Here is a 57369-nt window from a genome sequence, read left to right as displayed (position 1 = left end):
GCTCCTCATTTGTATTGCTATTTTTAGCATTTCTTCTCTGTTCTCTTACTCGTATTATGGTACGAAATGTCTTTCCTTCTTAATTGGTGCAGAAAATAAACACTATTATAATTATTTTTATGTGCTGAGCATTATGATTGGAGCCACGACTTCGCTAAGTATGATGATTAATTTAATAGACGGTTTCTTTGCTCTTATGGCTATTCCAACTATGACAGCCACTTTGATCATGGCTCCAAGAGTATTAAAAGAGGCAAAGAAATATTTTGCGAAACTCGATATAAAATCACTGTAGCAGAAAGTTCGTACAGAATGCACTTTTTGGATAGCAAGAGAATAGTTCGTTCCCGGTTATATAAATTTTACTATCCGCTTTTCTTTGTGGCTTAGTTGTGCAATTTCAATGACTTTAATGACATCCCGGGCTTGTTCAGGTTTTACATATAGTTCGGTTTTTTCTGTAATGGTATCGTAGATATTTTGATAGAATTTTCTGTAATTCCCCGGCTCGCTTTGTATATGGCCTTCTTCTTCAATAGTATTTATTTTTCCCCATATTTCCGGCGGTTCTTCTCCCCACGTAGGTTCGTTTGAAGGGATCTTTCCATTTTGAAGCGCTTCTTCCTGCACATCCCGATGATACTTTACATAAGTTCCATTCCTTCCAAAGAGACTGTAAGTGGGCCCCAGTTCTTTTACAAGCATTCCTGCTTTAAGGGTAACTTTTAGATCTTCATAAAATAAAATAAGCTCGAAATTATCAACCACTTCAGAATTTTCCCGTTGTTTTCGAAGATTTGCAAATATTTCCACCGGTTTTCCAAACAATACCAGCGCCTGGTCGATGAGGTGACTGCCCAGGTCATATAGAATCCCGCTGCCGGGGATATTTTTTTCTTCTTTCCAACTGTCTTTGACATAATTCCTGAAGCGGTCAAAATGAGCTTCATACTCTACAATCTTTCCAAGCTTATCTTCTTTTATTATTTTTTGTAAGGTAAGGAAATCACTGTCCCATCTCCGGTTGTGATGAACGCTTAAAATCTTATCCTTTTGTTGGGCAAGGGTAATGAGTTCAGCGGCATCTTTAGCAGTTGGAGTAAAAGGTTTTTCCAGGACTACATGTTTATTTGCTTCTAATGCCTTTTTCGCGAATTCTTTATGAAGATGATTTGGGGTGGTCACCACTACGAGATCAACTGCGGGGTCGTTGATGATCTTTGAATAATCTTCGACGATATTGGCGTCAGGATAGTCCTTTTCTGCCTTTTTTCTATTTCGGGAGGTGAGAATTTTAGTAATTTCAAAACCTTCCACACTGGAGATAATAGGGGCGTTGTAGATATACCCTCCTTTGCCATACCCGGCCAGTCCCACTTTAATTTTCTTCATGATGAAATTTTAATTTTCACCTGAATTTACGTTTTCTTTTTTAAATTGGAAAAATGGTCAATTTTTTGATATTTAGTATATAAGGTTCAGGTTAATCATAGATGAATTTGTGTGCGAACCAAAATTCCAAAAAGGAAGCCAAATATAATTGTCAGTCATGAAACTATATATACCTTTTGTGCTTGAAAGTGGGTTAAGCAACTAAATTGATTAATTAGAATTAATAAGTCAAAAGGAATAATAAAAGTAGATTTGGAAGAGCGAGTAAAAGATTTATTAAAAAAACTCTTGGCAGTCTGGAGTTTGCTTCTGAAGAATGAAAATACATGGTTGTGGAGTTTATTCGCCATCTTTGCACTAATCTTGACGGCTTTTATTCTTCTTTACATTGAACTTTCCTGAGGTTGTTTTGTGTTGATGGAAAAGTAGGGGAGTATCTCCTTAAACGTATTACGCCTCCTCATGGTTTATTTCAATCTTTTCCGTTTTACTTACAATTCCTCGTAGAATATCATCCAGTTCATTTGCAGAGTCCTTGATGTGCCCCAGGATCTCACCTTGTTTTTCTTTTTCTAAATCTGCCATTTCCAGCAGATCCACCAAACCTTTGAGACGGGCAAGTGGGGCGCGTACAATGTGCGATTGAGCCCATGCTATTTCCTTTAAGCCTTTGTTTTGTTTTTTAATGTCCCTGATAAGCCTTCTTGAGGCGGTAACATCGAGTACCGCACCCACCATACGAATAGGTTTTCCGTTTCTATCACGAATGATATATCCTCTGTCCATCACATAGGCTGGGTTTCCATCGGCTTTCATAAACCGATATTCCTGTTTCCATTCCTTCTGGTCTTCATTTTCCAGAACGTACTTCAGGGAATTTTGGACACGGGTTCTGTCCTTTTCAGTAATTTTTGGAAGCCAGAATTTGGTCATGGTTGATTCCTCCCTGCCGTTGTATCCATAAATTTTTGCGAAAGATTTGCTTCGGTTCACCTTATCTGTAGCAATATCCCAGTCCCATATCATTTCTCGGGTTGCTTTCATAGCCAGTTTAAATCTGGTGTTCGCAGCCTTGAGAGCTTCTTTCTGCTGGGTCATTTCAGAAATATCGCTGGTTGCGCCAATGAGCCTTATGGCTTTACCTTCAGAATTCCGAATAATGTGGCCGCGGTCAATTAGGTGAGCATAAGTGCCGTCTGTGCGTTTAAATCTATACTGGGTTTGAATGGAATCTTTTTTTGGATTGGAAAGATTAGTTTTCAGGATATTCTCGAGTTCTTTTAATTCGTCTGGGTGGATATGCGTACGCCAAAAATTTCTTTTGTCGACTTCAGAAGTAGGATGACCCAATAATTTCCTGTTACTATTGTGAAAGCGAATGACTTCGTCTTTTTCAAGGTCCCAGTCATAAATGAGATCTCTTGTAGCAGCTGCCGCCAGTCTGTAACGTTCATTAATTTGTTCTATTTCACGCGCCTGTTCTATAAGCGTGGTGATATCGCGGGAGTTAATTACAATTCCCTCTACAGCAGGATCTTCAAGGAGATTGGTAGCCGCTGTTTCAATCCATCTCCAGTCTCCGTTTTTATTCCTAAACCTGAAAGGTTCCGTTTTGATTTGTTTCTGCTCTTTTAAAAGGGTAAAAGCTTTTGTTACCCTCTCTTTATCATCGGGATGTATAAAATCAAAAACATTTTCTCCAATAAATTCTGCAGGTGCTACTCCCAAAGCCGAAGTTGAAGTGCCACTGGTAAAAGTGAAATTTCCTATTTTATCTAAAATAGCAATAAGATCTGCTCCCTCCTGGACCAAAGCCTTGAACTTTTTTTCACTTCTGCGCAATTCTTCTTCCTGTTGCTTTACTTTATTTTGAGCAGATCTCTTCTCCAGGGCATTGGTGAAAAAATGCGCCAGACTTTGTAAAAAAGCAATTTCTTCTTCGTGCCATTTTCTTTCCTGGCGGCAATCATCAAATCCTATAAATCCATACAGGTTATTTTGGAAAAAAATAGGCAGAAGGAGCATAGATTTGATATCCTGTTCGATAAAAAGATCTTTTAGTTCACATTTCGGCAACTCACTAAGTGTCGACATGAAAGGCGTGTTGGTGGTAAGCGGCCCCATGATTTGTTCAACCTGCTTTACCGGCATATCCTGCATCTCGGGATTGTGCTTTTGCGGAGAAGCAAACTCACTGCACCATTCCAGGATTTGACTTATAAAGATCTCTTTGTTCTCCTTATTCTTTGTTGCGCCAAAATAGTACATCCTGTCCACATCTACTGTGGCACCTATAATACTAAAGGTCTCTTCCAGTTTAGGGTCTTCAGGTTCATTCTCAATTAGTGAGCTCATGAAAGCTGCGTTTACTTCCAGAAATTTTTTCTTTGCCACTACGATGCTTTCCGTTGAATGCCTTTCTGTAAAATTCCTGGCGAATCCATACATCCCTGTAACTATATTATGCTCCAGTATAGGAGCAAGAGAGATCTCTATAATTTTTGCTGATCCTTTTACGGAAATAAAGTTGACTTCAAATTTATTTCTCGTTCCTTTTTTGACCTTTTCGAAGATTTGCAGCACTTTTTCACGTTGGTGTTCTGCGCAAAAGCTTAGGAGGTTCATTTGGAGTAGCTGATCAATGGATACTTCGGCAAATTCTGCCAATCTCTTATTAGCGTTTAGTAAGTTTCCTTCAAGATCTAGCGAGAATAAGCCGTCTGGGTTTTCATCTATGAAATGTTGGTATTGCTTCTCTTTATGTAAAAATTTCTGCTGTAAATCTTTTCGTGAGTGGTCTTGTTTTTTCTCATGTGAGACGTCCAGAAGCACGTGCAAAATGTGCGTAGTTTCCCCTTGTTCGTTGAAAAGCGGACTATTTTTGGCTTTCCAGTACTTTTCTGTAGAAATTCCTGATTTAGCAGTTTTAAAGTCTTGCCTAAAAACCGGAATATTATCTGCCTCTCCTGATTGTAATACTTTTTTTAAAGAATTAATTAGACAAGCATTCTCATAAAATGTTATAGACTGGCTTTCAAAAAATGTGCTTTTCAGAAGCTTTTCTTTGGATAAGCCAGTTGTGTTTATGTAAGCGTTATTTACTTCTATAACTTTAAAAGATTCCGGAGTTATGGGCTGCAATAACAGGCAGGGGAATGGGATTGCTTCAAATATCAATTTAGGGTTGATTTGTTCCATAAAATTTATCCAGTTCTTTTGGAGTTAGGGTCTCTCGCCAGGAGGATCAAAGTCTAAAGATAAAATTATTTTATAATTTGATGTATTTCATCGATTCAAAATGATGTTTATCAAACATGTTGCACGTTATCAAGCCAATAGTCCTATGAGGTGTAAGGTAATTCTTACGTTGAACTGGATTTTTGAAATTATCTCGATGGTTTAAAAGAAAAAAGCTTCGGAAAAGGGCATTTCCGAAGCTTTAATGTGCTTGATTTGGACCTTTCTAATCAAGTAAGGTTTCATTAAAAAGTTTTAAAATTCTTTTATACTCATCTGTCCAGCTGGAAGGTTCTACAAATCCATGACCTTCCACCGGATAAACAGCCATTTCCCAATTATCTTTTTCAAGTTCGACCAGGCGCTGTGCAAGACGCACCACATCTTGAAAATGTACATTTACATCTACCATTCCGTGGGCAATAAGCAAGTTTCCTTCAAGGCCTTCTGCAAAGTAGATAGGGGAGGAACGACGATAAGCAATGGGGTCTTGGGATGGCTCGTTAAGAATGTTGGAGGTGTAGCCATGATTGTAATGTGCCCAGTCTGTAACTGATCTTAAAGCGGCACCAGATTCAAAAGTATCGGGTTCGTTGAACATGGCCATGAGGGTAATGAAGCCGCCGTAACTACCACCGTAGATGCCTATTTTATCAGGATCAATGTTGTGCTGTGAAATGAGGTAATTGGCACCATCTACCTGGTCAGACAAATCTTTTCCACCCATATGCCTATAAATGGCAGTACGCCAATCACGGCCATAACCTGCGCTACCCCTGTAATCTATATCCAAAACAGTATAACCAAGATCTGCCAGTAGGTTATGGAACATATATTCTCTAAAATAACTTGACCACCATTTATGCGCATTCTGCAGGTAACCTGCGCCATGAACAAAAATCACAGCGGCACCATTTTTTGTGCTTTCTTCAGGTTTGTAAAGTCTTGCCGGGACTAAAGCGCCATCTTCAGCTTTAAAAGAAATCACTTCAGGTTCTCTCCATTCATAGCTCTCAAATTCCTGAGACTGCCCTGAAGTCAATTGCATTGCATTTGAATTTTCACTGGTTTTTTTAAGATAAAGTTCCCAGGGTTTGTTGCTATAGGAATGAAGGATGGCCATATATTTTTCATCTGGAGACAAGTGTACTTCATTGTTTCCTGTCATAGAAGTAAGCTGTTGCATTTTCCCGCCTTTTAATGGCATTTTATAGAAATGTCTTTCTCCTGGATGTATTTGTGAAGTAGTTAAAAAGAAATACCTGCCGTTGTTGGACAGGAATGGATCAAAGACTTCAAAATTCCCTTTAGTAAGTTGCTTTTTGTCACCAGTTTTGGTGTTTAAAAGATACAGGTGCGAATAACCTGTATCTTCACTTTGAAAATAAATATGTTGTCCATCTGGTAACCAGCCCAATGTTCCGCCTCCAAACTTATAACCAATTCCCGGGCCCGCGATCCAGGCTTCATCACGCTGCCGGTCGAGGCTTTTTAATTCGCCATTGCTTAGATCTAGCAGTGCGATCCAGCGATCTTTGTTGTCATGAGAACGTACATTAATAACTGCTTTGCTTCCATCTTCTGAAAAGTAAGCTTCGGAAGGAATGACTTCCCGTACTTTTTCTTCCCAATCTTTTTCAGGATAATCTTTAGTGTAATCTGGTAAATCAGAAATACCGGGCAGATTTTCCATATTGGTGAAATATACGCTGTCTTTCTCAAGGTTGTAAATGGCCAGTTCCACTTTTGTTGGCTCGTTGCCCACTTTGCTCCGTGCGGGCAGATCTACTGTGTATCCTGAAGCATCTACATAATCTGGCACATTTGTACTTTCATCGTCGGTTCTCGAAATCAACCTGAATGTGACATATTTTAAATCTGGCGAAACGGTAATATCTGTTACTCTTTTATCGCCAGAGTAGAAGGAATAGGTTTTCTTTCCAGTCTTTTCACGAAAAGCCTTAGTTGCCTCTTCTTTTTCTTTCCTTTGTTGTACTACTTTTAAAAGGCCAATATTTTCTTTCTCCAGCCATTGATCTTTTTCAGAAGTTTTTTCTTTTTTTCCAGAGCGATCTTCGCCAGATCTTATGTTTGTAAGCTTCCGAAGGTTTCCATTTTTTAAATTATAGATGAAAGCATTGTTGCCGGAACTGAAGGAGATAATATCCTCATTGGCTAAAAATTTAGGATCATTTATGCTTTCTCCCATGTTAAGAAGTTCCCTTTTTTTGCCATTTTTAAGATCATAGATAATGAGGGTGTTATCTTCTGTGTAAACTTTTAAAGTACGTGCATCATTGGTAGCTGCGCGCGACGGAATGAGCTTATCTTCTTCTTCCCAATGCACCTTTACTATTTCATTTCGATTCTGAATATTTATCTTGTAAAGAGAATCTGCAGGATCTTTTTCCAGGTTGTAATTGAAGTAAATATTATCGCCGGTTGAACCCCATCTAATATTTGACGGATAGGTTCCCATCCAGGAAGGATCCTGCATGATCTTTTCCACCGAAAGCTCCGATTGTTGGGCAAATGAAAATTGAAGAAAAAATAAGAATAAAACTAGGGAAATCAGGTTTTTGTTCATTGTATTTATTTTGCTGAAAGATTCTTGAAAAAGTCAGAATTTTTATAATTCTGCCAAGATAGAAAAATACAAAGAATGCTGCTGAAATCGAATACAGAAAAAGGAGACCAGATGATAAGTGAACTAAAAAAGTCATTCTGAATTTACTTCAGAATTTTAATGTAAGAATGACGCAATACCTGTTGAAAGTTCAGGATAAGATCGATCTACCTGTTCAAATGGTCTCCTCTCTAAAAAGAATTTTTTTTACTATTTTACAGAAGTTTCGGGGTATGGCGGATGCTGCCGTGTAAATATGCTGGCACCAATTTCTGCAATTCCCAAAATGAGGTGAGGAAGATAAACTTCTTCTGAAAATCCAAAGATCCAGGGAGATGCCGCAAGGAAAATTCCCGAGATAAGATCAATCGTAAGATGTACTTTCATGGAAAGAACCTTAAGAAGACCCAATTCATAATCGGTGATCAAACTATACACCAGTGCACTAACACCCAATAAAATGGGTACCCATTGTGCGGCATCATCATTGGCAAATCCAAAAATCCAGGGTGAAATAATAAGCAGAAAGCCCATTAAATAATCTATGGTTCCGTGCAGTTTCGTACTAATGAATCTCATATGTTGTTGGTTATAAAGTTTGTAAATCGGGTTCAGATTTTTGCTGTAACTGAATTTTTTTCTTTAATGCTCTTAATTCAAAAAGGTCTTTTTCGATAATTGCGGCATGGCGAATAATTATTTCTCTTGTTGGTGCCTCATTAATCTCTGCCATGGCATTTCTGTATTCTTTCAGAATTTTCTTGTCATTCCTGATAATGGTTTTTAAATGTCTTGTAAAATCTTGTTCTGGGACAACCCATAATTTTTTCTTGGATGCCGAAAATGGCCCGTAAGAGCAGTAGGCTTCTTTCAGGTATCCAATTTCTTCACTTAATTCTATCGCAAATTGATATCTTTTTGAAGCTTTCTTTTGAAAAAATCTCTGAAGATCTTCTTTCTTGGTAGATTTTTTGATTTTCCTGAAACATTTTGCGATAAGAAAATTGCTTTCCAGGAGTTCGTTCAATCGTCCGGCACATTTTAAGCGATTACTCATGGCTTTTATATATTAAATTAATACGGTTTTAGAATATTTCTGCGGGAAATATCAATTTACGACTTATTCCAAGAATTTGAATGTTCCAAAATCCTAATTAACTACTAATTAAGAGTGTTTTTCTTACATTTATAACTGAAAATTATAACCGTTTCGGGGGAAGATCAATCTGAAGAATTATAGCTCTTTAATGGTTCTATTGCCGGACCTTCAAGAACATCTCCCTTCTGGTCGAAACGGCTGCCATGACAGGGGCAATCCCAGGTTTTTTCAGCACTATTCCAATGTACCACACAACCCAAATGTGTGCAAAACGCAGAATGCATATTTAGCTTTCCATTTTTACTTTTGCTAATTGCCATTTTATGTCCATCTTTTTCAATAATCCTTCCTTCTTCAGGTTTTAAAAGTGTCAATTCTTCTTCGTTTCCTGAAAAGGGGAGATCTTTGAGAAGTTGAACTGCAACATTGACGTTTTCTTTGATAAATTCTTTAGCCGATTTTCCCGGGCTAAAGCGGGATGCCTTATACACTTCATAATAAGGATTTGGCTTTTCTGAAATATGATCTTTTATAATCATTGCTGCCAGGGGTCCATAAGTAAGTCCATCTGTAGCAAAACCCGTGGCTATATAAATCCTGGAATTATCAGATTCCGGACCAATGTAAGGAAGCTTATCTGCAGGCTTATAATGTTGACCACCCCAACGGTGAGTAATCTCTCCCACGTCAAAATATTTTCTAAGGAACACGACAAGATTCTCTATATGCTCTACATTATCTTTTGCCTGGCCTACCTTGTGCGGCTGACCTACAGCAATGAGAAACTGATCCTCTCCACGCTTATAAGATCTCACCGAATACTTTGAACCGGCATCATAATATCCCCAAAAAGTTCCTTTTGGGTAGGAGCCAGATTTTAATTTGACTGCTACTCCGTATTCCCGGTATGGTCCCAGCACCGTATGAAATTCTATCTTTTTTCCCTTTGGGCTGTGAGTGGCATGTACTGCATATTTGGCCTTTACGGTTCCTGCAGTGGTTAGAAGAGTAACAAGTTCATCACGTTCGTGGATTTCCGTTACACGTGTATTTTCAAATATTTGACAGGAAGGCGATACAATGGCATTCGCAAGGCCCTGTACATATCTCATGGAATTGAATTGTGCCTGCTCATCTACTTTTACTCCTCGGGTCATAGGAAAAGGAATCTCTTTGTCTCCAGCCAAATCCATTCTCACACCAGCTTCTTTAGCCGTTTCAAATTCTTTGTTGATTTTTTCGGTGTTTTCTTCATTCGCGGCATACAAATACCAGGGCACCCTTTGAAAATCACAGTCAATGTTGTACCGCTTAATATTGTCTTCTATAAGTTCTATGGCACTGTGCCTGGAAGCTGCAACTTTCCTGATGATCTCATTGTTGTATTTTGACTGAAGGGAAGAAAGCGTCTGGTCTATAGTGAAATATAAATTCCCTGTACTGTGTGAAGTGGTTCCACCTCCAACTTTTCTCTCTTCGATAACAGCTACAGAATATCCTGCTTCACTTAAAAGATGTGCGGTAGAAATTCCAGTAATGCCGCCACCAATGATGGCCACATCTACCTCAAGATCTTCTTTTAGGACTGGAAAATTTGTACTGCCGGAAAAAGAATTCCAAAGAGATTGTGTAAACATGAGATTTTAGATTTTAAAAAAAATTTGTTGTATTAAATAAAAAGAGGCTGTATCAACAGCCTTACAGCTATCCAGAACTTACCTTTAGCAGACAATGATAAATTTTTTGATCTTCAAGGTGAACTAAAAGCACGATTTGGATATGTCTAAGATTGTATACAGCCTCTTAAGTATTAGGTAGCTTATTTCTTTGCCTCCTTGTTAAGACGCTGCTCTGCCATTTTAGTAAGCAAATTATCGGTTTTATATTCTTCGTCAAGCGTCTTTTTAAGCTTTGCAGCAATGTCTTCGTGGCCAAGCTCCTTTGCATAGCGTGCAGCGGTACCGTAGCCTGAAATCTCATAATGTTCAATCCGTTGGGCTTCGGCAATTAGGCCGGCATCTCGCACATCTTTTTCTGTATCTTCTTTAAGGAAAGATTCAGCTTCTTTCACCAAACCTTCCATGGCTTTACATTTTTCTCCTGTTGGCTTAATTCCAAGACTGTCACAAATTTCTTCAATTCTCTTCTTGTGCTCTTTTGTTTCCTCGAGATGCTTTTCAAAAGCTTTTTTCAGCTTCTCATCATCGGCATTTTGCACCATTTTCGGTAAAGCTTCAATAAGCTGGGATTCAGCACTGTAAAGATCTTTTAACTGGTGCTCAAACAGGTCTTTTAGATTTTTCATTTTCTTCTTTTTTTGTTTTACCTAATTTAGAGACTAAGCCTTTTAAACGTAGTTAAATGTCTAATAAATCTTTGTTGTTATTTTATTAATCCACATACAAAAATGGCAATTGGGAAGAGGTTTTATATCCCTTTTTTCACGCCCTTTTTCTTACTGCGGAAAAGTTTAACTTCGCAACTTCAAACCTTCTGAAAATGAAATTAGAAACATATATTAGAGACATTCAGGACTTTCCAAAGCCCGGAATTGTTTATAAAGATATTACCCCATTACTGCAAAATCCTGAAGCAATGCGGGAAGGGGTGAAACGTTTCCTGGAAAATCTGGGTGACGTGAAGATTGATAAAGTAGTGGGAATCGAGTCTCGCGGATTCTTTTTCGCTACGCTACTCGCAGAAAAGCTAAATGCAGGTTTTATTCCTATTCGGAAACCGGGAAAATTGCCGTTCACGACGATTAAAGAAAGCTATTCCCTCGAATATGGGACAGATACGCTAGAAATTCACAGCGATGCAATCCAAAAAGGGGAAAAAGTTCTCATTCATGATGATGTGCTTGCCACGGGAGGTACTGCGGCCGCAGCCTGTAAACTTGTGGAGGATTTGGGAGGTGAGATTGTACAGCTTAATTTCCTCATGGATCTGGACTTTCTAAAAGGAAGGGAAAAGCTTGTGCCGCACAATGTAACTTCTTTGTTTACTTTTTAAAGATGGCAAAAAAAGTTATTTTTCTAAAGAATTTTTGGTTACCCATAACCTCCAGCCAATCACGGCTTTTTGGAGTTTACTGGCTTTGGCTAGATCCAGTTGCTTTTTTGAATAACTGGGAAGAACTTTCCTGTTTATGCCCGATAAAACCTTGAAAAATGTCTTTTTCATACCTAATTTCTTTTATAGTAAATATAAAAAGAACATTTGATTCTCTGTTATTGAGATTATCTAATAGAAAAACAGCCTTTCTGCAAAATTGAAAAGGCTGTTTTAAAACAATTTTATCGTTAAAAGTTACTTTTTCAAGGTGATTTCGAGCACACCCTTTTTGGCTTTTTCTCCGTATTTTTTAATCGCTTTATCTCCTTTAAGGACGGTAATTGATTCTACATTGGTGTGATCTATACTGTCCGTATTAAAATCGTTTTCTTTCACCTCGCCATCTACGACGATTAGAAGATCAAGCGGTCCAGAAGAATCTGGGGTAATTAGCTTCACAATGTTTTTATCTGTGTGTTTATCATCCTCAAAAGTTATTTTCTCAATTCGGTAAGAAACCTTGCCATTTTTCGCGCTGCCTGCTGTTGCTGCGGCCTGGCTTTTGCTCATTTCTTCATTGGATTTAAGAGTTACCTCCAAAACGCCATTTTCTGCCTTTTTTCCATATTTTTTGGTGGCATTTTCTCCTTTCAGCACATTGAGATGCTTCATTTTTTCAGGGTCAAGTTGATCCAATTCAAAATCTTCTTCCTGGATCTCCCCTTCAATGACCACCAAAGGCCTGGCATTTTGTAAATGAAAGTTTTGATTTTTATTTTCTTGAATTGCTATGATATCTTCAGCTTCTGGAATGATGTTTTCTCTAGCTTTCCTAACTTTGGGTTTTGAGCTGTTTTTGTTCTCCTCAGGATCGTTTTGAAGCTGAATAAGCGCAGGCGCATTTCCTTCTTCAATCTGAAGGAACAATCGTGATACGGCTTTGTTCTTAGCATCAATTTGCTTAAGTTTCTGTCCAAAATCAGGAATGATTTTGCCATTTTTGACAACTACGACGCCATCCCTTGCTGCTTTTCCATAAAGTTTAATGGCTTCCTCGCCCGGTAGAATATTCATTTCTCCTTCTACCTGCAAATGTTTTCCCGAAAGTGCTTTGGTTGTATATTTTTTGTCTCCAATTATATAAAGTGGATTCGCCCCAATCTTTGAGAAATCTGAATCATGAAAATCTTCTTTTTTATCAAAGGAATTAGAGCTGGTTCTAAACCCAGTTCCTTGCTTGTTGGAATAAATTTCAAAGGGAGAAATTCCCTCGGAATTGTTGAGGCTCATGTTTCCCGAAGCTCCACTCAGTTCTTTAAAACTGGCAGAAACGCGAATAAGGAAACCTTCTTTTGAAGACTCCAGATCGTCAAAGGAAAGTTCAATATGCTGCTTCTTGAAAATTTTTTCTACCTCCTTCAGGTGAGCCCTTGTAGAGTTTTTATTAATGGTCGCAGAAATTTCAGTTTCAAAGACAACAGGCGAAGAAATGGAATCATTTGTAGTAATCTGCGCTTCCGTTTTTACATTAAAGGCGAACAGAAAAAGGAAAATAAAAGGAAGAACTAAGCTAAGCTTCCAAAAATGTGGTTTTTGAGTGGAATTTTTATTAAGCATGAGAATTCTTTTTTTTAGAGAGGATTGATAGAATTGATTTGCCAGCACCGGTTGCAAGTCGCCCATTGATGCCTTTAAAATGGCTTTTTGGTAAGCTTTTTTAGAAGGAGCTACAGCAGCAGTTTCCTGGTCTGCCAAATATTCCAGGTTCTGGATGAGGCTGTTCCTGTACCATTTGTTCAACGGATTGAACCACAATAAAATGCATAGCAAATTAACAAATAGAACATCTATGGAATGCCATTGCCTTGCATGCGTTCTTTCGTGCTTCAATATCATTGCCAGTTCTTCAGGAGAATGGAAATGAGGATTATATACGATATATTTAAAGAAGGAAAATGGCTGAATTTCCGCGGAAGAAATACAATAAATAAACCCATTTTTCTTTATTTTCTGCAGCCCGGAAGTGAGCTTGTAAAGATTGTAGAAACGATATGCCAGGCGTGCCAGTAATAGGGCAACAATGCTGAAATATATTATTTCCGCAATCTGCCACCAGTCTGTTATGACGGGAGGACTGGAAATTAATTCCGCTGTGCTGTTTAAACTTTCAAAATTTAGAATAGGTGCGGTTCTTTCTACGTAAACCTTCCGGGTAAATTTGATGCCCGGCAGGAGGAAGGAAGAGAAGATACCTCCCAGGAGAAAATAGCGGTTAAAGCTAAAGCTGGTATCATTTTTCAGGAGCAGAAGGTAGCCAATTAAAAATATGGAGGAAAGTGCAGCCGACTTTAGAATATAGATTAAAAAAGATTCCATTACTCCTTTTTTTCGATGATTTCCAATATTTCTCGCAATTCTTCGGCGCTAATTTTTTCTTCTTTAGCAAAAAAGGAAACCACACTTTTATAGGAACTGTCAAAAAAGCGTTTTGTAGCCATATTCATAAACTGCTTTCGATATTCTTCTTTGGTAACCACGGGGTAATACTGGTGGGTTTTGCCAAAAGCGTGGTGATTTACATATTTTTTTTCCTCAAGGTTTCGAACAATCGTAGAAACCGTATTATAATGGAGAGTAGAATTTGGCATTTCTGCAATAATTTCTTTTACAAATGCCTTTTCCAGCTTCCAGAGAACCCGCATGATCTCTTCTTCTTTGTTGGTCAATTTTTCCATTGGTGAGTATTTATCTGGATTTAAATATAACTGAAAAAATAGTTATAGAACTATAAGAATCGTTTATTTTTCTAAATTATAATTTAGAGGCAGCAAATGGGAAATTCGCTTTGTAGACATTTCTCCGCTAAACAAAACAGAAACAGGAGGGGTGTGATTTCCGAAGTGGTCAATCAAAAATGGAGAGGTGGCCTGAATACCCGACTGCTCTAGTTCCCCGTATAAAATGCTAAGTTTATCTGCAAGCAAAGAAATCTCCATGCCCTCTTCTGTAAGATTGAAGTTAAAATGTTTATAAGGGGGCACCTGAAACCGGTCGTGGAAGATTCGAAAGTTGTTTTCTGCGAGCGACTTTTGGGAGAGGGATCTCATAAAATGCAGGGAAGATCCGGTATAAGTTCTTTCACGATTTTTAAGATGTTTTTTCCTTGTGCGGTTCTTTAGTTCGGAAAAATAACTGAAGCCCTGATACAAAACCATATGGGTGAACCGAAGTCCGGAGCTACCTGTACTGAATTTTACTGTAAAATTTTCGAGTTCATAGCGCACATTATACCCCAGGAATCGGTTTGATATAATGAGAGGCTCGGTGGCGACAGCAGTAAGTTTTTCAGTAGAGGGGCTGTAGTAGAGACGTAGCACTTCCTCATTTTTGATCTTTACCTTTTTGGCTTCGGGAGTATTGCCCAAATATTCTCTTCGGAAGATTGCTAGTTTCTTTCTTCTGCTCCAGGGGTCGGGCTCAAGGATAACTTCTGCCAGCTCCTCCTGTTGTTGCTCAAGATACATTGGCGGGAGTAGCCCTGAAATATTTGGGGAAATGCTTATCATCTTTGTTTTGTATCCAAGAAAACTAATCACCAAAGTAGCTTCTCCCGGATATCTTTGAATACTAAAGGCACCATTCTTATTCGTACTGGTGCCAATATTTGTACCATCATAATATACCGAAACTGCTTCTAAAGCAGTGGAATCATTGCTTTGAAATATATTTCCAGTTATCATTTTTTGAGCGGTAGCAGTTAAGGCGAAGCTGAACAAGGCGAGAACGAAGAGAAGATTTTTCATAAGAAATGCGTTGGCAACTTCAAATATAACGGTTTTTATAGTTTTACAACTATTTGTGTAGTTATATTCCTAAAGAATATAATCCTTTATCTTCGCAGGAAAATTTTATCTATGAGCATTTTTTACGTTCTTCTTGGTCTTGTTTTACTGGTAGTGGGAGGAGAATTTTTGGTAAGAGCATCTGTAGCGATTTCTTTTAAGCTGAATATTTCCAAAATGGTCATTGGATTGACAGTGGTCTCTTTTGCGACCTCGGCACCAGAACTTTTAGTAAGCCTGCAAGCAGCGCTTACCGGTTTTTCAGACATCTCTTTAGGAAATGTGATAGGATCAAATATCGCTAATCTTGGACTGGTACTTGGAATTACTGCGATCATTTCGCCCATTGTAGTTGATCGTGATTTCTACAAATTCAATTGGCCGGTAATGATGCTTTTTTCAATTGTGTTATACTTTTTTCTTCTTTCAGGAAATACGCTTTCCAGAGAGGAAGGTATTGGGCTGGTAGCGACGATTCTAATCTATTTATTTTTTCTTATTCGTCGCGCTCGCAAATCCAGAGAGCCGGAATTGGAGGGGCTGGACCCAGATCTTGAAGTGGTATCAAACTTTAAAATGGTCATTTGGTTAATTATTGGAGGTGTGGCTCTATGGGGTGGATCTGAATTCCTGGTTACCGGCGCTGTTGATCTAGCTACTATGATGGGAGTTAGTGAACGGGTGATCTCTGTAACTATGATAGCAGTGGGAACAAGTGTGCCAGAACTGGCAGCATCTGTCATTGCTGCATTAAAAAAGGAAAAGGCGCTCTCGCTAGGTAATTTGATAGGTTCTAATATTTTTAATATCGCCTCAGTACTGGGGATCACGGCATTAATCCAGCCAATTACGGTTAAATCTGAAGCTATTCTAACGAATGACATTTTCTGGATGATTGGATTTGCTTTCATTTTAATTCCCCTGGCTTTTCTTCCGAAGAAGTTTGAACTTGGAAGATTCAAGGGAGCGATTTTATTTGCAGGATATGTAATTTTTATAGGGTTAGCTTTTGCGGAGTAGAAATTTAAGGGGGTTAAATTGAGAAAATATTAAAAATGCCTTAAATAACCCGGCAAATGCATAGGGGTGTGAAAAAATATGTAGTTTTGTTGCTTTACAAATTAAAGCAATACCACAACTATGTCTACACTACGATTTCAAGCTCTCAAAGAAACATTAAACCGGAAACCGGTTGAAATAAATGAGACCGAAAGACGGTCAGAATTATTTGGACGCAACGTTTTTAACGAAAGCGTTATGCGACAGTTTCTTACGAAGGAGGCGTATAAAAGCGTCATGGATGCTAATATTACTGGCAAAAAGATTGATCGTACAATAGCAGATCACATTTCGACCGGAATGAAGGAATGGGCGATTTCTAAAGGTGCGACTCACTACACTCATTGGTTTCAGCCTCTTACAGGTTCTACTGCAGAAAAGCATGATGCCTTTTTTGAGACTATTGGCGATGGTCTTGCGATAGAGAAGTTTGGTGGCGGAGCGCTTGTGCAACAGGAGCCAGATGCTTCCAGTTTTCCAAATGGAGGAATAAGAAACACTTTTGAAGCTCGTGGTTATACAGCATGGGATCCAACTTCTCCTGCATTTATTTACGGTACAACTTTATGTATTCCGAGTGTATTCGTTTCTTACACCGGAGACGCACTGGATTATAAAACCCCTCTTTTGCGGGCATTGCAGTCTGTAGATCAGGCGGCAACAGCAGTAGCAAAATATTTTGATAAGAATGTTACAAAGGTTCAGGCAACACTGGGGTGGGAACAGGAATATTTCCTTATCGATTCGGCCCTGGCTGCTTCCCGGCCTGACCTACAGTTAGCTGGAAGAACTCTTTTAGGGCACTCTCCTGCAAAAGGGCAACAGCTGGATGATCACTACTTTGGTTCCATTCCTTCGAGAGTAATGTCTTTTATGAGGGATCTGGAAAAGGAATGTATGTTATTAGGAGTACCTGTAAAAACCAGACATAACGAAGTAGCACCCAACCAGTTTGAACTTGCTCCTATTTTTGAAGAAGCTAATCTCGCTGTAGATCATAATTCTTTATTAATGGATGTTATGAAGAGGGTCGCTGAACGTCATGACTTTATGGTTGTATTTCATGAAAAACCTTTTGCAGGAATTAACGGAAGTGGGAAACACAACAACTGGTCCCTGAGTACTGATACCGGAACAAACTTATTGGGTCCAGGATCTACTCCAATGAAGAACCTACAATTTTTGACCTTTTTCATCAATACCATTAAAGCAGTAAACGATAATGAGGAGTTGTTAAGGGCGACAATTGCAAGTGCTTCAAACGACCATCGTCTTGGAGCAAATGAAGCTCCGCCCGCTATTATTTCCACTTTCATAGGATCTCAATTGACAAAAGTCCTGGACGAACTGGAAAAAGTAACAGATGGAAAACTTTCTCCCCAGGAGAAAACGGACATCAAATTAAATGTCGTAGGGAAAATTCCGGAAATTCTTCTGGACAATACAGATCGTAACCGGACTTCTTCCTTTGCATTTACGGGAAATAAATTTGAATTCAGGGCTGTAGGTTCCACTGCAAACTGTGGTCAACCAATGACAGTTTTAAATGCTATAGTTGCAAAACAATTAATAGAATTCAAAACACAGGTAGATTCTCTTATTAAGGACAAGAAAATGAAGAAAGATGATGCTATCTTCAACGTCTTGAGAGAATACATTAAAAAATCCAAAAACATACGCTTCGAGGGTGACGGTTATGGAGAAGCATGGGAAAAGGAAGCTGGAAAAAGAGGCTTAAGTAATAATAAGACAACTCCGGAAGCTTTAAAATCTTTAATTTCTGAGAAATCAATTTCGCTATTTGAAGAACTTGGAGTAATGAGCAGAGTAGAGGTTGAAGCGCGACACGAAATAGAACTTGAAGAATATGCGATGAGAATTCAGATAGAAAGTAGGATTCTTGGGGATATTGCCAGAAATCATGTAATTCCAACTGCTATACGGTATCAAAATATTCTTTTGAAGAACGTTCGTGGATTAAAAGAAATCTTTGCTGATGACTTTGAAACGCATTCTAAAGAACAAATGGCGATTATAAAGGATATTTCTTTGCATATCGAAAAAATAAACACTGGTATTACAGATATGATTCAAGCTCGTAGAGAAGCCAATAAATTAGAGGATGCAGAAGAAAAAGCATTTGCGTATTGTAATGAAGTGAAAGCATATTTTGATAATATTCGATATCATTGTGATAAATTAGAGTTATTGGTAGATGATGAACTTTGGCCACTAACCAAGTACAGAGAATTACTCTTCACGAGGTAAGAAATTTCCTTGTAATTATTTTTGTAGTCACTAACGCACATAGCTCAAGAAGAGCTTGGTGTTAGTGGCTTTTTTTATTTGAATAAAGCTCTAAAATGGAACGATTCCCATTATAAAACCCTGATGATACGTAAGAAATAGACTACATGCATGTAGGAATTATGGTACTTTTAAAAATTTAACATATGGTGGTTTTGTAAGCAATTTCCTATTTCATGGCATTATTAGTAATTTTCCTTTTTTGCCTCTTATCGAAAAATTAAAACTCGGTGATCCTCGGGTTTTCTTTTTATATACATTAGTAAAAGTTTTGTAGGTCACTGATTGATCGACTTATAAGACTGATGTCATTTATACCTCCCCCTGTTGTGATGATGGGTTCTGAATTTAGAACATGAACCTGGAAGAAGGTTTCCTGTATTAGATTACCTCGCAAATATAATCCGGAAATCTAATTTTAAACATTGTGATCATTGAATTATAAACAAACTAAAAACCAAAAATTATGAAAAGTAGTAAATTTTTAATGTTTTTAATGGGGGTGGGGATTATGTCACTTTCTTCCTGTCAAACAGAAGAAGTGGAAGAATCTTCAGAAGTGGAGTTGCAGGGATTAGAGATAACCCAAGAAGTGGTTTCCAAAGTAAAGGCTCTAAATTTTAATCCTAAGGAGATAGAAGTCGGGGAAATCATGTTGCCTAATGGAAGTAAGCAGCAGGTGTTCTTGCTGGAAGGTGATATTGCTATGAGTCCAGAAGAGTTAACTAAAATGGCTCCTTTAGATATAACTTCAAAACAGTATCGCACCTACAACCTCGTTCAGGCACCAAGAACTATAGATGTTATTGGATTCATGGGAGGATCACAGGCATTGACAGCTAAGCAGCAAGAGGCACTTGAAAATGCTATTTCCGAATATAATTCTCTTGACCTGTCTTTAAATTTTACATTAAGGTTCGGACTTGATTATCAAACCGCGGATATTGTAGTATTTCAGAATCCCAATGGTGAAGTTGGAGGAGTGGCAGGCTTTCCTGGTAATGGTGATCCATACCAATTTGTACAGATCTTCTCAGGAATGGAAGACTATAGTTTAGGTGTAAATCAACACGTAATAATTCATGAAATTGGGCATACCCTTGGATTACGACACACTGATTGGTTTACTAGACAAAGCTGTGGAAGACCGAGTTTTGGTGAATTAGCGCACCCATCAGGAGCAGTACATATTCCCGGGACTCCTCGCCGTTATGATCCTACATCAGTCATGCTTTCCTGTTTTTCTATTGCAGAAGACGGTGAATTTGGACCTTATGACATAGTAGCTTTAGAATATCTTTATTAAGCTTAATAAGCAGAAACTAACACTCTGAAATATTTATTCTGCACGTTAGTTTCTGTTTCCAATTAAACCCTAAAAATCAAGAATTCTTTTTCCTCAATATGTGGGGCAGGAATTCTTGTGGCAAAAACCTACTCTTTTTTGGCAACTCAAATCAATTAATTAATCAAGTAAATTTTTAAAAAATGAAAAAAGTAATTTTAGGAACTGCTGCCATCCTTTGTGGTACTGTAACATTTGCACAAAGCAACCAGAGTGACGTAGATCAACAGGGAAATTCCAACAGTGCACTTGTGACCCAAATGGGAATGGGGAATATTTCGGAAGTTCTACAAACGGGTGGTGATGCAGGTGAAACCGCGAACCATGAAGCGACAGTAAATCAAGATGGAGTTTACAATGAATCTTATCTTGAACAACACGGTGATGATCAGATCGTTTATGTTGATCAAACCGGGACTTTAAATTTGTCTACTGCCTACCAGGAAGGATCTTCTAACCTTGGGGATATAGATCAGAATGGTTTTCTTAATACCTCAACTTTGTTGCAGTCTGGAGATGCTGGCAGTACAGAGCCTAACAATGAGGCTGTTATTGCTCAGAAGGGTGATTTTAACACAGCGGATGTTTATCAGGTAGGAACATTAAATTCTTCAGAGGTTCTTCAGGAAGGATATAACAACTTTAGCTATGTTACCCAGGTTGGTAATGAGAACTCAGCTTCCAACACGCAGTGGGGAGATTCCAATACCTCTGAGCAGTTACAGATAGGAGATGACAATACAGCAGTTGCCCAGCAGGGAGAAGCACTAACAGGCTGGAGAAGCTCTATTTTAGGAAGTGTTCTACAACAGCAAGAAGGAAATGAGAATGATGCAAAAGCCACGCAAAGAGGTGAAGGTCATACTGCTTTACAAGCCCAGTTAGGGAACGATAATGAAGCGGTAAGTTATCAGGGTAATTATTACAATTTCTCAAGGCAGTACCAGGAGGGAAATAATAATTACGCCAGCTCACAACAGTATTTTGAAGGAAACCTATCTCTCCAGGAACAAACAGGAGATGATAACCGTGCAGTATCGAGACAAACTGGCGTAGGATACAACACTTCAATAATTACTCAGGGAGGAAATAATAATGAGACGCTGCATGTTCAAAGAGGAGAATTGAATTTCGCTCAGACCAGCCAAGTTGGTGATTTTCATCTAAGCACGGTAAGGCAAACGGGAAATAATAATTATTCAAACGTAATACAGTCAAATGTGGCAATTGTGTATCAATAGCTAAGTAATAATCCTTTAGGCAATATAAAGCCGTTCAATTTTTATGTCAAATAAAAATTGAACGGCTTTATATTTGACGGTAAGATATTTATGGCTTATTATTCCTTAATGTTCTATTTAAATTTCTTTAGGGGGGAAACCTGATTGGGAAAACAGAATTGAATCTTCTAGGGCATAAAGGGTCAGAGATTAATATTTTTAGAAAAAGTTGTAACATGGGTTAACATGAAATTCTTAAAGAATCTTCTATCGAAATTGGAGATTTAGTAAAGCATGTGATTCTTATTTCTGAGTAAAGAGAGTGCTGTTAAATCTTGTTGAGTATATAAAATAGATGAGGTAAGAGTCTTCCTCCAAATGAAATATTATAATCATGCTCATTTGGCTGTAATTAAATATACTTGGGTATGACTCAAATCTTAAAAAATTGTAAAATATTACTTATAAGTATAAAAATACTGCCAAAACTCCTTATTATGTAAGAATTGACTGACATGAATTTTAATAATTGTGTTTTAAGGAATTTTTAACAAATGTAATTTTCTGTATGTATTTTCTTGGTTGACATAAGAAAACCGGGTTTTTCCCCTTTTGCACTTTATCGAAAAGTTTGGTAATCATGTTTTTAGCAAATGTGATTTACATAGATTAGCACTGTGAATGAGAGATAATTCTTCCTCTACAAAATATAAATCTCCTTCGCGCTGAAGATTGAAGATGCCGTTACAATTGACCCCCGCACAAAATTGTAATTTATTAACCATTCTAAATATTTTATTATGAAAAAAGTAGTTTTAAGCGCAGCAGCGCTAATGTGTGGAGCAGTAACATTTGCTCAAACAAGTCCAACCGAAAATTCCAGTGATGTTGAACAAGTCGGTTACATGAATGAATCAACAGTTTCACAAACTGGTCAGAACACAAGTTATGTTGATCAAGAATTCAGGGAGAACTCTGTTTCTGTAACACAACATGGTAACAACTGGTCAAGCATTGATCAATCCGGAGATGTTAATGCTCAAAGAAGTAGTGGTTTTGGTAATGAAGCTACTGTCGATCAATACGGGGGAGAGATCGCTTATCAAATATCAGACATTGATCAAGAGGGAGATGGAAATTTTGCTGATGTTGATCAAGACGGTCAGGATAACTATTCAGATATTACACAAGGGAACAATCAGCAAGCTGAAGACAACTGGGCTACAGTTATCCAAAATGGTGGTACTATGGCCGGAGATGGAAACACTGCAGTGGTTCTTCAGAGATGGGATAACAATAGAGCTCATGTAGAGCAAATAGGAACTAACAACAGTGTCAATCTAGAACAGGCTGCAGCACCAAATCAATCATCAGGTAACTGGGCTGATCATTATCAGAATGGGGACAATAACTCTATAGTTTCTTTACAAGAAACAACTCAAGTAACTTCAATTCAATATGCGGGATATTCTAATGGCGAATACGTGAGGCAAACGGGAGATGATAACAGCTCATGGTTACACCAGAATGGAGAAGGAAATGCTTCTATTGTATTGCAATCTGATGGAGCCTTGAATCAACCTATTTCCTCGGATGGAATTTCTAACAAGGCTCACGTGACACAACTTGGGCAATTTAATGGATCTTATATTTCTCAAGGAATGGAAGGAGTTACATCAGATAACACTGCTACGGTTCATCAGTCTGGGAATGGCTTAAATTTAAGTTCTATTTCTCAATTAGGTGGTAATACTGCAACTGTTACTCAAGTAAATCCATAATCTTGCAATCAATTGAAATTTAGTTCATAAATTGTTAGGAATAATGATTATATAATGCTCAAGAGGCTGTCGCGAGAGTTTGTTTCTGACAGCTTCTTGTCATTATTGAAAATTGTAGTAAATCAAGTCAGACAAATAAGAGCAAATTTTTCGATATTATTGATTTATTAAAAAATTATTTTTCCAAAAAATTGAGTTCTATGAAAATTCAAAAATTTAAAATATTAACTTTTCTTCTTCTACTAGTATCTTTTGCAGGATATTGTCAAAAACCGGGTTATTCTTCAAATGTAGAATTGGGCTCTTTTATAAGCAAACATGATTTGTTTTCAGCAAAATATGTTCAGGAAAGAGAGGGACAGGATTTAAATAATATTTCTAATCCTCAGGTGAACAATCAAATATTCATTTCGCAAGTAGGTGAGGAGAATTATATGAGTACTAGAATATCCTCTTCTAATGCTATAGTAGATCTAAAACAGAAAGGAAATAACAATAATTTAAACATAGACCTCACGGCGAGCACAATTCGTTATAAATTAACGCAGAACGGAAGTAATAACATCTATGAAGACTTTGTATTCGATCCAACTGCTGAAGTGCAAGTCGATATTATAATGCAAGGTAATAATAATAGTTTTAAAACTTTTGGTTCTAATTCCATAGGGAATAAATTACAATTTAATATGACTGGTAATTCGAAAACAATTTTGGTTAGGAATTCTCAATGATTATTAAAAATAAATTTGAATACTAGAATATTGTATTCTCACCCAGTTAAATTCCATTTTTTAATTGACAATGGATGAAAATTATATATTCCTGTCATGTACAACTTTTTCCATTCTAAAAAATACATTAATTTGTTAGAGCAAAACTCATGGCATTTGAAATACACCAAAATCTTTGGAGTCATTTTATTATTACTTCCATTAGGTGTGATGCAAACTGCCTTGGCTCAAAATTTTAATTCTGAAGTTGAAGCTGGAATAATTGCAACAAATTCCAAAGACGGTGTACTGGATGTAATTGGTACAGCAAAAAATCGTACAGAAACCACTTATAGCCTCAGGTACGAATTATCGGTAATTACCAATAACATCAAGGGCAGTAACTCTTCTAAAAATTCCCAAACTGGTCATTTTACTCTTGAACCTTTTGAAACTAAAGAATTATCTTATACTTCTTTTTCCATTAGCTCTAATAGCCGAACGATTCTTTTGCTCCTCCTATACAATCAGGATGATGAAATAGTGGGTACAGATCGTATAGTTTATAATGCTGAAGAAGAGAGTAATGTGGGGGATCATTTGTCTTATCACAAAAAAAATGAAGGTATTCAGCTTGCCGGAATTGTAACAGATCGGACAAAGACAAAACCGGGTAAAGATTTCTACGGTTTCTTCTACCAGCAGTACAGTCTGGGCCAAAACCAGGGAAACAAGTTGATCGAAATCGACGAAGTGATAAGCTTTGGAAGAACCACCAAAATTATTGTGAGAGTGGAAGATAAGGTTGTTTATCAATTCTTTGCCCGTCCCAAACTAGATTACCTGAAGGAGCAGGCCGATGTAGCATTAAGACAGGTAAATAGATATTTTGAGTACCTTGACAACCGCAATGAATATATAACCCAATATTAACCAAACCTACTAATATGAAACTATCACTCTTTTTATTCTTGCTCTTTGGGTTGTCAACGATGCATGCTCAACAATTGACATATGCCCCAAAAAACCCAGCTTTTGGGGGAAACCCATATAATTCACAGTGGTTAATGCAATCTGCAGAAGCACAAAATGCATTTAAGGACCCAGAAGAAACATCGAGGTTTCAACAATCGGAATTGGAGAAATTTAGTGCCAGTTTAAATTCGCAGCTCTTAGGGCAAGTTTCCAGGAGTATGTTTACTAATAAATTTGGTTCTGATGGTCTCTCTCCTGGAACCTATACCTTTGGTAGCTTAGCTGTAGATATCTATGACTCAACGGAAGGGCTTGTAATTAATATCCTGGATACCAATACAGGAGAGCAGACTCAAGTTATTATACCCAATTAACCTACAATTCTTATGAAAATTTTAAAAAGTACACTTTTTGTTGTACTTGCCTCCCTTCTTACATCCTGCGGTGCTTATTTTAATCAGCCCATTGACGTACAGGAAGCTCGAATAGGCGAAAGTACAGATATTACCCAATCCCTTCGTAACCTGCCACTCCCGGCTGAACCAGTGGTGGTAGGGGTTTATAACTTTCGGGATCTTACCGGTCAATATAAGCCTTCAGAAGTTGGAAGTACCTTTAGTACGGCTGTAACACAGGGTGCAACTGCCATTCTTATCAACGCACTGGAGGATTCCCGTTGGTTTACTCCAATTGAAAGAGAGAATATTGGAAACCTGCTTAATGAACGTAATATTATTCGTTCTACCCGACAGGAATATCAGGGAAATTCCAATCAACCACAGGTTCCACCTTTACTTTATGCAGGTATACTTTTGGAAGGAGGAATTGTTTCTTATGACACCAATATTATTACGGGTGGTATGGGAGCCCGTTATTTTGGGGTTGGAGGAAGTACACAATATCGACAGGATAGGATTACCATTTACTTAAGGGCAATATCAACTTCTAGTGGGAAAATTCTGAAAAATGTCTATGTTTCAAAAACAATTCTTTCCCAGGCAGTAGATGTTAGCTTATATAAGTACGTAAGCTTTCAGCGATTGCTGGAGGTAGAAACAGGTTTTACGCGTAATGAACCGGTGCAGCTCGCTGTCAAGGAAGCCATCGAAAAAGCAGTTGAAGGTCTCATTGTAGAAGGCTTGAAAGATAAATTATGGAACACAGAAGATGAAGCTCAGGCTCAGGTACTCATTTCGGAATATGAAGAAGAAAAGGAGGAAGCCGGCCTTACCGAATTATATGATCGAAAATTAACAGAGCGCAACTCGAATGGATATTTTGGGGTGAATTTTGGAGCTACACTCCTTAGCGGTGACTACTCCAGTAGTTCTCCCGGATTTTTAGGAGAAGTGGAGTACAGCCATCAGCTAACACCTGCTTTCTCGCTTAATGTTGGCGGCAGTTTTTTTGAGTTAAGCAACGGCGGATCCTTTCAGGAGAAATTTGCCGGAGCCGATCTTAATGCGCAGTTTAAGATTCTTCCAAAAGATAAACTTTCTCCTTATATATATGGAGGGCCCGGCTATGTGTTTTCTTTAGCCTCTGATGTTCCTGAAGATTTTTCCTCTTCATTTTTTAAACTTCAATATGGGCTGGGAGTAGAATATTTTCTTTCCGAAAATATCGCATTGAAAGCTTTTGGCGAACATAACCTTAGCTTTTCTGATGAAGTAGACTACATGGTTAATGGTAAACGTGATGACTTCTACTTCAACTTTGGTGCAGGAATTAACTTCTACTTTGGCAATTAAAGACCTCAAACCTCAAAACCTCACACAATGAAAACTTTAAAATATATTCTTACGATGCTGGTACTGCCGGCTATGTTTAGTGGCTGCAGCGAAGATACTATTGATGACACCGGCCTTGGTACCATCACGGGAATGGTCGTGGAAGAAGGGACCAATGAACCTGTGGATAATGCACGCATTTCCACTAACCCCGCCACAAGTACCATTTTTACTGACGAAAATGGAGAATTTATTTTGCAGGATATACCTGCTGATGATTACTCTGTGGAGGCTCGAAAAGAGGGATTATTGACGCAGTTTGAAGGAGCATCGGTCATGGCAAATACAACCGTAAATGTCATTTTTGAGATGCAAACCGAAACATCAGGAAATAAACCACCTCAGGCACCTCAGGTTGTTTCTCCGGAAGATAAGGCACAGGATGTAAGCACTACTGTAGAATTCAGTTGGTCTGCTGTAGATCCTGAAGATGATGATCTTACTTATCAACTTGAAATCAGAAACGACGAAGACGAGGAAATTTTTATGTTTGATAAAATTACAGATACTACTTATACGGTAGAAGGGCTAGATTTTAATAACAAATATTTCTGGCAGGTGCGTGCTTCAGATGGAGTTAACAGTGAAGTACTAAGTCCGTTGTACTCTTTCAGGACAATGGATGTGCCTGAAACCAACCGAATCCTTTTCACTCGCATCGTCAACGGAAATTCAGTGATTTACGCTCGTGATATGGAAGAGAATGAATATAGACTTACTTCACCAAACCGCAGTAGCTTCAGGCCGCGAAAAAACAACGCAAGTAATAAAATAGCTTTTTTAAGAGTTGTAAATGGCGAAAATCACCTTTTTACAATGAATTTAGATGGAACAGGTCAGCGGCAGGTTACTTCTACCATTCCGGTGAAAGGATTCAGCCTTAACCAGGTCGATTATTCCTGGGCAAACGATGGTGCATCACTAGTTTATCCAAACTACAACAAGCTCTATCGAGTAAGTGCTTCAGGCGGCGGTACGACAATGATTTATCAAACACAGAACGGAAAATTCATTACTGAAGTTGATGTAAGTGATAATAATGAAATGATTGCTTTGATAACAAACAACAGCGACGGTTACAATGCAGATATCTTTACAATTAATTTTGATGGTAATGTGCTTTCAGAAGTGCTTTCAAATGTTTCAGGTGCTGTGGGAGGCCTTGATCTTTCTGTAAGAGGCGACATGTTGCTCTTTACACAAGACGTTTCAGGATTTGAAAATGATTCCTATAGAAGATTAGATTCCCGCCTGTTCCTGTACAACTTCAATACAGGGGAGACAATAGATCTTTCTCTTGAAAAACCGGACGGAACAAATGATCTTGATCCACGATTTTCTCCAAATGAGGCACAGGTCATTTATGTAAATACCTCTAATGATGGTATTTCTCAAAGGGATATTTATACCATTAACCTTGAAGATACCGATGTTGACAGCGAAAGGAGAGAGTTGTTAATTGAAAATGGTTTCATGCCAGACTGGGAATAAAATTTAACCAACTATAACCATAAAGCGTTGCCGGAATTCCTTTAGGCAACGCTTTTTTATTTCCTGTACCCTGCAGTGAATGCACTTTAGAAAAGACTTTAATGGTTTTGCAAATCTCTGTATCTTTGCGCTTCTAAAATTTTATTATGGGTCAGGAAGTAAGTAAAAGATATGCGCAGCGCGGCGTTTCAGCAGGAAAGGAAGATGTTCACAATGCCATCAAAAAAGTGGATAAAGGTCTTTTTCCAAAGGCTTTTTGTAAGATCGTACCCGACTATCTTACCGGAGATCAAGATTCTTGCATCATTATGCATGCAGACGGTGCCGGCACAAAATCTTCACTGGCTTACATGTACTGGAAAGAAACGGGAGATCTTTCTGTCTGGAAAGGGATCGCGCAGGATGCGCTTATCATGAATATTGATGATCTTCTTTGCGTAGGCGCGGTAGATAATATCATGCTTTCTTCTACTATTGGCAGGAACAAAAATCTCATTCCGGGGGAAGTGATTTCGGCCATTATAAATGGTACAGAGGAATTACTTTCAGATCTCAAAGACTTCGGAATAACTATTCATTCCACCGGTGGGGAAACGGCCGATGTCGGGGATCTTGTGCGGACCATTATTGTAGATTCCACAGTTACGGCCAGGATGAACCGTAAGAACGTGATCGATAACGCCCACATTAAACCCGGAAACGTGATCGTGGGCCTTTCTTCCTTCGGAAAAGCTACTTACGAGAAAGAATATAACGGCGGAATGGGCAGCAACGGATTAACTTCTGCAAGGCACGACGTGTTCAGCAACTATCTGGCAGTAAAATATCCTGAAAGTTTTGATTCAGAAATTCCCAATGAATTGATCTACGGCGGATCAAAAAACCTTACAGATCCTGTAGAAGGAAGTCCGTTGGATGCAGGGAAACTGGTGCTCTCTCCTACCAGAACCTACGCGCCAATTATCAAAAAAATCTTTTCAAAATATTCGAATAAGGAAATCCACGGAATGGTGCATTGCAGTGGTGGCGCTCAAACCAAAATACTGCATTTTATAGAGAATTTACACGTGATAAAGGACAATCTCTTCGAAGTTCCCCCTTTGTTTAAGCTTATTCAGCAGGAAAGTAAAACTGACTGGAAAGAAATGTACCAGGTTTTTAACATGGGGCACCGTATGGAACTTTATGTGGATGAAAGCATAGCTGAAGACATCATCGCGATTTCAAAATCATTTGATGTTGATGCTAAAATCATTGGTAAAGTAGAAGCTTCTGAAGAGAAAAAGCTCACCATTAAAAGTGAATTCGGCGAATATAGGTACTCTTAAAATGACATTTCCGGAGCAGATTATTTTCACAAGCTAAGTAGGATTGAGAAGAAAAAGAAAATCTGAATTTATTAGGATACATTTAAGCTGATGTTCCAAAAATGACATTATTTCTGCTCTTTTTGGAATCTTTCCTGCAATAGTTTGAGCTTTGGTTCAATATATCTTTGGCAAAAAGGCGCATCGGGATTTTTCCTGTAATAATCCTGAATAGCTTCCCGTGAAGGTTTAAACTCCTCAAATGGCAACACCTGTGTAATAATTCTTTCCGAAAATCCTTTCTGAAGTTCCAAAAGTGCCATTTTAGCTTCTTTTTCTTCTTCTGAAGTAAAAAAGTAAACTGCACTTCTATATTTTTCCCGAAAGGAATGGTTGGAAGTCGCATTGTGGGTGTTGATGTGAACTTCCAGTAGATGCTTTAAAAATCCCTTTTTTGGAAGGTAATGTACAATCACCGCTTCTGAAAAAGAGGAAGCGGCGCCTTTAGAAGCAATATAGCCCTGCTCCACTTTTTCTACGCCTTTAACCGCTTGAAAAACGGCTTCGGTACACCAGTGGCAGCCCCCTCCAAATCCTATTTTTGCTGTTTTTGTGGTCAAAGTGTATTCGGGCTAAGGTATTTATGATTTTCCAGTTCTTTGGGGTCTAAAATGAGATTTGAACATCCGTTTTTCAGCAGGTAAAGATCATCGGCCATTTCAATGATGTGTCGGTATAAATGATCTGTCATGACAATGGCTTTTTTCTTCTTTTCAGAAATGATGATTGCTTTTAGCTTTTCAATGTAAATGGGCGCAACGTGCGAAAATGGCTCGTCTAGCAACACCAGCCGCGACGGACTTTTAAGGCTCAGGTAAATTTCTGCCACTCGAATCTCCCCACCCGATAATTCATGGATCTTGTGATTTGCATACTTTCTGAAGCTTTCAAAATTTTCTGCAAAAAGATTCCAGTCAACCCTATATAATTTGAAAATTTTCTTCAGCTTTAAATGCTGCGGAATTAGAGAATGTTGAGGGAGGTATTTTACCAGGCCTGTACTAAAAAGTGGCTTTAAATGCGGAGAATTATCAACTCTTACCAGTTTGTTGTGTGGTTGCAGGCATCCAAAAAAGATCTTTAAAAGACTGCTTTTTCCGGTGCCGTTAGCACCTAATATTCCGGTGATCTTTCCGGCTTCAGATTTTAGATAAACGCCCCGCAGAATGTTCTTGCTGCCAAAATTCAGCTCTATGTTATCAATTTCAAAAGTCATAATAAATCGTTGAAAAGATAGATAGTGAGCACGATGGCGATATCATATATGAAGCTCAGGAAAAAGAGCTTTACAGTGGTAATTTTTAGATTGTTGTAGAAAATGAGCTTTTCACCTCTTTCAGAAATTTTGTATATCCAGTAAATGAGGAAAGTAAATATCAACTTATAGGTAAAGGCGAGACCTAAAGGTATCTGAAACCCAAGGAAAAGAAAATTCAGCAGAAGTGAAAACCAGATGAATTTTCTGTAAAATGAAAATACTAAATGCAGGAGTGACAGCATACTATAAACATACTAAAAAAAGAAGAAAATCTTACGGGAGTTTTCAAAGGGGATAATTTAAATCCAATCAAATTATCGTAAATTTGTGAACTTATAAGCAGATGTTATGATTGAGAAACTAAATATTGTAAAGCAACGCTTTGATGAGGTGAATGATTTGATCATCCAGCCCGATGTGATTGCCGATCAAAAACGATACGTAGAATTAAATAAGGAATACAAGGAACTGAAGGCGCTCATGGACGAGCGGGAAAAATATATGACCCTGGTCCAGAACATTTCTGAAGCTGAAGAGGTGATTTCCGACGGCAGTGATCCCGAAATGACCGAAATGGCTAAAATGCAGATGGAGGAAGCCAAGGAAGAGTTGCCTGAACTGGAAGAAAAGATAAGGATGATGCTTGTGCCTAAAGATCCTGAAGATGCAAAAGATGTGGTGATGGAGATTCGAGCCGGGACAGGTGGGGACGAAGCCAGTATTTTTGCGGGAGACCTTTATCGTATGTACACCAAATATATTGAAAGTAAAGGCTGGAAACATAACATCGTGGATTTTAGTGAAGGTACCAGCGGCGGATTCAAAGAAATTATTTTTGATGTAACCGGCGAGGACGTATACGGAACCATGAAATTTGAAGCAGGCGTTCATCGTGTGCAACGGGTTCCCCAAACTGAAACTCAGGGAAGGGTGCATACCTCTGCCGCCACGGTGATGGTATTGCCCGAAGCCGAGGAATTTGATGTGGAAATTGACCCTAAAGATGTACGTATAGATTATTTCTGTTCATCGGGACCGGGTGGGCAATCTGTGAATACCACATATTCCGCAGTGCGTTTAACACATATTCCAACAGGACTTGTTGCCCAGTGTCAGGATCAAAAATCCCAGCATAAGAATAAGGACAAGGCCTTTAGAGTACTACGTTCAAGGTTGTATGAGCAGGAGCTGGCGAAGAAGATGGAAGCCGATGCAGCAAAAAGAAACTCCATGGTTTCCAGTGGAGACAGGAGTGCCAAGATCAGGACGTACAATTATGCGCAGGGCCGGGTGACAGATCACAGGATTGGTCTTACACTTTACGATCTTTCCAACATCATCAACGGGGATATTCAGCGAATTCTGGATGAGCTTCGACTTGTGGAAAATACAGAGAAACTCAAGGAAAACTCAGATGTTTTCTAAAACATAATTCAAAGCTGCCGCAATTCTTCGGCAGCTTTTCTTTTTTGAATCAAAACCTTATGACCACCCAGCAGCTTGTAGAACAAATCAGAAAGAAAAAATCATTTCTCTGCATAGGTTTAGATGTTGATCTAAATAAAATTCCGAAGCATCTATTGGACAGCGAAGATCCCATTTTTGAATTCAATAAAGCCATCATTGGTGCCACGCATCATCTCGCCGTTGCCTATAAACCAAATACGGCCTTCTACGAAGCGCATGGGGTAAAAGGCTGGCAGGCACTGGGGGAAACGATCAAATATCTTAATGAGAATCATTCTGAAATTTTCACCATTGCCGATGCAAAAAGGGGAGATATTGGTAATACTTCGGGCATGTATGCGAAAGCCTTTTTTGAAGATCTGGACTTTGATTCTGTAACCGTGGCGCCTTATATGGGCCGGGATTCCGTAGAACCATTTTTGGCGCACAAGAATAAGCACACGATTTTGTTAGCTTTAACTTCTAACGAAGGCGCATTTGACTTTCAAACACAGAAAATTTCTGAAACAGAACTCTACAAAAAGGTGCTGCAGGTTTCCAAAAGCTGGAAAAATTCAGAAAATCTCATGTATGTGGTTGGCGCCACAAAAGCCGAATATATTGCTGAGATAAGAAAGATCATACCACATAATTTCTTTCTTGTGCCCGGCGTAGGTGCACAGGGAGGAAATCTGGAAGAAGTCTGCAAATTCGGTATGAATGATAATGTTGGGCTGTTGATCAATTCTTCCCGTGGAATCATTTATGCTTCAGAAGGAAAAGATTTTGCTGAAGCGGCAGCGCTTAAAGCTGAAGAGGTACAGCAGCAAATGTCAGCGCTCCTTTAATTGCTGCTGAATATTCCCTGAAATCTGAAACACCTAGATTCTAAAAATGGCAAAAACGAGGAAGATTCTTGATCAGTTAAACAGGGAAATGGAAATTTCTGGAACACCCTGCCGAATTGTTTCTTTAGTACCTAGCCAGACCGAACTTTTAGTAGATCTTGGGCTAAAAGATGACATTTTGGGCATCACGAAGTTTTGTGTGCATCCAAAAGAGCTGCGGAAGGAGAAAAAAATTGTCGGGGGAACTAAAAATGTACATTTCGACCGGATCAAAGCCCTGGAACCGGATATTATTCTCTGTAATAAAGAAGAGAACACTAAAGAAATGGTATTGGAACTTGAAAAAATTGCTCCTGTGCATGTTTCTAATATTGAAAACCTGGACGATTCCCTGGAGTTGATAAGGCAATATGGGGAAATCTTTAAAGTAGGAGCAAAAGCTTCAGAAATAGAAGAAAAGATCAGGATTCGTTTTAATGATTTTCAAAACTTTATTCAGAAGAAATCTTTTCGAAGAGTGGCGTATATGATTTGGAAGAAACCTTGGATGGCGGCCGGGAAAGGAACTTTTATCAATTATTTACTGGAGATAAACCGGTTTCAAAATGTCTTTTTAGAAGAGGAATCACGATATCCAGAGATAAAATTGTCAGAAATGGAAGAGAAAGATGTGCAGCTATTGATGCTTTCTTCAGAGCCTTTTCCTTTCAAAGAAAGCCATAAAGAAGAACTTAAAAAAGAACTTCCCGGTGTTGATGTGATCCTGGTGGATGGTGAATATTTTAGCTGGTATGGCTCCAGGCTAATAAATGCCTTTAAATACTTTAAAAGCCTTCATTTGTCTTTACAAAGCTCCTGATGCTCCATATGCCTTATTTCCTGAAGGATTTTACAGGCTTTATCATTTAAAAGGTCACTTCTTGATTTATCTACCAGAGCAATTTCGTAGGCCCGGCGCATGAGAATGGAATACTTCTCTCGTAATCTATCGAGGCTGGTACGTGGTTCAAATAATCTAAACATGTGCATTTCAATCTATTAATACAAAGATATCTTTCATAAGGTGGAAGTGGTATTAACCATCAGTTAAGATTATGGTAAAATGTGCTCGATTTATACCTTTTGTTGTTAAAATATTTACATTTAAAGTATTGATAATCAGTTTGTAATGGGTTGAGGTCAATCTTGTAATGCAAATACTCTTTTTAGAAGATCTGTAGTTCGAGCCGAAAATTGGGTTCTGATTTCTTTTTCTTCAACGGCGATCATCGTAAAAACCCCTTGCAGCGCTTCCTGAGTTACATAGTCGGCGAGATCGGGGTTTACATTAGAGGAAAGAGGGAGGCTGTTATACCTGTTAATAATATTGGTCCAAACCTGCGTGGCTCCAACTTTGTCCAGGGAATTCTGTACCACGGGATTAAAGCGAGTGTACAATTCATCACTGGTTTTTCCTGAAAGATAATTGGTTGCCGCACGATCATCACCAAGTAAAATGTTCCGGGCATCTGTAAACGTTATTTCCTGCACAGCATTTACAAAGATAGGAGTGGCTTCTTTCACAGCTTCTTCGGCTGCGCGATTTAGAACTTTCAAACCTTCATCTGCAAGAGCGTCCAGGCCCACATCGCTTAGGGTGCGATCTACCTTTTGAAGTTCGGGCGGCAGGGTGATCCTTACCAGTTCATTTCTGAAGAAGCCTCCTTCTGCGGTAAGCTCGGTGACGCGGGTGTCAATTCCTTTTTGTAGTGCCTGCTTAAGTCCGCCGGCAATTTCCTGATTTGAAATTCCGTAGCCGCCTTCCTGTGGAAGTTGACTTGCAATTTGCTGTAACTCGGCACAGGATGAAAATGAAATTATCAGTAATAGTAGTAGAAATTTTCTCATTTTTTCGCTTTTTTCAAAGATATCGAATTATAGGAGGAGGAAATCATAAACAAAAGTTAGAATGGTGTTTCAAGAAGTTTGGCTGTTTATGTCATTTTTGAAAAGAATTAGAATAATGGATACTTCATTCCGAAATTCGTAAATTGCAGGCACTAAATATTAAAATTCAGCATGGAACAACAAGCTCCTTATAAACCCAGCAATAAAGTACGAATAGTAACGGCAGCCTCCCTTTTTGACGGCCACGATGCTGCCATCAATATAATGAGGCGTATCATCCAATCTACAGGAGTCGAGGTGATACATCTTGGCCATGACCGCAGTGTGGAGGAGGTGGTAAATTGTGCGATCCAGGAAGATGCGAATTCCATCGCAATGACTTCTTACCAGGGCGGCCATACCGAGTATTTCAAATATATGTATGACCTGCTTAGGGAAAAGGGAGCGGGTCATATCAAGATCTTTGGCGGCGGCGGTGGAGTGATCCTTCCCGAAGAGATTAAGGAACTGCAGGATTACGGGATCACCAGGATATATTCTCCAGATGATGGAAGGGAACTAGGACTGCAGGGTATGATCAATGATCTTGTAAAATTATCAGATTATCCATTGGGTGACAGCCTGAACGGGGAAGTTAAAGACCTTTCTGCTAAAAAATCTGGCGCAATTGCGAGAGTGATTTCTGCTGCTGAAAATTTTCCGGAGGTTGCAAAAAGCGCTCTGGAAAGCATTCATGAAGCCAATAAATCGACTGAAATTCCTGTTCTTGGAATTACCGGTACCGGTGGTGCAGGTAAATCTTCATTGGTTGATGAACTGGTGAGACGTTTTTTAATCGATTTTCCGGAGAAGACTATTGGAATTATTTCGGTGGATCCATCGAAGCGGAAAACCGGCGGTGCCTTGCTGGGGGACAGGATTAGAATGAATTCTATTAATAATTCGAGGGTCTACATGAGATCTCTCGCAACAAGACAATCTAATCTCGCTCTTTCTAAATATGTAGCCGAAGCTATCGAGGTTTTAAAAGCTGCTCGTTTTGATTTGATCATTCTTGAAACTTCAGGAATTGGGCAGTCTGATACAGAAATCCTTGAACATTCTGATGTTTCACTTTATGTAATGACGCCGGAATTTGGTGCGGCAACGCAGCTGGAGAAAATAGACATGCTAGATTTTGCCGACCTGGTGGCGATCAATAAATTTGATAAAAGAGGTGCCCTGGATGCGCTTCGGGATGTGAAGAAACAGTATCAACGAAATCACGGGCTATGGCATTCCAATCCTGATACACTTCCTGTGTTCGGTACAATTGCTTCGCAATTCAATGATCCCGGGATGAATACGCTTTACCGGGAGATCATGGATAAAATAGACGAAAAAACCGGCTCTAAATTGAATTCCACTTTTGAGATCTCAAAGGGGATGAGTGAAAAGATCTTTGTGATCCCACCAAACCGAACACGCTACCTTTCTGAAATTTCAGAGAATAACAGGTCTTATGATGAGAAAGCAGCGTCACAGGCTGAAGTTGCTCAAAAACTTTACGGGATATATAAGACGATCGAATCTGTAACCGGAGTAAATATCGGGTTAAATAAATTCGGACTTGAAGAAGAAAGTCTGCGCGACAGCTCTACCGAAGAAAATAATGATCTCGTAGGACTGTTGAAGAAAGAATTTGATAGAGTAAAGATGGATCTGGATCCTTACAACTGGGAAATCATAACCGGATGGGATGATAAGGTCAACAAATATAAAAATCCCGTCTATAGTTTTAAGGTGCGTGATAAAGAAATAAAGATCGAAACCCATTCCGAATCTTTGTCGCATACTCAAATAGCGAAGGTGGCGTTGCCAAAATATAAAGCATGGGGTGACATTCTACAGTGGTGTCTGCAGGAAAATGTTCCCGGGGAATTTCCCTATACCGCAGGACTTTATCCATTTAAGCGACAGGGAGAAGACCCAACACGTATGTTTGCCGGCGAAGGTTCTCCTGAACGTACCAACAGGCGCTTTCACTACGTGAGCATGGGCTTACCAGCAAAACGCCTTTCCACAGCATTCGATTCGGTTACATTATATGGGAATGATCCCGATCACCGGCCAGATATTTACGGAAAGATTGGAAACGCAGGAGTTTCCATTTGTTGTCTTGATGATGCAAAAAAACTCTATTCCGGCTTTGACCTTGCAGATCCATTAACTTCGGTGAGTATGACGATCAATGGACCGGCACCAATGCTGCTTGGATTTTTCATGAACGCAGCCATCGATCAGCAGTGTGAAAAATTCATCGTTGAGAACGGACTCGAAAAAGAGGTAAAAGAAAAAATTGCTAAGATTTATTCCGGAAAGGAAGAAGATCAGCCAAAATACAGGGGAGAATTTCCTGAAGGGAACAATGGTCTTGGGCTCATGTTACTCGGAGTCACCGGTGATCAGGTATTGCCGCAGGATGTATATCAGGATATCAAGAAACGGACGTTAAACCAGGTTCGGGGAACCGTACAGGCAGATATTTTGAAGGAAGACCAGGCACAGAATACCTGTATTTTTTCCACAGAATTTGCCCTGCGGCTTATGGGAGATGTTCAGGAATATTTTATTGCTGAACAGGTGCGCAATTTTTATTCGGTTTCAATTTCAGGATATCACATTGCTGAAGCTGGTGCAAATCCAATTACTCAGCTGGCACTAACATTGGCCAATGGATTTACCTATGTAGAGTATTATTTAAGTCGCGGGATGGACATCAACAAATTTGGTCCAAACCTGTCTTTCTTTTTCTCCAACGGGATTGATCCCGAATATGCGGTTATAGGACGTGTAGCAAGGAAAATTTGGTCCAAAGCATTGAAGTACAAATACAATGCAAATCCGCGGGCTCAAATGCTGAAGTATCATATCCAGACTTCCGGGCGATCTTTACATGCCCAGGAAATCGATTTTAATGATATCAGAACTACACTGCAGGCATTATATGCAATTTATGACAATTGTAACTCGCTGCATACAAACGCATATGATGAGGCGATCACTACGCCTACAGAAGCTTCTGTAAGAAGGGCCATGGCTATTCAATTGATCATTAACAAGGAACTGGGACTGGCGAAAAACGAAAACCCAATCCAGGGATCATTTATTATTGAAGAGCTTACAGATCTTGTGGAGGAAGCAGTACTTCAGGAGTTTGACAGGATCACAGAGCGCGGCGGAGTGCTGGGAGCTATGGAAACCATGTACCAGCGTAGCAAAATTCAGGAGGAAAGTTTGTATTATGAAACCCTGAAACATAATGGTGACTTCCCAATTATTGGAGTGAATACCTTCTTAAGTTCTACCGGTTCACCAACTGTGACACCGGGTGAGGTAATTAGAGCTACGGAAGAAGAAAAGCAAAACCAGATCAAAACGCTGCAGGATTTACACAAGGCCAAGGAAGAAAAAGCCGAAGCAGCCCTGGAAGAAGTGAAAAAAGCTGCTGTTCAAAATGAAAACATTTTTGAAGTTCTTATGGAAGCCACAAAGTCCTGCTCGTTGGGTCAAATTACGAGTGCTCTCTTTGAGGTGGGAGGACAGTACAGGCGAAATATGTAGTTTCTGGATTATTTAAAGCATTAAAAAGGAGGAAAATCAGCTTAATTTTCCTCCTTTTTTTCTGAATAATTCTTTTATGCCGGTGATCCAACTTCTTCTGAAGAGGAATTTAATTTCCAGTCCGTATATTTCTCAAGGTCGTCATTAACCAGTTTGAGACAAACAGCAAGGACTGAAGCATCGTCCAACATTCCTATTACAGGAATGAAATCGGGGATAAGGTCCAACGGATTTAGCACGTAAAGGAGTGCCCCGGCCACTGCGGCAATTGTCTTCCAGGGAACTTCGGTATAATTCCCCTTTCTATAGTCGTTGATGAGAGAAAACATCATTTTTCCTTTCTCCACGTACTTCTCCACCGTTTCATTGTTTAGGATCTTATTCTCGATCTTCTCTTTTTTACTCAGGACTCTATCCAGGTCTTTTTCCTCCACATTTTCGGCTTCTTTATGTAATTCTTTACTGGCCTGTTCTTGGCTTATATTCTTCATTTTGTGTGATTTTTATATTTTTTTTTGTTCAATTTTTTACCTAAAGCTGTTGAATCTCTTCTCTATAAAAGGCTTCAAAAATGGCATTTTTAGATCATGAGTTGCAGGAGTCCTTAGTTTTCTGTGGTCTTCTTTATTTGTCCCAATCTTCTGAAAATATTTTCATAGTTATATTGATAAGCACTTTCCATTTTAGATAGTTCTTCCCATTCTAAAGGGGTGGCAATGCCGGCTTCTTCATTGGGCCGAAGGGAAAAAGGACAAACCGCTGTTTGGGCATAGGCATTACGCAGGTAATCTACAAAGATTTTTCCTTCCCGCTGTTCTTTCCTTATTTTGGTGGTGAGAAGATCTGGTCGTAGCCTAGTGACTTCCTCTGCCATAGCGCGAAGCTCCTTTTTTATTTCGTCAAAATCTTTTCCGCGGCGAATCTCATAAAAAAGATGGAAACCGCTTTGGCCGGTTGACATAAGCTGAGGTTCCTTTTTCTTCTTCCTGAGAAAATTACACAGCACTTTTGCTGCTTCTTTTACTTTGTCAAAAGAATTTTCGGGCGGGTCTAGATCAAAGACAACTTTGTCCGGCTGTCTCAACCTGTCTTTTTTACTTAGCCAGATGTGGAATGCTACTGTGTTTTGATTTACAAGATAAAGCAATGTCTTTTTATTGTTGCAAATAATCTGCGTATTCACGCCGTCTTCAGTCTCGATCTCAACACGTTTAATGTAATCGGGAAAGTAATCTGAAGCATTTTTCTGATAAAATCCCTGTTCCTCTATTCCGGAAGGAAACCTGTGTAAAGTGAGAGGTCTGTCCTTCAAAAAAGGCAACATTTGATCTGCAATCTTATCATAATAAGTAGCCATATCACCTTTGGTGATGTTCTTCTTCGGAAAAATGACCTTTTCAGGATGTGATATTTCTACACCAGACAGTTCCATATTGTTTTATTAGTTTATTTTTCCTCTTTTTCGATTTCGGCCAGGGATCTACCGCTTATCACGCTATTTTGTTGAGTGTTTACAGGATTGCGACGCGCATCGGCATAATCGTCATCCTGTTTCATTAAAAGCCAGTTGCCCTTCATCTTACCACCTTTCATTTTTACAAGGTTGTATCCTCCCTGTAATTTCTTACCATTTAAAACTACTTCCAAAGAGCCATTTTTGAAACTTTCTTCAAGAGAAATCAGGCGACCATCTTTATCTTTTTTGTCACTTTTAATTGTACCCTTATCCCAGATCATCACGGTACCGCCGCCATATTCTCCTTCGGGAATGGTGCCTTCAAAATCTGCATAGGCTATAGGATGATCTTCGGTTGGGATGGCCATTCTTTTTACGGCGGGATTGGTGCTAGGGCCTTTGGGAACCGACCAGGATTTCAATGTACCATCAATCTCCAGCCGGAAATCATAATGTAGATTGGTAGCATCATGCTTCTGAATGACAAAAATGGGCTCATCTTCTCTTTTCTTTGAGGCAGCATTTGCTTTAGGTTCCCTGGTTTTGCTGAAATCCCTTTTCTCATTATAGCTTTTCATCATGAAAATTTAGGATTGAAAAAGTACAAATTCTGCACCTGTTGAAGCGTTAAAGAACTCTCAAATTCGGGAGTTTCAGAAGTAGGTCTTTTTGCACTAAAAAACAATGAAAAAACTTTAAGACTGTTATTGTAAAATTGGAAATTTGAAATACTTTTGCCGACTGAATCTGAGATATTTCACAGCAGAATAAAAAAATGAAGAGATGGAAAATTGGGGGATATTTGCGGTAGCAGTATTTACAGGTTTTATAGCCATAAACAATCCCCTGGGGAACATGCCTGTGTTTTTAGGTCTTACCCGGCATAGGGATAAAGCCACGAAACGACAAATTTCCAAAAAAGCTACTTTTACTGCTTTTGTAATTGTCTCTGGATTTATTATTCTTGGGAAATATATTTTTGATTTCTTCGGACTTACCATTCCTGCATTTAAGATTACAGGTGGATTGCTGGTTTTCTTTGTAGGTTTTGAAATGATTCGTGCACAGCAATCAAGTATTGATAACCAAACAGAAATTAATTTTAATGAAGGGGTTTCTATTTCTCCCCTTGCTATTCCTATTCTTGCGGGGCCTGGAACTATTGTAACCGCGATGAACTTTACTACAAACGCAGGCTATCTGCAATTGTTGATCATCCTGGCAATGTTTGGTATTGTGATGTGGCTTAACTACCTCGCTTTTATCTCGAGCGATTATATGGTGCGCTTGATTGGCGAAAATAAAATTGTTGTTATTGAGAAGATAATGGGATTAATTATAGCCATTATAGGAACCAACATGCTTATCCAGGGTATTCATATCGCATTTCCTGCCGTAGGAGAATAAATTATTGATTTATAGTTTTTTATCCGATTGTTTGTTGTACATTTGCGACCAATTTAAATTTATACAATGAATAGAGGTACAGTTAAGTTTTTCAATGATTCAAAAGGATATGGATTCATTAAAGACGAAGAATCAACAAAAGAATATTTCGTACATGCGAATGGATTAGTTGATGAAATTAGACAGGACGACGAAGTTACTTTTGACCTGGAAGAAGGAAGAAAAGGAATAAATGCAGTAAATGTTAGACAAGCTTAGTCTTCGTCTGGATTTATAATTTTATAAGACTTTAAGCCTCACAGAAATGTGAGGCTTTTTTTTGCGGTTTTAGAAAGAGACATCTTGGAAATGAATTCAAAGCCTGTGATTGATAACAAAAGCCTTAACATATATTCGCTTTACACAATTACTGCGTTAAAAATTACCCAATTACAAGTTTTTTAATACCTAAACCCTCTCTTATGAGGTACATTTGTCCCTGAATGAATTGAAAAAGATGACGATATGAAAATTTTTACTTTATTATTTTTAATAATAGCACTAGTCACTGGATTTATAAGTTTTACGGGAATGAATTACGAAGGGATTGAGGTAATGCGGGTACTCTGTTTTGTGTTTACAGACCTTTTTATGATCTCCCTGTTTGCTAAAGTTTTATTTCCAAACAATTTAAGATTAAGACAGCAGAAGGTGAAGAAATAAGACCAGCTAGTTTGAAAAAGAAAAATTTAGAAATGGCTTGCAGATAAATGCAGGCCATTTTTTTGTGGATTAGAATCATAGAAAATTATTATCTTTTCGCAATGAGAACGCTTTTATTCATTTTTTTAATCGCCACATCTGTTTCTGCACAGGAGATGAGGCTCTCAAAAGGAGTGGTAATGGATTCATTACCCGTAAATGATACAATCAGAGAAACTTATTCCCTATTTCTACCCCAGTCTTTCGAGAACAATGGATCTCCTAAGCCGGTCATTTTTCTCTTTGATTCTGAAGGAAGAGGAAGAACGGCTGCTCAACTTTTTATGACTGCCGCCGAAGAACAGGACTACATACTTGCTTCCTCCAATAATATTTCACCCAATAACACCCTGGAGGAGAATGTAAACGTGGCAGCACGATTAATGCATGCGGTGACGACGAGTATTCCGGTGGATTTTAATCGCATTTCGGTAGCAGGGTTTGGAGAAGGAGCAAAGGCTGCAACTGCTCTACCCGCAGTTTATCAAAATATACACGGGGTCATTGCAATAGGAGACAATCAGCTAATCCTGGATTATCTCGATAAAAACAACAAGTTGTTTTTTGTAGGTGTTGCAGGAGATGAGGACATTGCTGCGTACGGAATGCGTGCAACTGCGGCGCAACTTGAAAGCATGGGTTTTCCGGTTGTGGTTTACATCTTTGATGGGGGGCATGAATGGCCAAATCCTGCTATTATTTCTGCAGCCATGGGCAGTCTAACTTTACAGGCCATGAAATCTGGAAAAACTGGTAGACAGCAACAGCTCATAAACTCATTATACCAGGATGACCTGGGCAGGGTGAATCAATTGATAAGTACAGGTGATTCCTTTAAGGCTTATAATCTTATGGACATTCTTATCTCTAAATATGATGGCCTTCTAAACCTTTCAGAACTTGAGAGTAAGCAAAGACAACTTTCCCGTACCCGGAATTATTCGGAACAAAGAAAAGCAGCCGGTGAAATTCAAAATAAAGAAAGCCGGCTTATAGATGACTTTATCTATTACTTAAATGAAGACGTAGGGACTGCAAATTTTGAAAATCTTGGGTGGTGGAATTTTCAAAAACTCGAGCTTGAAAAACTTGCCGGAGGAGAAAATGAATTAGAAGCAGATATGGGTAAACGTTTGCTTAATTTTCTTGATAAGATTTCAGAAATGAAAAGAGCTGAGATTGCGGCTGCTGAAAGAACTTCGCTTGAATCTCAACTTTTGGCAAACATGATACAAACCATTTTCGACCAAAATGATTTCCAGGCGTATAAGAAGATTATCTCCCTGAGTGCACAGGACGATGATTACAGTACAGCGCTATTCTATCTTGAGGAAATGCTGAAAAATGGCTATGGGGAGCTTGAACCTCTTTATGATATTGAAGGAACACTGGCTTTAAGATTAACGCCAGAATTTAATTGGCTGGTTAAAAAATACCTGGGAACCTCAAAATTTTATGATGAACAATAGAGTAGCTTACTCTTCAAAAATGGCATTTTTGCTGTTGATTCTGTTTTTTATTTCACTGAGTGATGGGATTGCTCAGGAGACGAGTGAGTTTTCTGAATTTCAGAAGGAATTAAATGCCTCTTTTCATGATCCTGATGAATCTCCGCTTAAGGAAGAAGATCTTCAAAACTTTACCTCACTTGATTTTTTTCCTGTGAATAATAAATATTTAGTGGAGGCAGAATTTGTACGAACGCCATATGAAACACCATTTGAAATGCCTACAACAACAGAAAGAAAACCCGTGTATGTGAAATATGGTGAGGTATATTTTGAATTGGAGGGAAAAGAATATAAACTAAACTTATATCAAAATCAGGAATTGATCAAAAAAGCGGAATATGAGGATTATCTTTTCATACCATTCACAGATCTTACCAACGGTAATTCCAGCTATTCAGGCGGAAGATATTTGGACATGCGCATTCCCGATTCAAAAAGGATTTTAATTGATTTTAATAAAGCCTACAATCCATACTGTGCCTATAACGGGAAGTATTCCTGTCCCATTCCTCCTTCAGAAAATCATCTTGACGTGGCCATAACGGCAGGAGTGAAGGCTTTTAAAAAATAGATGAAATTTTCCTTTTTTTGACTATCCTGAATCGAGAACTCAGTTCTGGTTAACTTCAGAATAATTTGGAAAGGAAAAGTCCGAGGAAAACTGCTAAAATTCCGAAGAAAAGGCTACCGAAAGCGTATAAAAGAAAGTGGGAATAATCGCCCGTACGAAGAAACACCTGGTTTTCGACAGCAAAGGTTGAAAACGTAGTAAAACCGCCACAAAAGCCTACTCCAAAAAGAAGGTTTGCAGTACTTGAGGCAGGCTGATACTTTAAGATCAATCCAAACGTGATTCCAAGCAGAAAGCTCCCTAAAATATTTACTGTAAAGGTGCCCAATGGAAGCGATGCATTATTTAAATATTTGGAAATCAAATACCTTAGCACACTTCCCAGTCCGCCGCCAATAAATACAAGAAGCGCATTTTTAATCATATCCTATTCCGTAGAATTCGACTGGATTGGTATGTAGATTTCGGTTACTAGCCTCGCAGGATTTTCTTCATCTGCCGGATTCGTAATATAAACTTCAAAAGGAGTACCTTCCGGATCTACCTGATATCCATTTTCCTGAATAAATGAATAAGTCGCTTCCCAGGCTTCCAGTGCATTTTTTCTGTTTCCGCGTAGCGTCGTTTTTACTACCCGCTGCGGTTCAAGATAACCGGCAAGTACGGGACTACCTGCGGGAGTGATCATTTGGCTTGGAGTGGGCACCGCTGCTGAAAAGATGGTAGTTCCATTCTGGTCATCCCTTTGATTGTAAATGACGAAGGGTTTTCCGCTAATCGAGATATTGTTGTTTTCCATATACAGGCTAACTTGTTCGATCATTTCGACGGCTTTCTGGTTGACCTCATTTATTCTAGTTGCAGTGGTGGTGTACATATAATACCCGCCGCCGTGTTGTGTCACTCCGTCAACATTGATGGAATAAAGTTCCATCTGTCTTATAATCTCCCTTTCAAGACCTTCCAGTCCTTGTTCAAGCTTTGGTCTAAAAATTTCATTTAAATCCTGATCCTGAAGGATGTATGAAAGCTTTTCTTTAAAACTCTGCTTTCCCTCAATTCCCCAGGTTACTCGGGTTCCTTCATTAGAAGGTTCAAAAATCCAGTACATGTCACTACTGGTTTCACCAATGCTTATTTCAAGATTTAATTGCTGCTGAATAGTGTTAAAGGGAATAACTTCCGTATTTGTAACCGTGCCATCTCTCATTTCGGTACTTTCCCACGACATTACTGCACCCTGGCCTTGTGGTACTTCTGAAAGTTCAATGATTATTTCGTCACCATTCTTCCAGGCAGACCAGTTCTTCCATGTTGAAAAATCATTTACTTCGTTAAATAGCAGCGGTGCAGGTGCATTTATTACCCTTGTTTCCTCAATTTTATATGAACCGTCCTTAGTGGCTACATAAATAGAACCGGCGATAATAGCAATAAGCAATAAAAAGAGGAGGTACTTGATAATTTTCATATATAGGGCTGCTTTTGAATTAAATCTTATTGCTAAGATAGTTATTTTACATTATGTTAAATTATTTCCATTTGAGAAATATTAAAAATAACAAGATACTTTTAACCATTGATAGACTCAGCAAAACCTAGTACCTTTTTAGTGTAAATTTTAATCTTAGAAAGGAAATTTAGACATTCACTGATGCTTCTACCGGTACCTGTAACATTTTTTTCCTGCGCCGAAAATTTTTTGGATAAAGCCGGAACAGAAGTGGTCATAGCATATCATTCCAATTGTATCCTACCAGGCAGGAGACTTTGGAGGTCCTGCTATATGAATCCCGTAATGAAGTTGTTCAACCAACAACTTTTGAAGATCAAATGCTGAAGTTTTTTATTCAGAAATTAAGGTTTTAAATACAATTTGATGACAAACAAAAGGGCAATGAACAGGATAAATCCTAATAAAATGTACAGCGTTCCCTTGTAATACTTGCGATGCAGCTGAAGGTCCTTTCGGTAAGTGTAAATAATTACAATAACAAAGGCAATGAAGAAAATCGCTCCAAAAATGAGCTGACCTGTAGTGAACATTTTTATAGTTTTATGCAAAGTTAGAGCATCTAAAGAATATTAGCAATGAAAAAGAAAATAGCAGCTGTAAAGGAGTTTCATTCGGCTTTTGGGCTGGGAATAAAAGACAAGCCTACCGGCAACCTTGGAAATGCCAAAAACTTGCTTCGTTTTGAACTTATGAAAGAAGAAAATGAAGAATATCTTGAAGCGGCAAACGCGGGAGATGTAGTAGAAGTGGCAGATGCGCTGGGAGATATGCTTTACATTCTTTGTGGAACGATCATAGAACACGGAATGCAGGATAAAATAGAAGAAGTGTTTGAGGAGATCCAGAAAAGCAATATGAGCAAACTTGGTGCCGATGGAAAACCAGTCTACCGCAAAGATGGAAAAGTACTAAAAGGGCCTAACTTTTTGGCACCAAATATTAAGGCCATTCTTAAAGAATAATAAACGCGCAAAACAAAGAGGAGCCAAAAATGACATTTTTGGCTCCTCTTTTATATTCATGTAGATAAAAAAATTACTCTTTCACCAGATGTCTCCAGCCAAATTTGTCTTCGGTCTTGTTGTATTGAATTTCCATTAATTTATTTTTGAAGAGCCTGGCATAAGAATCCTCCTGATCTTCTAATTCAAATTTTTCGCCTTTGTAGCCAAATCCCTTGACCGGGTTAATAGTGGCAGCCGTTCCCGAACCAAAAATCTCCTTAAGCTCTCCCTTTTTTGCGGCATCTACGATTTCCTTTACGGCCACTGGGCGCACTTCTACGTTAATGCCATTATCTTCGGCAAGTTGGATTACACTTTTTCGAGTCACCCCATCCAGAATGCGGTCGCTGATGGGAGCAGTGAGTAATTTATCACCAACTCTAAAGAAAATATTCATGGTTCCAGCCTCTTCCAGGAATTCGTGTGTATTGGCATCTGTCCAGATGATTTGCTGATATCCTTCTTCCTTTGCCAAGTTTGTAGGATAAAATTGTGCGCCATAATTCCCGGCTGCTTTTGCATAACCTACACCACCATTGGCTGCGCGGCTAAACTGCTCTGCAAAAACTACCCGTACATCTCCGCTATAATAGGCCTGTGCAGGAGAGCAAATGATGAGAAATTTATATTCTTTAGAAGGCGAAGCAGATACTCCTGCTTCTGTAGCTATTACAAAAGGGCGAATGTAAAGGGAATTTCCGAAGCCTTTTTTGATCCAATCGCGGTCAAGGTTAAGCAAAGCTTCCAGGCCTTCAAAGAACATCGAAGTTGGAAATTCCGGAATAGCCAGTCTTTTAGAAGATTTATTGAGGCGGTTAAAGTTTTCTTCAGGTCTAAATAACCAAACCTGGTCATCATCATCCTTAAAAGCCTTCATTCCTTCAAAAACTGCCTGCCCGTAATGAAACACCCGTGCTGAAGGTTCCAGCTCGAGCGGGCCGTAAGGCATGACTTTAGGTTTCTGCCATTCACCATTCTTAAAATCGCATACCATCATGTGGTCAGTAAAAACATTACCGAAAACGAGCTTATCGAAATCAACAGAATCAATCTTAGAAGTGGGGGCTTTTTGTATCTCCAGTTGGAGAGTTGAACCATTTTTCATGTTGTGTCATTAAATTTGTTCAAATTTACTGAAATTAAAGCATTTTTAAAATGAACTGCTTTGGTAAATTTGTTTTATTTTCTATATATAAATCCGAAAAATCATGAAAAAATTATCAATGTTATTGTTTATTTTCTTTGTAGCAATTTCCTGCAAGGATAAACCTCAGAGCTCAATGGAAGAGGATCTTTCCATTACTACAAATGAATTTCCTGCTTCTTACAGTGTTGTAGGTGAAGGATTTCAGAATCATGAAGTACTTTCTGCGGAAGAAATGAACGAGAAATTTCAAAATTTAGAAGTTGGCGATACCGTAGATGTTCGATTTGAAAGTAGTGTGAATTCAGTTTGTAAAAAGAAAGGCTGTTGGATGAACCTGGAGTTACCCGGTGAAAAAGAGGTGATGGTAAAATTTAAAGATTATGCCTTTTTTGTTCCAAAGGATATCGAAGAACAGGAAGTAGTTGTTAACGGTAAGGCCTATGTATCTGAAGTTTCTGTAGATGACCAGAGACATTTTGCTGAAGATGCCGGCAAATCCCCCGAAGAGGTTGCTGCTATCGTGGAACCTAAAAAAACCTGGTCTTTCCTGGCCGACGGAGTAGCCATAAAAAAGAATTAGATTGAAAAGAGAAATTATAACAACTGCCGATGGTTCCTCGACCATTTTTCTACCGGAATGGAATGAGCATTATCATTCAAAGCATGGGGCGGTACAGGAGGCATATCATGTTTTTATAAAAACAGGACTGGAGCATTTTTTAGAGGTCTCAAAAATGGCAAAAGAGGTCTCCATTCTGGAAATAGGCTATGGAACCGGTCTCAATGCGCTCATCACTTTTCTGGAAGCTAGAAAAAGAAATTTACAGGTGGATTACACCGGTGTAGAAGCATACCCGGTATCCCAGGAGGAACAGGAGAAGCTCAACTATACCTCCTTATTTCCTGAACCAGACACAAAAGAGATCCTTCAGCAGTTGTTTTTGGCTCCGTGGGGTGAAAAAGTGCCAGTATCTAACACTTTCAGCCTTCAGAAGAAAAAAATATATTTTTCAGAAATAGAAGACAGGGAGGAATATAACCTCATTTTCTTTGATGCATTCGGGCCACGTGTGCAGCCAGATCTTTGGACGGAAGAAGTCTTTAAAAGTATGTTTTTGGCATTAAAAAACGGAGGCGTACTAGTGACTTATTCAGCCAAAGGAAGTGTGCGCAGAGCGATGGAAACAGCAGGCTTTACCGTGGAAAGAATGCCCGGGCCTCCGGGTAAACGAGAAATGCTAAGAGCTTTGAAAAAATAGGTTTTACAATGCTCTTAGATCTCATGTTAAACCTATTATAAACCATCGGGTGAGCATTTAAAATGTGCTTATATTTTAAAGAAAAATGCGGATATTAATCACTGGAGCAACAGGTCTAATAGGTTCAGAAATTTCTGAATTGTGCAGGGAGAGAACTATTGGGATAAACTATCTCACAACCAGCAAGAGTAAGATTGAAAAGAATAGCGATTATCAAGGTTTTTACTGGAACCCGGCTAAGGGCGAAATTGATCCTGCCTGTCTTGAAAATGTAGGAGCAATTATCAATCTTGCCGGGGCAAATGTCTTTCGGCGATGGACAGACAAGGCAAAGAAAAAAATTCTTAACAGCAGGATCGATTCCACGAAACTTCTATACACTACTTTAAAACATCATGAACACGAGGTTGGACACATAGTTTCTGCCAGTGCTATTGGAATTTACCCTCATTCCTACGACAAGATGTACTATGAAGACGAAAAAAACAAGGAAGATAATTTCTTAGGGGAAGTAGTTCAGAAATGGGAGGCGGCAACAGATGAGTTTAGCAAATTAGGTCTTAGAGTAGCCAAAGTTAGAGTTGGCCTTGTACTTGGTAAAGATGGCGGCGCACTGCCTAAGTTGGAACAGGTAGTTAAAATGAATATTGGAGCTGTTTTAGGAAAAGGGAAACAGTGGCAATCCTGGATACATATAAATGATCTCGCAAGAATCTTTCTGCATATTGTTCAAAATGGTCTTACGGGAGTATATAATGGGGTGGCGCCAAATCCTGTGACCCATAAGGATCTTATGGAAGAGCTGGCAAAAAGCTACGACAAGAAAATATGGCTGCCAAAGGTACCAGGATTCGTACTTAAGGGAATTATGGGGGAAATGGCCTGTACTATTCTTTCCAGCCAACTCGTTGCAAGCAAAAAAATTGAGAAGACAGGATTTGAATATCGATATACCAACCTTAATAAAGCTTTGGAGGATTTGTAAGGAAATAAAAAAGCCGGTTTCAAACCGGCTTTATAATATATTGAAAGTTTTTTTTTTTACTGCTGTGCAGTTGCGCGTACGTCTATGGTTATTTCCATGTCGTCACTAATGAAGTTATCTCCAAGATTATCAAAAACAGATTTCGAACCGTAGTTTACATTCCAATCTGTTCTGTCAATAGTAAAGGTTTCACCTTCTATAGTCAGCTCATTTTCATCGATAGAAGTTGAAACAGGAAATTCAATGTTTTTGGTCTCATCTTTAACTGTAAGATTTCCCTGTAACATTTTTTGTCCATCTTTTTCAGTAATACCGGTTACCTCGAAAGTAGCAGTTGGAAATTCCTTTACATTAAAGAAATCTGTTTCCTTGCCTTCTACTGTTCCCATAAGGTGGTTTTCAAGGTTTCTTTTGTCTTCGTCTTCCATACCCTCATCTGTAACTTCAATAGAAGTCATATCAATGGTTACGGTTCCACTTTCAATTTCCTCCTGTGTAGCAGTAAAAGAACCTGAAGCGATGCTTATGTTCCCCTTGTGCTCACCTGTAGGCTTTGTTCCTCTCCACATGATTGTGGACTCTGTAGTGTCTATCACATATTGTTGTGCCACCTCGCTAGCAGTTGCTGCTTCCTGAGCTTCACCAGGTTCTACTTCGTTTTGTTTATCATTTTTACAAGCCACTGTTCCGGCAGAAATAGCAGCAATCATAAAGATGTTGAAAAATCGTTTTTTCATGGTATAGTTATTATTAGATTTAATTGGCAAAATTACATCATTGACAGTTTTGAAATCTTAATTTAATATTAATTTTTTTATGTGACATTTTGGCATCGGGAAATTATTGGCAACAATTTTGTCTGAAATTGTTCAAAATTAAACACGAAGCAGAATGAGCAAAGATAAAACCAATCCAGAGGAAGAAACTATTAAAGATCAGGTAGAAGATATCCTTGATGATGCCATAGAAGAAGCAGAGAACAACAAAGAAAAAAGTAATTCTTCGGAAGGGAAAACAGAAGAACTTTCAGAAGAAGAGCAATTAAAGGCAGATCTTGAGAAGGAAAAGGATAAGTTCCTTAGACTGTTTGCGGAGTTTGAAAATTATAAAAGACGTACCAGCAAAGAGCGGGTAGAGATGTTTAAAACGGCAAACCAGGATGTGATGACAGCTATGTTGCCGGTTCTTGATGATTTTGATCGAGCTCTTAATGAAATAAAAAAGGCAAAGGATAAAAATCTTCTGAAAGGAGTGGAACTTATTCATAACAAGTTTAGAGAAACTTTACGCAGCAAAGGGCTGGAAGTAATGAAAATAAAGGAGGGGGATGATTTTGATGCCGATCTTCATGAAGCAATCACTCAAATCCCGGCACCTTCAGATAAATTAAAAGGCAAGATTGTTGACGTAGTAGAGAAAGGGTACAAACTTGGTGACCGCATTATTCGTTATCCAAAAGTGGTGACCGGGAAATAAACCTTTTAATTATCTAGAAATACACCAGCAAAATTAAGCAAAGGAAACAATGAAACAGGATTATTACGAAGTATTAGGAATAAGTAAAAACGCTTCTACGGCTGAAATTAAAAAGGCTTATCGTAAGAAAGCCATTGAATTTCACCCCGATAAAAATCCGGGGGATTCAAAAGCTGAGGAAATGTTCAAAAAAGCGGCCGAAGCTTACGAAGTGCTCAGTAACGAGGATAAGCGCGCCCGTTATGACCGTTTTGGACACCAGGCTTTCGAAGGCGGCGGCGGTTTCGGCGGCGGCGGCGGAATGAACATGGATGATATTTTTAGCCAGTTTGGTGATATTTTTGGCGGTGCCTTTGGTGGCGGTGGCGGATTCTCCGGTTTTGGCGGCGGATTTGGCGGTGGTCAACGCCGTGCAAAGGGAAGCAACCTTCGTATTCGTGTGGCCCTATCTCTTGAGGAAATTGCAAATGGTGTTGAAAAGAAAATTAAGGTAAAGCGTAAGCTTCAGGCGCAGGGAACAACTTATAAAACCTGTCCTACCTGTAAAGGTACAGGTCAGGTGACCCGGGTAACCAATACCATTTTGGGTAGAATGCAAACTGCATCACCATGTACAACCTGTGGTGGAGCAGGGCAAAGCATTGATCACAAACCTGCAGATGCCGATGCCAACGGATTGGTAGTAAAAGAAGAGACCGTATCTATTAAAATTCCTGCCGGGGTTGAAGATGGAATGCAGTTAAAAGTTTCCGGAAAAGGGAACGATGCACCTGGTAATGGAATACCCGGTGATTTAATCGTGGCAATAGAGGAAAAGGAACATCCAAACCTTCAGAGAGAAGGAGTGAACCTTCATTATGATCTCTACATCAGTTTTTCTGAAGCGATCCTTGGTACTTCCAAAGAGATAGAAACGGTAAGCGGGAAAGTAAGGATTAAAATAGAAGAAGGAGTTCAATCTGGTAAGATTCTCCGCCTGCGAGGAAAAGGCATACCAAACCTTAATGGTTATGGCAAAGGAGATTTGCTTGTTCATGTAAACGTTTGGACTCCAAAAACCACCAGCCGTGAGCAACGTGATTTCTTCGAACGTATGGCTAATGATGATCATTTCCAGCCGAAACCGGAGAAAAGTGACAAATCATTTTTCGAAAAAGTTAAAGATATGTTCTCATAAATGTAGAACATTAACTTTTTTTTATATATATTTGAATATCACTAATTTCGATTGGTGATAATTTTTCTTTTTCATAGCAATTTTTTTCCCATCCTTAAGCAATTAAGGATGGGTTTTGTTTTTTTAGGTATCTTGAGGAAAAAATCTGGTTAAATGGTTCATTACTAAAATCTTCCTAATGCCAAATGGAAATTGCTACTTTTAAATATATTTACAACAAAGAACATTTATGGACAACCTTCTGGTAGCAGAGAATATTTCAAAAACTTTTGGAAATTTTACTGCACTCAATAATGTTTCACTTCAAATTCCACGAGGAAGTATCTTTGGTTTGTTAGGACCAAACGGTGCAGGAAAAACAACATTTATCAGAATCATCAATCAAATCACTCTTCCAAGTAAAGGAAATATTATTTTGGATGGAAAGCCTTTGCAGCCAGGAGATATTCAGCATATTGGCTATTTGCCTGAAGAGCGTGGTTTGTATAAATCCATGAGAGTAGGAGAACAGGCACTTTATCTCGCTCAATTAAAAGGACTTTCTAAAGCCGAGGCAAAAGAAAGGCTTAAATATTGGTTTGAACGTTTGAACATTGAAGACTGGTGGGACAAGAAGATACAGGAATTATCAAAAGGTATGGCGCAAAAGGTGCAGTTTGTTGTCACCGTTCTACACAGGCCTAAATTGCTCATTTTTGATGAACCTTTCAGCGGGTTTGATCCTGTAAATGCCAATCTGATCAAGGATGAGATCCTGGAACTACGCAAGCAAGGCGCAACGATTCTTTTCTCAACCCATAGAATGGAAAGCGTAGAAGAATTGTGTGATTACATGGCGCTCATTCATAAATCAAATAAATTGATTGACGGGAAAGTAACAGAAATTAAAAGAGCTTATAAATCCAATACTTTTGAAGTTGGGTTAAATACTCCAGATCATGAGGCTCTGAGAAAAGAACTTGCGGCGAAATTTATTATTAGTGAAGCCGGTTTTAAAAGTATTCATGATGATCTTAAACTAAAGATTCAAATAGAAGAAACGGCTACTCCCAATGATTTACTTTTATATCTTGCTGGCAAAGCTCAAATTAATTATTTCGTGGAAGTAATTCCTTCTGTAAATGACATCTTTATCAAAACCGTGACGGGAAATGCGTAATCTCAAATTAATTATTAGGCGTGAGTACCTGGCAAGGGTAAGAAATAATACATTTGTAGTCATGACATTCCTGAGTCCGTTGATCTTAGTGGGAATGATCATGTTGATTGCCTATCTCACCAGTCTTAATAAGGCTGAAGTAAGAACTGTAGGGATTCATGATGAATCAGGTTTATTTAAAACGGAATTTACAGATTCTGATGAGGTTAAGTTTCAGGATTTTTCTTCAATTGATCTTGAATCAGCCAAAAAGGTGATTAGAGAAGGAGATTTTTATGGGTTGTTATACATTCCACAGGATTCCATGTCGCTTGGAAGCCTTCAGTTTTTCGCTCAGGAAGCACCGGCTTTTGGCTTTTTAAGTGGGATAGAGCGCACCGTAGCCGATAAGCTCACAGGGCGGGAGCTGGAAGAAAGAGGAGTGGACGTGGAAGCAATAAGATCTGCAGAAGCCGCAGTAAACATCCAGATAAAGAACTTTTCAGGAGAACGTACCTCAAAAATGTCAAATTATGTCAAAATGTTTTTTGGTGGCGCAGCCGGGTATTTATTGATGATGTTCATTATTATTTACGGGAACATGGTCATGAGGAGTGTTATTGAAGAAAAGACGAACAGAATTATTGAGATCATTATTTCTTCTGTAAAGCCCATACATTTAATGCTGGGAAAAATCTTAGGAACCTCGCTGGCAGGAATTACCCAGTTTTCCATTTGGGTGATGTTGGGAGGATTGCTTCTTTTCGTGGCATCTTCGGTGCTGGGTGTAGATGTTAGTGCAGCTCAGGGAATGCAGGAACAGGCGGTAGATCAAATGTCAGATAATGAACTTCAGCAACTTATCTTTGATATTGCGAATTTACCATTACTGACGCTTACTATATCTTTCCTTGTATATTTTATAGGCGGATATTTCTTATATAGCTCCATTTATGCTGCTATAGGTGCTGCTGTAGACAACGAAACTGATACACAACAATTTATGTTTCCTGTCATTCTACCACTCATGCTTGGAATTTACGTGGGATTTTTTGCAGTTGTTGAAAACCCTCATGGCTCAATTTCTACAATTTTTTCTATGATCCCGCTTACTTCCCCAATCGTGATGTTAATGAGAATACCTTTTGGAGTTGCATGGTGGGAACTTGGCTTATCAATTTTAATATTAATCATAACAAATGCGGCGATTGTATGGCTTGCGGCAAGGATCTACAGAGTTGGAATCCTTATGTATGGAAAAAAACCTTCCTACAAAGAATTATACAAGTGGTTGAAATATTAGGCAAATGCAGGGCGGCGTAGATCAGGTCAAAGAAGTAATCGAAGAAGATATTTGGGGGAGTATCCTGGAGTTTCTTGATCTAACATTAATTCCTGTTGGCGATGGAGACCGAATCACCGTTGGTTTGCTTCTCATCATTATTATAGCTTTTTTGTTCACGAACGTCCTAATGCGCGGGATTCGAACCTTTTTCACAAGGAAACTGTCGGAATCTGATAAGCTGAAATTCATTAGCGTTTTCAAATTTATTCGATACCTCGTCTATGTTGTAGTGATTATTGCAGTTTTGAATTCGGCCGGAATTGACATTACCATTCTTCTTACAGCTTCGGCAGCATTATTTGTTGGTTTGGGATTTGCCCTGCAGGAACTTTTTCAAGATATCATAGGCGGACTTTTCATTATAACCGATAAGTCACTTATGGTAGGAGATGTGGTAGAAATGGAAGGCCGGGTGGGCAGAGTAATAGATATTAAACTTCGTACGACACGGCTACTAACAAGAGATGATAAAGTTATGATCATCCCAAATCATAAGTTTACGAAAGATATTATTCTTAATTTCACTCAAAATCATCGTACCACGAGAGAATTTGTTAGAGTAGGGGTAGCTTATGGGAGTGATACAGAACTTGTAAGAAAATTACTTCTTGAAAGTGTACATGAACAGCAGGGAATCACAAAAACCCCAAAGCCTTTTGTGCTTTTTGAAGACTTCGGAGATTCCGCACTCATATTTTCAATTAATTTTTTCGTGTCTGATAGTTTCGTGGATCCAAAGATAAAAAGTTTGGTGCGGTTTACGATCGACAGGAAATTCCGGGAAAGCGGAGTGACTATTCCATTTCCGCAGAGAGATGTTCACCTTTTTCCCCCACCGGCAACGTTAGATTCTGAAAAGAAGGAAGAAGAACAATAATCTTAAATTTCCTTTTTTATTATCTGCAGAATTAACTCTTATTTAATTCTTGTGAGCCGGACCAGGCAGGCTAATTTCCAAAACATTTAGTATATTACGGTGAAAGATTTGACGCTAAAAAAGCCTAAAAGGCTAAAGCAAATCATATTGGAAGTAACAAGAAATTCTTTGTTTTTTCCATCTAATTATACCCTAAAGTAGAAATAGAATATGCCAAAAATACTGTTAATCGAAGACGAGGCAGCAATTAGAAGAGTACTCGTAAAAATACTTACAGAAGAAAGTAAAACCTATGAAGTGGAAGAGGCAGCCGATGGTCTTGAAGGAGTTGAAAAAGTAAAAGATCATGATTATGATCTTTTGTTGTGTGATATTAAAATGCCAAAAATGGATGGAGTGGAAGTTCTGGAGGCGGTGAAAAAAATAAAACCAGAAATTCCCATTGTAATGATATCTGGCCACGGAGACCTGGATACTGCTGTGAACACCATGAGATTGGGCGCCTTCGATTATATTTCCAAACCACCCGATTTAAACCGCCTTTTGAACACAGTTAGAAATGCACTCGACCGTAAAGAATTAGTGGTGGAAAATACCCGCTTAAAGAAAAAGGTGAGTAAAAATTACGAAATGGTGGGAGATTCACAGCCCATTTCTCATATTAAGGAGATGATCGAAAAAGTGGCGCCAACAGATGCTCGCGTCCTCATTACCGGTCCCAATGGAACAGGGAAAGAACTGGTAGCACACTGGCTGCATCAAAAGAGCGATCGTTCGGGTGGGCCAATGGTGGAGGTGAATTGCGCGGCTATTCCTTCAGAACTAATAGAGAGCGAATTGTTTGGGCACGTGAAAGGTGCTTTTACCTCGGCTAATAAAGACAGGGCAGGTAAATTTGAAGCTGCAAATGGGGGAACAATATTCTTGGATGAAATAGGTGATATGAGTCTTTCTGCACAAGCTAAGGTGTTGCGTGCGCTACAGGAGAATAAAATCTCCCGCGTAGGAAGCGATAAAGATATTAAAGTAGATGTGCGCGTGGTTGCGGCGACCAACAAAGACCTACAGCAGGAAATTCAGGATAAAAAGTTCAGGGAAGATCTGTACCATCGGCTTGCGGTAATTCTAATTAGTGTACCTCCGCTTAATGAACGCAGGGAAGACATTCCACTATTGGTGGAATATTTTTCAGAAAAAGTATCTAAAGAGCAGGGAGTGAATCCAAAAACTTTCTCTGAAGATGCTTTGAAGCTTCTTCAGGAATACAACTGGACGGGAAACATTCGCGAACTCAGGAATGTAGTGGAACGTCTTATTATTCTTGGTGGGAAAGAGGTGAATGAAGAGGATGTGCGCTTATTCGCTAGTAAGTAAGCCACTTAAATCTAAGAATCTTTTGGAGGAGGTGTGTATCTGAGGAAA

At 38.8% G+C, this 57369-nt stretch carries 56 protein-coding genes (2 of these 56 running past the window's edge); 32 read left to right on the top strand and 24 right to left on the bottom strand.

Annotation, left to right across the window (positions count from 1 at the left end):
• Window positions 1–295: the 3' portion of an alanine/glycine:cation symporter family protein gene (locus tag ACOV1Q_RS13095; protein ID WP_424494853.1), read on the top strand. 1085 nt of this gene lie to the left of the window's left edge; 295 of the gene's 1380 nt are visible here — the last part of the coding sequence; its start codon lies off the left edge, out of view; it ends in the stop codon at window positions 293–295.
• 56 nt (window positions 296–351) lie between these two features.
• On the opposite strand, the gene ACOV1Q_RS13090 is transcribed toward ACOV1Q_RS13095, so the two are convergent.
• The 7 genes from ACOV1Q_RS13090 to ACOV1Q_RS13060 form a co-directional block, all read right to left on the bottom strand.
• Window positions 352–1392 (bottom strand): Gfo/Idh/MocA family oxidoreductase, encoded by a 1041-nt coding sequence (locus ACOV1Q_RS13090; protein ID WP_424494852.1) that lies wholly within the window; start codon window positions 1390–1392, stop codon window positions 352–354.
• A 450-nt stretch (window positions 1393–1842) separates the two neighbouring features.
• Window positions 1843–4590 (bottom strand): PAS domain S-box protein, encoded by a 2748-nt coding sequence (locus tag ACOV1Q_RS13085; RefSeq protein ID WP_424494851.1) that lies wholly within the window; start codon window positions 4588–4590, stop codon window positions 1843–1845.
• A gap of 265 nt (window positions 4591–4855) precedes the next feature.
• Window positions 4856–7216 carry a S9 family peptidase gene (locus tag ACOV1Q_RS13080; RefSeq protein ID WP_424494850.1) on the bottom strand — a complete coding sequence of 787 codons (2361 nt, stop codon included), beginning with the start codon at window positions 7214–7216 and terminating at the stop codon, window positions 4856–4858.
• A gap of 249 nt (window positions 7217–7465) precedes the next feature.
• Window positions 7466–7834, bottom strand: coding sequence for an SPW repeat protein (locus tag ACOV1Q_RS13075; protein WP_424494849.1), 369 nt, complete (start codon window positions 7832–7834; stop codon window positions 7466–7468).
• A gap of 10 nt (window positions 7835–7844) precedes the next feature.
• Window positions 7845–8312: a DUF2383 domain-containing protein gene (locus ACOV1Q_RS13070; protein ID WP_424494848.1), complete on the bottom strand. Its 468-nt coding sequence runs from the start codon at window positions 8310–8312 to the stop codon at window positions 7845–7847.
• A gap of 164 nt (window positions 8313–8476) precedes the next feature.
• Window positions 8477–9991 (bottom strand): FAD-dependent oxidoreductase, encoded by a 1515-nt coding sequence (locus ACOV1Q_RS13065; protein ID WP_424494847.1) that lies wholly within the window; start codon window positions 9989–9991, stop codon window positions 8477–8479.
• 182 nt (window positions 9992–10173) lie between these two features.
• Window positions 10174–10659, bottom strand: a complete 486-nt coding sequence (locus ACOV1Q_RS13060; protein ID WP_424494846.1) for a YciE/YciF ferroxidase family protein — start codon at window positions 10657–10659, stop codon at window positions 10174–10176.
• 194 nt (window positions 10660–10853) lie between these two features.
• Here ACOV1Q_RS13060 and ACOV1Q_RS13055 point away from each other — a divergent pair, with 194 nt between their 5' ends.
• Window positions 10854–11366 (top strand): adenine phosphoribosyltransferase, encoded by a 513-nt coding sequence (locus tag ACOV1Q_RS13055; protein ID WP_424494845.1) that lies wholly within the window; start codon window positions 10854–10856, stop codon window positions 11364–11366.
• 15 nt (window positions 11367–11381) lie between these two features.
• Here the strand turns inward: ACOV1Q_RS13055 and ACOV1Q_RS13050 are convergent, their stop codons facing one another.
• The 4 genes from ACOV1Q_RS13050 to ACOV1Q_RS13035 all read right to left on the bottom strand — a co-directional run bounded on the left by ACOV1Q_RS13050 (window position 11382) and on the right by ACOV1Q_RS13035 (window position 15211).
• Window positions 11382–11537, bottom strand: a complete 156-nt coding sequence (locus ACOV1Q_RS13050) for an SsrA-binding protein (RefSeq protein ID WP_424494844.1) — start codon at window positions 11535–11537, stop codon at window positions 11382–11384.
• Window positions 11538–11663: 126 nt separating this feature from the next.
• Window positions 11664–13784: a M56 family metallopeptidase gene (locus tag ACOV1Q_RS13045; RefSeq protein WP_424494843.1), complete on the bottom strand. Its 2121-nt coding sequence runs from the start codon at window positions 13782–13784 to the stop codon at window positions 11664–11666.
• The gene (locus ACOV1Q_RS13040) at window positions 13784–14143 is read right to left on the bottom strand and encodes a BlaI/MecI/CopY family transcriptional regulator (RefSeq protein WP_424494842.1); all 360 of its coding nucleotides are present in this window, start codon (window positions 14141–14143) and stop codon (window positions 13784–13786) included. The genes ACOV1Q_RS13045 and ACOV1Q_RS13040 overlap by 1 nt, the downstream gene beginning before the upstream one ends.
• A gap of 63 nt (window positions 14144–14206) precedes the next feature.
• Window positions 14207–15211: a carboxypeptidase-like regulatory domain-containing protein gene (locus ACOV1Q_RS13035; RefSeq protein WP_424494841.1), complete on the bottom strand. Its 1005-nt coding sequence runs from the start codon at window positions 15209–15211 to the stop codon at window positions 14207–14209.
• Window positions 15212–15322: 111 nt separating this feature from the next.
• Between ACOV1Q_RS13035 and ACOV1Q_RS13030 the strand changes: the two genes are divergently transcribed.
• From ACOV1Q_RS13030 to ACOV1Q_RS12980, 11 genes are all read left to right on the top strand, one after another.
• Window positions 15323–16270, top strand: coding sequence for a calcium/sodium antiporter (locus tag ACOV1Q_RS13030; protein ID WP_424494840.1), 948 nt, complete (start codon window positions 15323–15325; stop codon window positions 16268–16270).
• A 120-nt stretch (window positions 16271–16390) separates the two neighbouring features.
• On the top strand, window positions 16391–18577 hold the full coding sequence (locus ACOV1Q_RS13025) for a glutamine synthetase III family protein (protein ID WP_424494839.1): 2187 nt from the start codon (window positions 16391–16393) through the stop codon (window positions 18575–18577).
• A 505-nt stretch (window positions 18578–19082) separates the two neighbouring features.
• Window positions 19083–19922, top strand: coding sequence for a M57 family metalloprotease (locus ACOV1Q_RS13020; RefSeq protein ID WP_424494838.1), 840 nt, complete (start codon window positions 19083–19085; stop codon window positions 19920–19922).
• Window positions 19923–20104: 182 nt separating this feature from the next.
• Window positions 20105–21202, top strand: a complete 1098-nt coding sequence (locus ACOV1Q_RS13015; protein WP_424494837.1) for a hypothetical protein — start codon at window positions 20105–20107, stop codon at window positions 21200–21202.
• A gap of 779 nt (window positions 21203–21981) precedes the next feature.
• Complete coding sequence (locus tag ACOV1Q_RS13010; RefSeq protein ID WP_424494836.1) at window positions 21982–22962, top strand: hypothetical protein; 981 nt, start codon at window positions 21982–21984, stop codon at window positions 22960–22962.
• A gap of 200 nt (window positions 22963–23162) precedes the next feature.
• Entirely contained in the window at window positions 23163–23693 is a 531-nt protein-coding gene (locus ACOV1Q_RS13005) for a hypothetical protein (RefSeq protein WP_424494835.1), read from the top strand.
• Window positions 23694–23849: 156 nt separating this feature from the next.
• Window positions 23850–24605: a CsgE family curli-type amyloid fiber assembly protein gene (locus ACOV1Q_RS13000; protein WP_424494834.1), complete on the top strand. Its 756-nt coding sequence runs from the start codon at window positions 23850–23852 to the stop codon at window positions 24603–24605.
• Between the two features lie 14 nt (window positions 24606–24619).
• Window positions 24620–25021 (top strand): curli production assembly/transport component CsgF, encoded by a 402-nt coding sequence (locus ACOV1Q_RS12995; RefSeq protein WP_424494833.1) that lies wholly within the window; start codon window positions 24620–24622, stop codon window positions 25019–25021.
• 12 nt (window positions 25022–25033) lie between these two features.
• On the top strand, window positions 25034–26398 hold the full coding sequence (locus ACOV1Q_RS12990) for a CsgG/HfaB family protein (protein ID WP_424494832.1): 1365 nt from the start codon (window positions 25034–25036) through the stop codon (window positions 26396–26398).
• 27 nt (window positions 26399–26425) lie between these two features.
• Window positions 26426–27928: a carboxypeptidase regulatory-like domain-containing protein gene (locus tag ACOV1Q_RS12985; RefSeq protein WP_424494831.1), complete on the top strand. Its 1503-nt coding sequence runs from the start codon at window positions 26426–26428 to the stop codon at window positions 27926–27928.
• 146 nt (window positions 27929–28074) lie between these two features.
• The gene (locus tag ACOV1Q_RS12980; RefSeq protein WP_424494830.1) at window positions 28075–29256 is read left to right on the top strand and encodes an AIR synthase related protein; all 1182 of its coding nucleotides are present in this window, start codon (window positions 28075–28077) and stop codon (window positions 29254–29256) included.
• A 107-nt stretch (window positions 29257–29363) separates the two neighbouring features.
• On the opposite strand, the gene ACOV1Q_RS12975 is transcribed toward ACOV1Q_RS12980, so the two are convergent.
• The gene (locus ACOV1Q_RS12975; RefSeq protein ID WP_424494829.1) at window positions 29364–29855 is read right to left on the bottom strand and encodes a peptide-methionine (S)-S-oxide reductase; all 492 of its coding nucleotides are present in this window, start codon (window positions 29853–29855) and stop codon (window positions 29364–29366) included.
• Complete coding sequence (locus ACOV1Q_RS12970) at window positions 29852–30511, bottom strand: ATP-binding cassette domain-containing protein (protein WP_424494828.1); 660 nt, start codon at window positions 30509–30511, stop codon at window positions 29852–29854. Before ACOV1Q_RS12970 ends, ACOV1Q_RS12975 begins: the two co-directional genes overlap by 4 nt.
• Window positions 30512–30901: 390 nt before the next feature.
• On the opposite strand from ACOV1Q_RS12970, the gene prfA reads away from it, so the two are divergent.
• The 3 genes from prfA to ACOV1Q_RS12955 are packed head-to-tail and all read left to right on the top strand — an operon-like array spanning window position 30902 to window position 33706.
• Entirely contained in the window at window positions 30902–31978 is a 1077-nt protein-coding gene (gene prfA / locus ACOV1Q_RS12965; protein WP_424494827.1) for a peptide chain release factor 1, read from the top strand.
• A 59-nt stretch (window positions 31979–32037) separates the two neighbouring features.
• A complete protein-coding gene (gene pyrF, locus ACOV1Q_RS12960) occupies window positions 32038–32847 on the top strand; it encodes an orotidine-5'-phosphate decarboxylase (protein WP_424494826.1) in 810 nt (269 codons plus the stop codon).
• A gap of 46 nt (window positions 32848–32893) precedes the next feature.
• Complete coding sequence (locus ACOV1Q_RS12955) at window positions 32894–33706, top strand: ABC transporter substrate-binding protein (protein WP_424494825.1); 813 nt, start codon at window positions 32894–32896, stop codon at window positions 33704–33706.
• Here ACOV1Q_RS12955 and ACOV1Q_RS12950 read toward each other — a convergent pair.
• Both ACOV1Q_RS12950 and ACOV1Q_RS12945 read right to left on the bottom strand, forming a co-directional pair.
• On the bottom strand, window positions 33682–33870 hold the full coding sequence (locus ACOV1Q_RS12950) for a Lacal_2735 family protein (RefSeq protein WP_424494824.1): 189 nt from the start codon (window positions 33868–33870) through the stop codon (window positions 33682–33684). The two genes, ACOV1Q_RS12955 and ACOV1Q_RS12950, sit on opposite strands and share 25 nt — an antisense overlap.
• Before the next feature lie 156 nt (window positions 33871–34026).
• Window positions 34027–34734, bottom strand: coding sequence for a DUF4197 domain-containing protein (locus ACOV1Q_RS12945; RefSeq protein ID WP_424494823.1), 708 nt, complete (start codon window positions 34732–34734; stop codon window positions 34027–34029).
• A 171-nt stretch (window positions 34735–34905) separates the two neighbouring features.
• Here ACOV1Q_RS12945 and ACOV1Q_RS12940 point away from each other — a divergent pair, with 171 nt between their 5' ends.
• Window positions 34906–38337, top strand: coding sequence for a methylmalonyl-CoA mutase family protein (locus ACOV1Q_RS12940; RefSeq protein WP_424494822.1), 3432 nt, complete (start codon window positions 34906–34908; stop codon window positions 38335–38337).
• Between the two features lie 74 nt (window positions 38338–38411).
• On the opposite strand, the gene ACOV1Q_RS12935 is transcribed toward ACOV1Q_RS12940, so the two are convergent.
• From ACOV1Q_RS12935 to ACOV1Q_RS12925, 3 genes are all read right to left on the bottom strand, one after another.
• Entirely contained in the window at window positions 38412–38828 is a 417-nt protein-coding gene (locus ACOV1Q_RS12935) for a YkvA family protein (RefSeq protein WP_424494821.1), read from the bottom strand.
• Window positions 38829–38941: 113 nt separating this feature from the next.
• Entirely contained in the window at window positions 38942–39769 is an 828-nt protein-coding gene (ligD, locus tag ACOV1Q_RS12930) for a non-homologous end-joining DNA ligase (RefSeq protein WP_424494820.1), read from the bottom strand.
• Between the two features lie 14 nt (window positions 39770–39783).
• Window positions 39784–40374 carry a DNA polymerase ligase N-terminal domain-containing protein gene (locus tag ACOV1Q_RS12925; protein WP_424494819.1) on the bottom strand — a complete coding sequence of 197 codons (591 nt, stop codon included), beginning with the start codon at window positions 40372–40374 and terminating at the stop codon, window positions 39784–39786.
• 202 nt (window positions 40375–40576) lie between these two features.
• On the opposite strand from ACOV1Q_RS12925, the gene ACOV1Q_RS12920 reads away from it, so the two are divergent.
• The 5 genes from ACOV1Q_RS12920 to ACOV1Q_RS12900 all read left to right on the top strand — a co-directional run bounded on the left by ACOV1Q_RS12920 (window position 40577) and on the right by ACOV1Q_RS12900 (window position 44023).
• Window positions 40577–41200, top strand: coding sequence for a MarC family protein (locus ACOV1Q_RS12920; RefSeq protein WP_424494818.1), 624 nt, complete (start codon window positions 40577–40579; stop codon window positions 41198–41200).
• 66 nt (window positions 41201–41266) lie between these two features.
• Window positions 41267–41458 (top strand): cold-shock protein, encoded by a 192-nt coding sequence (locus tag ACOV1Q_RS12915; RefSeq protein WP_424494817.1) that lies wholly within the window; start codon window positions 41267–41269, stop codon window positions 41456–41458.
• A gap of 246 nt (window positions 41459–41704) precedes the next feature.
• The gene (locus ACOV1Q_RS12910; RefSeq protein WP_424494816.1) at window positions 41705–41902 is read left to right on the top strand and encodes a DUF1328 domain-containing protein; all 198 of its coding nucleotides are present in this window, start codon (window positions 41705–41707) and stop codon (window positions 41900–41902) included.
• A gap of 101 nt (window positions 41903–42003) precedes the next feature.
• On the top strand, window positions 42004–43410 hold the full coding sequence (locus ACOV1Q_RS12905) for an alpha/beta hydrolase (protein WP_424494815.1): 1407 nt from the start codon (window positions 42004–42006) through the stop codon (window positions 43408–43410).
• A complete protein-coding gene (locus ACOV1Q_RS12900; protein ID WP_424494814.1) occupies window positions 43400–44023 on the top strand; it encodes a DUF1684 domain-containing protein in 624 nt (207 codons plus the stop codon). Before ACOV1Q_RS12905 ends, ACOV1Q_RS12900 begins: the two co-directional genes overlap by 11 nt.
• Before the next feature lie 55 nt (window positions 44024–44078).
• Here the strand turns inward: ACOV1Q_RS12900 and crcB are convergent, their stop codons facing one another.
• From crcB to ACOV1Q_RS12885, 3 genes are all read right to left on the bottom strand, one after another.
• A complete protein-coding gene (gene crcB / locus ACOV1Q_RS12895) occupies window positions 44079–44447 on the bottom strand; it encodes a fluoride efflux transporter CrcB (protein ID WP_424494813.1) in 369 nt (122 codons plus the stop codon).
• Between the two features lie 3 nt (window positions 44448–44450).
• A complete protein-coding gene (locus ACOV1Q_RS12890; RefSeq protein ID WP_424494812.1) occupies window positions 44451–45494 on the bottom strand; it encodes an SRPBCC family protein in 1044 nt (347 codons plus the stop codon).
• Window positions 45495–45880: 386 nt separating this feature from the next.
• Complete coding sequence (locus tag ACOV1Q_RS12885; RefSeq protein ID WP_424494811.1) at window positions 45881–46069, bottom strand: hypothetical protein; 189 nt, start codon at window positions 46067–46069, stop codon at window positions 45881–45883.
• A 45-nt stretch (window positions 46070–46114) separates the two neighbouring features.
• Here ACOV1Q_RS12885 and ACOV1Q_RS12880 point away from each other — a divergent pair, with 45 nt between their 5' ends.
• Window positions 46115–46501 carry a pyrophosphohydrolase domain-containing protein gene (locus tag ACOV1Q_RS12880; RefSeq protein WP_424494810.1) on the top strand — a complete coding sequence of 129 codons (387 nt, stop codon included), beginning with the start codon at window positions 46115–46117 and terminating at the stop codon, window positions 46499–46501.
• A gap of 73 nt (window positions 46502–46574) precedes the next feature.
• Here the strand turns inward: ACOV1Q_RS12880 and ACOV1Q_RS12875 are convergent, their stop codons facing one another.
• Complete coding sequence (locus ACOV1Q_RS12875) at window positions 46575–47648, bottom strand: branched-chain amino acid aminotransferase (protein ID WP_424494809.1); 1074 nt, start codon at window positions 47646–47648, stop codon at window positions 46575–46577.
• Between the two features lie 103 nt (window positions 47649–47751).
• Between ACOV1Q_RS12875 and ACOV1Q_RS12870 the strand changes: the two genes are divergently transcribed.
• From ACOV1Q_RS12870 to ACOV1Q_RS12860, 3 genes are all read left to right on the top strand, one after another.
• Complete coding sequence (locus tag ACOV1Q_RS12870; RefSeq protein ID WP_424494808.1) at window positions 47752–48270, top strand: DUF4920 domain-containing protein; 519 nt, start codon at window positions 47752–47754, stop codon at window positions 48268–48270.
• Window position 48271: 1 nt separating this feature from the next.
• Window positions 48272–48949, top strand: coding sequence for a tRNA (5-methylaminomethyl-2-thiouridine)(34)-methyltransferase MnmC2 (mnmC2, locus tag ACOV1Q_RS12865; protein WP_424494807.1), 678 nt, complete (start codon window positions 48272–48274; stop codon window positions 48947–48949).
• 85 nt (window positions 48950–49034) lie between these two features.
• Window positions 49035–49934, top strand: coding sequence for a TIGR01777 family oxidoreductase (locus ACOV1Q_RS12860; protein WP_424494806.1), 900 nt, complete (start codon window positions 49035–49037; stop codon window positions 49932–49934).
• A gap of 56 nt (window positions 49935–49990) precedes the next feature.
• Here the strand turns inward: ACOV1Q_RS12860 and ACOV1Q_RS12855 are convergent, their stop codons facing one another.
• Window positions 49991–50671 (bottom strand): YceI family protein, encoded by a 681-nt coding sequence (locus ACOV1Q_RS12855; RefSeq protein ID WP_424494805.1) that lies wholly within the window; start codon window positions 50669–50671, stop codon window positions 49991–49993.
• A 154-nt stretch (window positions 50672–50825) separates the two neighbouring features.
• On the opposite strand from ACOV1Q_RS12855, the gene ACOV1Q_RS12850 reads away from it, so the two are divergent.
• The 6 genes from ACOV1Q_RS12850 to ACOV1Q_RS12825 all read left to right on the top strand — a co-directional run bounded on the left by ACOV1Q_RS12850 (window position 50826) and on the right by ACOV1Q_RS12825 (window position 57321).
• Entirely contained in the window at window positions 50826–51410 is a 585-nt protein-coding gene (locus tag ACOV1Q_RS12850; protein WP_424494804.1) for a nucleotide exchange factor GrpE, read from the top strand.
• 49 nt (window positions 51411–51459) lie between these two features.
• A complete protein-coding gene (gene dnaJ, locus ACOV1Q_RS12845) occupies window positions 51460–52587 on the top strand; it encodes a molecular chaperone DnaJ (RefSeq protein WP_424494803.1) in 1128 nt (375 codons plus the stop codon).
• A 229-nt stretch (window positions 52588–52816) separates the two neighbouring features.
• Window positions 52817–53746, top strand: coding sequence for an ABC transporter ATP-binding protein (locus tag ACOV1Q_RS12840; RefSeq protein WP_424494802.1), 930 nt, complete (start codon window positions 52817–52819; stop codon window positions 53744–53746).
• Entirely contained in the window at window positions 53739–55028 is a 1290-nt protein-coding gene (locus tag ACOV1Q_RS12835) for an ABC transporter permease (protein WP_424494801.1), read from the top strand. The genes ACOV1Q_RS12840 and ACOV1Q_RS12835 overlap by 8 nt, the downstream gene beginning before the upstream one ends.
• 4 nt (window positions 55029–55032) lie before the next feature.
• Window positions 55033–55947: a mechanosensitive ion channel family protein gene (locus ACOV1Q_RS12830; RefSeq protein ID WP_424494800.1), complete on the top strand. Its 915-nt coding sequence runs from the start codon at window positions 55033–55035 to the stop codon at window positions 55945–55947.
• Window positions 55948–56157: 210 nt separating this feature from the next.
• On the top strand, window positions 56158–57321 hold the full coding sequence (locus tag ACOV1Q_RS12825) for a sigma-54-dependent transcriptional regulator (protein ID WP_424494799.1): 1164 nt from the start codon (window positions 56158–56160) through the stop codon (window positions 57319–57321).
• A gap of 11 nt (window positions 57322–57332) precedes the next feature.
• Here the strand turns inward: ACOV1Q_RS12825 and ACOV1Q_RS12820 are convergent, their stop codons facing one another.
• On the bottom strand, window positions 57333–57369 hold the end of the coding sequence (locus ACOV1Q_RS12820; protein ID WP_424494798.1) for a hypothetical protein. Its footprint extends 554 nt past the window's final position; the window shows 37 of its 591 coding nt (coding positions 555–591); the start codon falls outside the window, past its right edge; the stop codon is at window positions 57333–57335.

This window comes from Salinimicrobium maris (assembly GCF_049680855.1).
Classification (GTDB): domain Bacteria; phylum Bacteroidota; class Bacteroidia; order Flavobacteriales; family Flavobacteriaceae; genus Salinimicrobium.
Note: the sequence above shows the minus strand (reverse complement) of the source record. Positions and strands in the feature narration are given on the sequence as shown.

What these genes read in the sequence shown, in the direction of transcription:
- ACOV1Q_RS13090 (WP_424494852.1), bottom strand. Translation starts at nt 1,392, where the DNA reads ATGAAGAAAATTAAAGTGGGACTGGCCGGGTATGGCAAAGGAGGGTAT.
- ACOV1Q_RS13085 (WP_424494851.1), bottom strand. Translation starts at nt 4,590, where the DNA reads ATGGAACAAATCAACCCTAAATTGATATTTGAAGCAATCCCATTCCCC.
- ACOV1Q_RS13080 (WP_424494850.1), bottom strand. Translation starts at nt 7,216, where the DNA reads ATGAACAAAAACCTGATTTCCCTAGTTTTATTCTTATTTTTTCTTCAA.
- ACOV1Q_RS13075 (WP_424494849.1), bottom strand. Translation starts at nt 7,834, where the DNA reads ATGAGATTCATTAGTACGAAACTGCACGGAACCATAGATTATTTAATG.
- ACOV1Q_RS13070 (WP_424494848.1), bottom strand. Translation starts at nt 8,312, where the DNA reads ATGAGTAATCGCTTAAAATGTGCCGGACGATTGAACGAACTCCTGGAA.
- ACOV1Q_RS13065 (WP_424494847.1), bottom strand. Translation starts at nt 9,991, where the DNA reads ATGTTTACACAATCTCTTTGGAATTCTTTTTCCGGCAGTACAAATTTT.
- ACOV1Q_RS13060 (WP_424494846.1), bottom strand. Translation starts at nt 10,659, where the DNA reads ATGAAAAATCTAAAAGACCTGTTTGAGCACCAGTTAAAAGATCTTTAC.
- ACOV1Q_RS13055 (WP_424494845.1), top strand. Translation starts at nt 10,854, where the DNA reads ATGAAATTAGAAACATATATTAGAGACATTCAGGACTTTCCAAAGCCC.
- ACOV1Q_RS13050 (WP_424494844.1), bottom strand. Translation starts at nt 11,537, where the DNA reads ATGAAAAAGACATTTTTCAAGGTTTTATCGGGCATAAACAGGAAAGTT.
- ACOV1Q_RS13045 (WP_424494843.1), bottom strand. Translation starts at nt 13,784, where the DNA reads ATGGAATCTTTTTTAATCTATATTCTAAAGTCGGCTGCACTTTCCTCC.
- ACOV1Q_RS13040 (WP_424494842.1), bottom strand. Translation starts at nt 14,143, where the DNA reads ATGGAAAAATTGACCAACAAAGAAGAAGAGATCATGCGGGTTCTCTGG.
- ACOV1Q_RS13035 (WP_424494841.1), bottom strand. Translation starts at nt 15,211, where the DNA reads ATGAAAAATCTTCTCTTCGTTCTCGCCTTGTTCAGCTTCGCCTTAACT.
- ACOV1Q_RS13030 (WP_424494840.1), top strand. Translation starts at nt 15,323, where the DNA reads ATGAGCATTTTTTACGTTCTTCTTGGTCTTGTTTTACTGGTAGTGGGA.
- ACOV1Q_RS13025 (WP_424494839.1), top strand. Translation starts at nt 16,391, where the DNA reads ATGTCTACACTACGATTTCAAGCTCTCAAAGAAACATTAAACCGGAAA.
- ACOV1Q_RS13020 (WP_424494838.1), top strand. Translation starts at nt 19,083, where the DNA reads ATGAAAAGTAGTAAATTTTTAATGTTTTTAATGGGGGTGGGGATTATG.
- ACOV1Q_RS13015 (WP_424494837.1), top strand. Translation starts at nt 20,105, where the DNA reads ATGAAAAAAGTAATTTTAGGAACTGCTGCCATCCTTTGTGGTACTGTA.
- ACOV1Q_RS13010 (WP_424494836.1), top strand. Translation starts at nt 21,982, where the DNA reads ATGAAAAAAGTAGTTTTAAGCGCAGCAGCGCTAATGTGTGGAGCAGTA.
- ACOV1Q_RS13005 (WP_424494835.1), top strand. Translation starts at nt 23,163, where the DNA reads ATGAAAATTCAAAAATTTAAAATATTAACTTTTCTTCTTCTACTAGTA.
- ACOV1Q_RS12995 (WP_424494833.1), top strand. Translation starts at nt 24,620, where the DNA reads ATGAAACTATCACTCTTTTTATTCTTGCTCTTTGGGTTGTCAACGATG.
- ACOV1Q_RS12990 (WP_424494832.1), top strand. Translation starts at nt 25,034, where the DNA reads ATGAAAATTTTAAAAAGTACACTTTTTGTTGTACTTGCCTCCCTTCTT.
- ACOV1Q_RS12985 (WP_424494831.1), top strand. Translation starts at nt 26,426, where the DNA reads ATGAAAACTTTAAAATATATTCTTACGATGCTGGTACTGCCGGCTATG.
- ACOV1Q_RS12980 (WP_424494830.1), top strand. Translation starts at nt 28,075, where the DNA reads ATGGGTCAGGAAGTAAGTAAAAGATATGCGCAGCGCGGCGTTTCAGCA.
- ACOV1Q_RS12970 (WP_424494828.1), bottom strand. Translation starts at nt 30,511, where the DNA reads ATGACTTTTGAAATTGATAACATAGAGCTGAATTTTGGCAGCAAGAAC.
- prfA (WP_424494827.1), top strand. Translation starts at nt 30,902, where the DNA reads ATGATTGAGAAACTAAATATTGTAAAGCAACGCTTTGATGAGGTGAAT.
- pyrF (WP_424494826.1), top strand. Translation starts at nt 32,038, where the DNA reads ATGACCACCCAGCAGCTTGTAGAACAAATCAGAAAGAAAAAATCATTT.
- ACOV1Q_RS12955 (WP_424494825.1), top strand. Translation starts at nt 32,894, where the DNA reads ATGGCAAAAACGAGGAAGATTCTTGATCAGTTAAACAGGGAAATGGAA.
- ACOV1Q_RS12950 (WP_424494824.1), bottom strand. Translation starts at nt 33,870, where the DNA reads ATGTTTAGATTATTTGAACCACGTACCAGCCTCGATAGATTACGAGAG.
- ACOV1Q_RS12945 (WP_424494823.1), bottom strand. Translation starts at nt 34,734, where the DNA reads ATGAGAAAATTTCTACTACTATTACTGATAATTTCATTTTCATCCTGT.
- ACOV1Q_RS12940 (WP_424494822.1), top strand. Translation starts at nt 34,906, where the DNA reads ATGGAACAACAAGCTCCTTATAAACCCAGCAATAAAGTACGAATAGTA.
- ACOV1Q_RS12935 (WP_424494821.1), bottom strand. Translation starts at nt 38,828, where the DNA reads ATGAAGAATATAAGCCAAGAACAGGCCAGTAAAGAATTACATAAAGAA.
- ligD (WP_424494820.1), bottom strand. Translation starts at nt 39,769, where the DNA reads ATGGAACTGTCTGGTGTAGAAATATCACATCCTGAAAAGGTCATTTTT.
- ACOV1Q_RS12925 (WP_424494819.1), bottom strand. Translation starts at nt 40,374, where the DNA reads ATGATGAAAAGCTATAATGAGAAAAGGGATTTCAGCAAAACCAGGGAA.
- ACOV1Q_RS12920 (WP_424494818.1), top strand. Translation starts at nt 40,577, where the DNA reads ATGGAAAATTGGGGGATATTTGCGGTAGCAGTATTTACAGGTTTTATA.
- ACOV1Q_RS12915 (WP_424494817.1), top strand. Translation starts at nt 41,267, where the DNA reads ATGAATAGAGGTACAGTTAAGTTTTTCAATGATTCAAAAGGATATGGA.
- ACOV1Q_RS12910 (WP_424494816.1), top strand. Translation starts at nt 41,705, where the DNA reads ATGAAAATTTTTACTTTATTATTTTTAATAATAGCACTAGTCACTGGA.
- ACOV1Q_RS12905 (WP_424494815.1), top strand. Translation starts at nt 42,004, where the DNA reads ATGAGAACGCTTTTATTCATTTTTTTAATCGCCACATCTGTTTCTGCA.
- ACOV1Q_RS12900 (WP_424494814.1), top strand. Translation starts at nt 43,400, where the DNA reads ATGAACAATAGAGTAGCTTACTCTTCAAAAATGGCATTTTTGCTGTTG.
- crcB (WP_424494813.1), bottom strand. Translation starts at nt 44,447, where the DNA reads ATGATTAAAAATGCGCTTCTTGTATTTATTGGCGGCGGACTGGGAAGT.
- ACOV1Q_RS12890 (WP_424494812.1), bottom strand. Translation starts at nt 45,494, where the DNA reads ATGAAAATTATCAAGTACCTCCTCTTTTTATTGCTTATTGCTATTATC.
- ACOV1Q_RS12885 (WP_424494811.1), bottom strand. Translation starts at nt 46,069, where the DNA reads ATGTTCACTACAGGTCAGCTCATTTTTGGAGCGATTTTCTTCATTGCC.
- ACOV1Q_RS12880 (WP_424494810.1), top strand. Translation starts at nt 46,115, where the DNA reads ATGAAAAAGAAAATAGCAGCTGTAAAGGAGTTTCATTCGGCTTTTGGG.
- ACOV1Q_RS12875 (WP_424494809.1), bottom strand. Translation starts at nt 47,648, where the DNA reads ATGAAAAATGGTTCAACTCTCCAACTGGAGATACAAAAAGCCCCCACT.
- ACOV1Q_RS12870 (WP_424494808.1), top strand. Translation starts at nt 47,752, where the DNA reads ATGAAAAAATTATCAATGTTATTGTTTATTTTCTTTGTAGCAATTTCC.
- ACOV1Q_RS12860 (WP_424494806.1), top strand. Translation starts at nt 49,035, where the DNA reads ATGCGGATATTAATCACTGGAGCAACAGGTCTAATAGGTTCAGAAATT.
- ACOV1Q_RS12855 (WP_424494805.1), bottom strand. Translation starts at nt 50,671, where the DNA reads ATGAAAAAACGATTTTTCAACATCTTTATGATTGCTGCTATTTCTGCC.
- ACOV1Q_RS12850 (WP_424494804.1), top strand. Translation starts at nt 50,826, where the DNA reads ATGAGCAAAGATAAAACCAATCCAGAGGAAGAAACTATTAAAGATCAG.
- dnaJ (WP_424494803.1), top strand. Translation starts at nt 51,460, where the DNA reads ATGAAACAGGATTATTACGAAGTATTAGGAATAAGTAAAAACGCTTCT.
- ACOV1Q_RS12840 (WP_424494802.1), top strand. Translation starts at nt 52,817, where the DNA reads ATGGACAACCTTCTGGTAGCAGAGAATATTTCAAAAACTTTTGGAAAT.
- ACOV1Q_RS12835 (WP_424494801.1), top strand. Translation starts at nt 53,739, where the DNA reads ATGCGTAATCTCAAATTAATTATTAGGCGTGAGTACCTGGCAAGGGTA.
- ACOV1Q_RS12830 (WP_424494800.1), top strand. Translation starts at nt 55,033, where the DNA reads ATGCAGGGCGGCGTAGATCAGGTCAAAGAAGTAATCGAAGAAGATATT.
- ACOV1Q_RS12825 (WP_424494799.1), top strand. Translation starts at nt 56,158, where the DNA reads ATGCCAAAAATACTGTTAATCGAAGACGAGGCAGCAATTAGAAGAGTA.